Origin of the sequence: Rhodococcus sp. IEGM 1370 (genome assembly GCF_033142325.1) — a bacterium.
GTDB lineage: Bacteria > Actinomycetota > Actinomycetes > Mycobacteriales > Mycobacteriaceae > Rhodococcoides.
The window spans coordinates 57,672-114,604 of sequence record NZ_JAWLRY010000010.1 but is presented as its reverse complement, the minus strand read 5'-3'; the positions used below and the strand labels follow the sequence as shown (position 1 = coordinate 114,604).

At 65.0% G+C, this 56,933-nt stretch carries 56 protein-coding genes and 1 pseudogene (2 of these 57 cut by a window edge); 28 read left to right on the top strand and 29 right to left on the bottom strand.

All coding sequences use genetic code 11. The features are described from left to right. The 3 genes from R4P47_RS14665 to R4P47_RS14655 all read left to right on the top strand — a co-directional run. A protein-coding gene (locus R4P47_RS14665) for a GAF domain-containing protein (protein WP_149407411.1) crosses the window boundary here: on the top strand, positions 1–768 show its final stretch. It extends 939 nt beyond the left edge of the window; 768 of the gene's 1,707 nt are visible here — the last part of the coding sequence; the start codon falls outside the window, past its left edge; the stop codon is at positions 766–768. A gap of 120 nt (positions 769–888) precedes the next feature. Further along, a complete protein-coding gene (locus R4P47_RS14660) occupies positions 889–1,731 on the top strand; it encodes a universal stress protein (protein ID WP_149407410.1) in 843 nt (280 codons plus the stop codon). Then, the gene (locus R4P47_RS14655; protein WP_149407409.1) at positions 1,728–2,612 is read left to right on the top strand and encodes a universal stress protein; all 885 of its coding nucleotides are present in this window, start codon (positions 1,728–1,730) and stop codon (positions 2,610–2,612) included. The genes R4P47_RS14660 and R4P47_RS14655 overlap by 4 nt, the downstream gene beginning before the upstream one ends. Before the next feature lie 17 nt (positions 2,613–2,629). Here R4P47_RS14655 and R4P47_RS14650 read toward each other — a convergent pair whose 3' ends face one another. Continuing rightward, a complete protein-coding gene (locus tag R4P47_RS14650) occupies positions 2,630–5,020 on the bottom strand; it encodes a phosphoketolase (RefSeq protein WP_149407408.1) in 2,391 nt (796 codons plus the stop codon). Next, positions 5,017–5,895, bottom strand: coding sequence for a universal stress protein (locus R4P47_RS14645; protein WP_094687135.1), 879 nt, complete (start codon positions 5,893–5,895; stop codon positions 5,017–5,019). Before R4P47_RS14645 ends, R4P47_RS14650 begins: the two co-directional genes overlap by 4 nt. Before the next feature lie 151 nt (positions 5,896–6,046). Between R4P47_RS14645 and R4P47_RS14640 the strand changes: the two genes are divergently transcribed. The 3 genes from R4P47_RS14640 to R4P47_RS14630 all read left to right on the top strand — a co-directional run bounded on the left by R4P47_RS14640 (position 6,047) and on the right by R4P47_RS14630 (position 8,561). Continuing rightward, positions 6,047–6,442, top strand: a complete 396-nt coding sequence (locus R4P47_RS14640) for a hypothetical protein (protein WP_149407407.1) — start codon at positions 6,047–6,049, stop codon at positions 6,440–6,442. A gap of 76 nt (positions 6,443–6,518) precedes the next feature. Continuing rightward, on the top strand, positions 6,519–7,145 hold the full coding sequence (locus tag R4P47_RS14635) for a DUF305 domain-containing protein (protein WP_149407406.1): 627 nt from the start codon (positions 6,519–6,521) through the stop codon (positions 7,143–7,145). A gap of 108 nt (positions 7,146–7,253) precedes the next feature. Further along, positions 7,254–8,561, top strand: a complete 1,308-nt coding sequence (locus tag R4P47_RS14630; RefSeq protein WP_149407405.1) for an NAD(P)/FAD-dependent oxidoreductase — start codon at positions 7,254–7,256, stop codon at positions 8,559–8,561. 25 nt (positions 8,562–8,586) lie between these two features. On the opposite strand, the gene R4P47_RS14625 is transcribed toward R4P47_RS14630, so the two are convergent. Beyond that, entirely contained in the window at positions 8,587–8,982 is a 396-nt protein-coding gene (locus R4P47_RS14625; protein ID WP_149407404.1) for a hypothetical protein, read from the bottom strand. A gap of 300 nt (positions 8,983–9,282) precedes the next feature. On the opposite strand from R4P47_RS14625, the gene R4P47_RS14620 reads away from it, so the two are divergent. Together R4P47_RS14620 and R4P47_RS14615 are read left to right on the top strand one after the other, a co-directional pair. Next, positions 9,283–10,248: an alpha/beta hydrolase gene (locus R4P47_RS14620; protein WP_373455116.1), complete on the top strand. Its 966-nt coding sequence runs from the start codon at positions 9,283–9,285 to the stop codon at positions 10,246–10,248. A 105-nt stretch (positions 10,249–10,353) separates the two neighbouring features. Beyond that, on the top strand, positions 10,354–10,650 hold the full coding sequence (locus R4P47_RS14615; protein ID WP_149407403.1) for a hypothetical protein: 297 nt from the start codon (positions 10,354–10,356) through the stop codon (positions 10,648–10,650). A 53-nt stretch (positions 10,651–10,703) separates the two neighbouring features. Here the strand turns inward: R4P47_RS14615 and R4P47_RS25125 are convergent, their stop codons facing one another. The 4 genes from R4P47_RS25125 to R4P47_RS14595 form a co-directional block, all read right to left on the bottom strand. Next, positions 10,704–11,294: a CsbD family protein gene (locus tag R4P47_RS25125; protein WP_149407402.1), complete on the bottom strand. Its 591-nt coding sequence runs from the start codon at positions 11,292–11,294 to the stop codon at positions 10,704–10,706. A gap of 186 nt (positions 11,295–11,480) precedes the next feature. Beyond that, entirely contained in the window at positions 11,481–12,503 is a 1,023-nt protein-coding gene (locus tag R4P47_RS14605) for a YdcF family protein (RefSeq protein ID WP_149407401.1), read from the bottom strand. Positions 12,504–12,522: 19 nt separating this feature from the next. Beyond that, on the bottom strand, positions 12,523–13,167 hold the full coding sequence (locus R4P47_RS14600; RefSeq protein ID WP_094669034.1) for a TetR/AcrR family transcriptional regulator: 645 nt from the start codon (positions 13,165–13,167) through the stop codon (positions 12,523–12,525). Positions 13,168–13,240: 73 nt separating this feature from the next. Beyond that, positions 13,241–13,399 (bottom strand): hypothetical protein, encoded by a 159-nt coding sequence (locus R4P47_RS14595; RefSeq protein ID WP_188078787.1) that lies wholly within the window; start codon positions 13,397–13,399, stop codon positions 13,241–13,243. A gap of 198 nt (positions 13,400–13,597) precedes the next feature. Between R4P47_RS14595 and R4P47_RS14590 the strand changes: the two genes are divergently transcribed. The 3 genes from R4P47_RS14590 to R4P47_RS14580 are packed head-to-tail and all read left to right on the top strand — an operon-like array spanning position 13,598 to position 16,650. Next, positions 13,598–15,133, top strand: a complete 1,536-nt coding sequence (locus R4P47_RS14590) for an NAD(P)/FAD-dependent oxidoreductase (RefSeq protein ID WP_316630565.1) — start codon at positions 13,598–13,600, stop codon at positions 15,131–15,133. Between the two features lie 21 nt (positions 15,134–15,154). After that, a complete protein-coding gene (locus tag R4P47_RS14585) occupies positions 15,155–15,976 on the top strand; it encodes an alpha/beta fold hydrolase (protein WP_094640786.1) in 822 nt (273 codons plus the stop codon). Continuing rightward, complete coding sequence (locus tag R4P47_RS14580; protein ID WP_149407399.1) at positions 15,973–16,650, top strand: TetR/AcrR family transcriptional regulator; 678 nt, start codon at positions 15,973–15,975, stop codon at positions 16,648–16,650. The genes R4P47_RS14585 and R4P47_RS14580 overlap by 4 nt, the downstream gene beginning before the upstream one ends. A gap of 4 nt (positions 16,651–16,654) precedes the next feature. Here R4P47_RS14580 and R4P47_RS14575 read toward each other — a convergent pair whose 3' ends face one another. Further along, positions 16,655–18,064, bottom strand: a complete 1,410-nt coding sequence (locus R4P47_RS14575) for an ABC1 kinase family protein (protein ID WP_149407398.1) — start codon at positions 18,062–18,064, stop codon at positions 16,655–16,657. Next, positions 18,064–19,152 carry a ferredoxin--NADP reductase gene (locus R4P47_RS14570; protein ID WP_149407496.1) on the bottom strand — a complete coding sequence of 363 codons (1,089 nt, stop codon included), beginning with the start codon at positions 19,150–19,152 and terminating at the stop codon, positions 18,064–18,066. Before R4P47_RS14570 ends, R4P47_RS14575 begins: the two co-directional genes overlap by 1 nt. Positions 19,153–19,264: 112 nt before the next feature. On the opposite strand from R4P47_RS14570, the gene R4P47_RS14565 reads away from it, so the two are divergent. From R4P47_RS14565 to R4P47_RS14535, 7 genes are all read left to right on the top strand, one after another. After that, entirely contained in the window at positions 19,265–20,272 is a 1,008-nt protein-coding gene (locus R4P47_RS14565; RefSeq protein ID WP_269595007.1) for an alpha/beta hydrolase, read from the top strand. Continuing rightward, a complete protein-coding gene (locus tag R4P47_RS14560; protein WP_149407397.1) occupies positions 20,269–21,147 on the top strand; it encodes an SDR family NAD(P)-dependent oxidoreductase in 879 nt (292 codons plus the stop codon). Before R4P47_RS14565 ends, R4P47_RS14560 begins: the two co-directional genes overlap by 4 nt. Position 21,148: 1 nt before the next feature. Further along, the gene (locus R4P47_RS14555) at positions 21,149–22,069 is read left to right on the top strand and encodes a ferritin-like domain-containing protein (RefSeq protein ID WP_149407396.1); all 921 of its coding nucleotides are present in this window, start codon (positions 21,149–21,151) and stop codon (positions 22,067–22,069) included. Then, the gene (locus R4P47_RS14550; RefSeq protein WP_149407395.1) at positions 22,066–23,601 is read left to right on the top strand and encodes a flavin-containing monooxygenase; all 1,536 of its coding nucleotides are present in this window, start codon (positions 22,066–22,068) and stop codon (positions 23,599–23,601) included. Before R4P47_RS14555 ends, R4P47_RS14550 begins: the two co-directional genes overlap by 4 nt. 80 nt (positions 23,602–23,681) lie before the next feature. After that, entirely contained in the window at positions 23,682–24,416 is a 735-nt protein-coding gene (locus R4P47_RS14545; protein ID WP_149407394.1) for a MerR family transcriptional regulator, read from the top strand. Between the two features lie 79 nt (positions 24,417–24,495). Then, a complete protein-coding gene (locus R4P47_RS14540; RefSeq protein ID WP_094640793.1) occupies positions 24,496–24,702 on the top strand; it encodes a hypothetical protein in 207 nt (68 codons plus the stop codon). A 50-nt stretch (positions 24,703–24,752) separates the two neighbouring features. Further along, positions 24,753–25,328 carry a YdcF family protein gene (locus R4P47_RS14535; RefSeq protein ID WP_149407393.1) on the top strand — a complete coding sequence of 192 codons (576 nt, stop codon included), beginning with the start codon at positions 24,753–24,755 and terminating at the stop codon, positions 25,326–25,328. A 10-nt stretch (positions 25,329–25,338) separates the two neighbouring features. On the opposite strand, the gene R4P47_RS14530 is transcribed toward R4P47_RS14535, so the two are convergent. Together R4P47_RS14530 and R4P47_RS14525 are read right to left on the bottom strand one after the other, a co-directional pair. Then, positions 25,339–25,704, bottom strand: coding sequence for a CrcB family protein (locus tag R4P47_RS14530; protein WP_149407392.1), 366 nt, complete (start codon positions 25,702–25,704; stop codon positions 25,339–25,341). Beyond that, entirely contained in the window at positions 25,701–26,105 is a 405-nt protein-coding gene (locus R4P47_RS14525) for a fluoride efflux transporter FluC (RefSeq protein ID WP_149407391.1), read from the bottom strand. Before R4P47_RS14525 ends, R4P47_RS14530 begins: the two co-directional genes overlap by 4 nt. A 125-nt stretch (positions 26,106–26,230) precedes the next feature. Between R4P47_RS14525 and R4P47_RS14520 the strand changes: the two genes are divergently transcribed. From R4P47_RS14520 to R4P47_RS14510, 3 genes are read left to right on the top strand one after another with little or no spacing between them, the layout of a single operon-like run. Continuing rightward, the gene (locus R4P47_RS14520) at positions 26,231–26,566 is read left to right on the top strand and encodes an STAS domain-containing protein (RefSeq protein WP_410482258.1); all 336 of its coding nucleotides are present in this window, start codon (positions 26,231–26,233) and stop codon (positions 26,564–26,566) included. Positions 26,567–26,587: 21 nt separating this feature from the next. Further along, the gene (locus R4P47_RS14515) at positions 26,588–27,043 is read left to right on the top strand and encodes an ATP-binding protein (protein WP_149407390.1); all 456 of its coding nucleotides are present in this window, start codon (positions 26,588–26,590) and stop codon (positions 27,041–27,043) included. Between the two features lie 31 nt (positions 27,044–27,074). Then, positions 27,075–27,965 carry an ABC transporter ATP-binding protein gene (locus tag R4P47_RS14510; RefSeq protein WP_262498552.1) on the top strand — a complete coding sequence of 297 codons (891 nt, stop codon included), beginning with the start codon at positions 27,075–27,077 and terminating at the stop codon, positions 27,963–27,965. On the opposite strand, the gene R4P47_RS14505 is transcribed toward R4P47_RS14510, so the two are convergent. Next, positions 27,949–28,329: a hypothetical protein gene (locus R4P47_RS14505; RefSeq protein WP_262498563.1), complete on the bottom strand. Its 381-nt coding sequence runs from the start codon at positions 28,327–28,329 to the stop codon at positions 27,949–27,951. The two genes, R4P47_RS14510 and R4P47_RS14505, sit on opposite strands and share 17 nt — an antisense overlap. Between R4P47_RS14505 and R4P47_RS14500 the strand changes: the two are divergent. After that, positions 28,217–28,862: pseudogene (locus tag R4P47_RS14500) on the top strand (ATP-binding cassette domain-containing protein). The gene R4P47_RS14505 and the pseudogene R4P47_RS14500 overlap by 113 nt on opposite strands. A gap of 15 nt (positions 28,863–28,877) precedes the next feature. On the opposite strand, the gene R4P47_RS14495 reads toward R4P47_RS14500, so the two are convergent. Both R4P47_RS14495 and R4P47_RS14490 read right to left on the bottom strand, forming a co-directional pair. Further along, on the bottom strand, positions 28,878–29,276 hold the full coding sequence (locus R4P47_RS14495; protein ID WP_149407389.1) for a hypothetical protein: 399 nt from the start codon (positions 29,274–29,276) through the stop codon (positions 28,878–28,880). 90 nt (positions 29,277–29,366) lie between these two features. Further along, the gene (locus R4P47_RS14490; protein ID WP_149407388.1) at positions 29,367–29,876 is read right to left on the bottom strand and encodes a low molecular weight phosphatase family protein; all 510 of its coding nucleotides are present in this window, start codon (positions 29,874–29,876) and stop codon (positions 29,367–29,369) included. Positions 29,877–30,018: 142 nt separating this feature from the next. On the opposite strand from R4P47_RS14490, the gene R4P47_RS14485 reads away from it, so the two are divergent. Further along, on the top strand, positions 30,019–31,377 hold the full coding sequence (locus R4P47_RS14485) for an Hsp70 family protein (RefSeq protein ID WP_149407387.1): 1,359 nt from the start codon (positions 30,019–30,021) through the stop codon (positions 31,375–31,377). A 22-nt stretch (positions 31,378–31,399) separates the two neighbouring features. Here the strand turns inward: R4P47_RS14485 and R4P47_RS14480 are convergent, their stop codons facing one another. Next, entirely contained in the window at positions 31,400–32,338 is a 939-nt protein-coding gene (locus R4P47_RS14480; protein WP_149407386.1) for an endonuclease/exonuclease/phosphatase family protein, read from the bottom strand. Positions 32,339–32,696: 358 nt separating this feature from the next. On the opposite strand from R4P47_RS14480, the gene R4P47_RS14475 reads away from it, so the two are divergent. Next, positions 32,697–33,701, top strand: a complete 1,005-nt coding sequence (locus R4P47_RS14475; RefSeq protein ID WP_149407385.1) for a DUF1839 family protein — start codon at positions 32,697–32,699, stop codon at positions 33,699–33,701. Beyond that, the gene (locus tag R4P47_RS14470; protein ID WP_317785078.1) at positions 33,698–36,118 is read left to right on the top strand and encodes a glycosyl hydrolase 2 galactose-binding domain-containing protein; all 2,421 of its coding nucleotides are present in this window, start codon (positions 33,698–33,700) and stop codon (positions 36,116–36,118) included. The genes R4P47_RS14475 and R4P47_RS14470 overlap by 4 nt, the downstream gene beginning before the upstream one ends. A gap of 43 nt (positions 36,119–36,161) precedes the next feature. On the opposite strand, the gene R4P47_RS14465 is transcribed toward R4P47_RS14470, so the two are convergent. From R4P47_RS14465 to R4P47_RS14410, 12 genes are all read right to left on the bottom strand, one after another. Then, positions 36,162–37,124: a glycosyltransferase family 2 protein gene (locus R4P47_RS14465; RefSeq protein WP_269595004.1), complete on the bottom strand. Its 963-nt coding sequence runs from the start codon at positions 37,122–37,124 to the stop codon at positions 36,162–36,164. Continuing rightward, entirely contained in the window at positions 37,121–37,972 is an 852-nt protein-coding gene (locus R4P47_RS14460) for a glycosyltransferase family 2 protein (protein WP_411567339.1), read from the bottom strand. The genes R4P47_RS14465 and R4P47_RS14460 overlap by 4 nt, the downstream gene beginning before the upstream one ends. Before the next feature lie 219 nt (positions 37,973–38,191). Then, positions 38,192–40,441 (bottom strand): hypothetical protein, encoded by a 2,250-nt coding sequence (locus tag R4P47_RS14455; protein ID WP_269595002.1) that lies wholly within the window; start codon positions 40,439–40,441, stop codon positions 38,192–38,194. Continuing rightward, positions 40,422–41,708, bottom strand: a complete 1,287-nt coding sequence (locus R4P47_RS14450; RefSeq protein WP_255183129.1) for a glycosyltransferase family 2 protein — start codon at positions 41,706–41,708, stop codon at positions 40,422–40,424. Before R4P47_RS14450 ends, R4P47_RS14455 begins: the two co-directional genes overlap by 20 nt. A 47-nt stretch (positions 41,709–41,755) precedes the next feature. Continuing rightward, the gene (locus R4P47_RS14445; RefSeq protein ID WP_283347426.1) at positions 41,756–42,736 is read right to left on the bottom strand and encodes a glycoside hydrolase family 16 protein; all 981 of its coding nucleotides are present in this window, start codon (positions 42,734–42,736) and stop codon (positions 41,756–41,758) included. After that, positions 42,733–43,443, bottom strand: a complete 711-nt coding sequence (locus R4P47_RS14440; RefSeq protein WP_283347425.1) for a DUF998 domain-containing protein — start codon at positions 43,441–43,443, stop codon at positions 42,733–42,735. Before R4P47_RS14440 ends, R4P47_RS14445 begins: the two co-directional genes overlap by 4 nt. Further along, entirely contained in the window at positions 43,440–44,720 is a 1,281-nt protein-coding gene (locus R4P47_RS14435; RefSeq protein ID WP_283347424.1) for a hypothetical protein, read from the bottom strand. The genes R4P47_RS14440 and R4P47_RS14435 overlap by 4 nt, the downstream gene beginning before the upstream one ends. Further along, positions 44,717–46,399, bottom strand: a complete 1,683-nt coding sequence (locus tag R4P47_RS14430; protein ID WP_283347423.1) for a lipopolysaccharide biosynthesis protein — start codon at positions 46,397–46,399, stop codon at positions 44,717–44,719. Before R4P47_RS14430 ends, R4P47_RS14435 begins: the two co-directional genes overlap by 4 nt. Then, the gene (locus R4P47_RS14425) at positions 46,396–48,168 is read right to left on the bottom strand and encodes an alpha/beta fold hydrolase (RefSeq protein ID WP_283347422.1); all 1,773 of its coding nucleotides are present in this window, start codon (positions 48,166–48,168) and stop codon (positions 46,396–46,398) included. The genes R4P47_RS14430 and R4P47_RS14425 overlap by 4 nt, the downstream gene beginning before the upstream one ends. 43 nt (positions 48,169–48,211) lie before the next feature. Continuing rightward, a complete protein-coding gene (locus R4P47_RS14420; protein WP_149407378.1) occupies positions 48,212–49,159 on the bottom strand; it encodes an amino acid--[acyl-carrier-protein] ligase in 948 nt (315 codons plus the stop codon). After that, the gene (locus tag R4P47_RS14415; protein WP_269594997.1) at positions 49,159–50,313 is read right to left on the bottom strand and encodes an acyl-CoA dehydrogenase family protein; all 1,155 of its coding nucleotides are present in this window, start codon (positions 50,311–50,313) and stop codon (positions 49,159–49,161) included. Before R4P47_RS14415 ends, R4P47_RS14420 begins: the two co-directional genes overlap by 1 nt. A 4-nt stretch (positions 50,314–50,317) precedes the next feature. Then, entirely contained in the window at positions 50,318–50,575 is a 258-nt protein-coding gene (locus R4P47_RS14410) for an acyl carrier protein (RefSeq protein ID WP_032396368.1), read from the bottom strand. 268 nt (positions 50,576–50,843) lie between these two features. On the opposite strand from R4P47_RS14410, the gene R4P47_RS14405 reads away from it, so the two are divergent. Together R4P47_RS14405 and R4P47_RS14400 are read left to right on the top strand one after the other, a co-directional pair. Then, complete coding sequence (locus tag R4P47_RS14405) at positions 50,844–52,244, top strand: rod shape-determining protein (RefSeq protein WP_269594996.1); 1,401 nt, start codon at positions 50,844–50,846, stop codon at positions 52,242–52,244. A 175-nt stretch (positions 52,245–52,419) separates the two neighbouring features. After that, positions 52,420–54,390, top strand: a complete 1,971-nt coding sequence (locus tag R4P47_RS14400) for an Hsp70 family protein (RefSeq protein WP_269594995.1) — start codon at positions 52,420–52,422, stop codon at positions 54,388–54,390. A gap of 6 nt (positions 54,391–54,396) precedes the next feature. On the opposite strand, the gene R4P47_RS14395 is transcribed toward R4P47_RS14400, so the two are convergent. Further along, complete coding sequence (locus R4P47_RS14395; RefSeq protein ID WP_068055430.1) at positions 54,397–54,921, bottom strand: Lrp/AsnC family transcriptional regulator; 525 nt, start codon at positions 54,919–54,921, stop codon at positions 54,397–54,399. A 116-nt stretch (positions 54,922–55,037) separates the two neighbouring features. On the opposite strand from R4P47_RS14395, the gene ald reads away from it, so the two are divergent. After that, on the top strand, positions 55,038–56,120 hold the full coding sequence (gene ald / locus R4P47_RS14390) for an alanine dehydrogenase (protein ID WP_269594994.1): 1,083 nt from the start codon (positions 55,038–55,040) through the stop codon (positions 56,118–56,120). A 70-nt stretch (positions 56,121–56,190) separates the two neighbouring features. On the opposite strand, the gene R4P47_RS14385 is transcribed toward ald, so the two are convergent. After that, positions 56,191–56,933, bottom strand: the 3' portion of a protein-coding gene (locus R4P47_RS14385; protein ID WP_269594993.1) for a YibE/F family protein. The gene runs 619 nt beyond the window's last position; only the last 743 of its 1,362 coding nucleotides appear in the window; its start codon lies beyond the right edge, outside the window; its stop codon occupies positions 56,191–56,193.

The following is a 56,933-nucleotide window of genomic DNA, read 5'->3' as shown; positions in this document are numbered from 1 at the left end:
GCACTGATTTCACCCTTCCGCGTCGCCGAGGGCGTGAGCGGCGTCCTGGTCGTCCTCCACACAGAGGGGCGGGGGCCGTTCGACGATTCCCAACTCGAGCTGGTCTCGAACTTCGCCAATCAAGCTGCATTGGTGATGCAGATCGCCAATTCCAGCCGCCGGATGCACGAACTCGAGGTGTTGTCGGACCGAGATCGAATTGCCCGCGACCTGCACGATCACGTAATTCAGCGAATCTTCGCCGCCGGTTTGGCTTTGCAGAGCACTCTGCAACGCACCGAGTCGGAGGAAATCCGGGTGCGTCTGACCAGGACGATCGACGACCTGCAGGACACGGTGCAGGACATCCGGACGACGATCTTCGACTTGCAGAGCACGTCCCACTCGGCCACGCGATTGCGTCAACGCATCAATGCGGCGGTACTCGAACTCACCGAGAACGTCGATATCCGTGCCGTCGTGCGGATGTTCGGGCCTCTGTCGGTTGTGGACACCAAGCTCGCCGATCATGCCGTTGCCGTCGTTCGTGAGACGGTCAGCAACGTCGTCCATCATGCGCAGGGCGACACTGTGACCGTAACCTTGTCGGTGGGCGACGAGTTGCAGATCGTCGTGTCCGACAACGGGATCGGGATGCCCGAGGACACCACCGCCAGCGGACTGTCCAACCTCGGTGCCCGTGCTGTCGAATGCGGTGGGTCGATGAACATCGGTCCCGGCTCCTCCGGACGCGGAACCGATGTGACCTGGTCGGTACCGCTGCCCTGACGGGTGCAGTCGTTCGTCACCTGTTTCGGTGACCTCCGGCCGCTGCGTCGGGTGGGTGTGCGCTCGTAGCGTTCTCGGTGAAGGTGCAGAACCTATCTTCGCACCACCGAGAGGAACCCGATGAACAGTGCACACACCGCCGGACCCGTCGTGGTCGGTATCGACGGATCGGAGACCGCGCTCGATGCGGTCCGATTCGCCGTGCAGGAGGCACGTGGGCGGGGGACGTCGCTTCGTTTGATCCACGTGATCGCCGGCCACGCCGAGCCCGAAACCGTCTACGGCGCTCCGGATGTCGACGGCGACTATGCCCGCACGGCATTGAGTCGCGCAGCGCATGTGGCCGCAGCGATCGATCCGGCGATTGCCGTGGAATCGGTCGTCGTACACGGGCGGCCCGAATCGGTGATGTCGACCGAAGCGGGATCTGCGTCTCTGCTCGTACTGGGGACCACGACCGGCAGTGCAGTGACCGCCTGGGTACTCGGATCGATGGTCGGAGCCGTGGTCGAAGCATCGCCCAACCCCGTTGCGATCGTCCGGCACTTCGACGCCGAACGCCGCGGACCGGTCGTCGCGGCCCTGGGTGATGCCGACGTCTCACAGGCCGATGTTGTTGTCGCTCAGGCATTCCGCGAGGCGTCGATCAGGTCGGCCAGCGTGTTGGCGGTGCACACCCAGGCCGTCTCCTCCATTCTCGCGTCCGCCCTCAGTAGCCCCGGTGACGGGCTACACCCCGAATCGGCAATGGACGTTCGGCTCGAACCCTTCGGCGCGGACTACCCAGACATCCGCGTGGCGTCGGTGTACGCCGAGGCCGACTCGGGATCGGAACTGGTAGCGGTCTCCGAGACGGCTCAGCTGATGGTGGTCGGTCACGAGCGAGACAGAGTGCCGGGACGAACACTGACCGCCGTACTGCGGCATGCCCATTGCCCCGTCCTCGTCGTCCCGCACGCATGAGTACCTCGAGGCAGTCTCCGATCGTCGTCGGTGTCGACGGCTCCGGCTCGTCGCTCGACGCAGTCGGGTGGGCCGCTCATGCGGCCGAGTTGCGTGGGGTACCGGTGAAGCTGGTGTCCGCCTATCAAGTCAAGGCTCTGTACACCAGCTTCGTCGCGCTGCCGTCTCACATCGGCTCCGAGGAGCACAAAGCCGCCGAGTCGGTCCTGGCCTGGGCTTCGCTGGTTGCGCGACGGTCGGTGAAGGACCCCGACGGTCTCGAGATCGTGAGCGAATCGATTGTGGGACCGACGATCCAGGCCATGCTGGAGCAGTCCTCCAGTGCCTCGATGATGGTGGTGGGCTCGCGCGGCAACGGCGATTACTTCGCCGAACTGCTCGGCTCGGTGAGCACCGCGGTGGCCGTTCAAGCACACTGCCCGGTGGTCATCGTGCCGAAAAGTGTGGAGCTGCATTCGTCGGGAGGCCCTGTTGTCCTCGGAGTCGACGGGTCGCCGCACAACCAGAACGCCGTTCGGTTGGCATTCGACGAAGCCTCGCTCCGAGGAACGGAATTGGTTGCAGTGCACGTGTCGACGGACGAACCGATCTCGTCGCCCGACACGTCCGCGACCGACAGATCCGATGCGATCGTGTCGAACGGCCGAACCGTGTTGGCGGAGAGCCTGTCCGGCTGGAGCGAACAGTATCCGGACGTCGTGGTCCAGCAGAAAGTGCTGCGCGGCAATGTGGTTGAGAAGATCCTCGAGGTGTCACCGCGCGCCCAGGCCGTGGTCGTCGGTTCGAGCGGACGCAACGGTTTCAGCGACCGACTTCTCGGATCCACGGTCCGTTCACTGGCCCACCGCGTCGACTGCCCGTTGATCATCGCCCGCGGGTAGCTCGACGGGTCCGGCAGTCACGACCACCGCCACTGCCGGATCTCTGGGAGGTCCTCGAAATGCTCTCGGATGTAGGCGTCGTGTCGTGCCAGTTGGTCCTGGCAGTGTTGCCGCAGTTCCTCGGCACCGGCCGGCGTTGTGCGTGCCCGGTCGAATGCCGCGAGGGCGAGATGGTAGCGACTGATCTTGTTGAGCACCACCATGTCGAACGGTGTTGTCGTGGTGCCCTGTTCGATGAACCCGCGCACGTGGAACCGCTGAGCGTCCGGTCGGCCGTGCACCAGTTGGTGCACCGCACGGGGATACCCGTGGAACGCGAAGACCACATCGACCGAGGTGGTGAACAGGTCCGCGAACTGCTCGTCGGAGAATCCGTGGGGATGATCGCCGACGGGGAGCAGCGCCATCAGATCGACGACGTTGACCACGCGAACCCTGAGCTCGGGAGTCCACGTACGCAACAACTCTGCGGCAGCGAGGGTTTCCTCGGTCGGCACGTCGCCTGCACACGCCAGAACGATCTCGGGATCTTCCTCGGCGTCGACCGCTTCGGTGCCGGCCCAGTCCCAGCGGGACGCACCTGCCGCTGCATGCGCCCGCGCCTCGGGAAGCGTCAGATACTGCGGGTGACTCTGCTTGTCCACCACCAGAACGTTGACGTGACCTCGACTGCGGAAACAATGATCGGCAACCGCGAGCAGCGTATTGGAATCCGGTGGCAGCCACACGCGCACCATATCCGGTGCCAGAGGAATGACCGCGTCGATCAGTCCGGGGCCCTGATGGCTGAATCCGTTGTGGTCGTTGCGCCAACACGTGCTGGTGAGCAGCACGTTGAGCGAGGCGACGGGTGCCCGCCACGCGAGTGTGGCCGCGTGCTGAAGCCACTTGGTGTGCTGGATCAGCATCGACACGCTCACCATGGCGAAGGCCTCGTAGCTGGCAAACAGGCCGTGTCGACCCGACAGCAGGTACGCCTCCAGCCAGCCCTCGCACAGATGCTCGCTGAGCACCTCCATCACGCGACCGTCGGGACCGAGATCGTCGTCGAACTCGGTGGTCGGCAACTGCCAGCATCGATCGGTCACCTCGAACACGGCCTGGAGCCGGTTGCTGGCGGTCTCGTCGGGACAGAACAGGCGAAAGTTGCCGCCGCCGTGGGGTTGTGCGTTGTCGAGGTAGATATCACGCATCATCTCCCCGAGCACGGTGGTCGTCTCGTGCGACGTGCGCCCCGGGGACTCCACGGTGAGCGCATAGTTCTCCAGATCGCGAATGACCAAGGGCTGCAGAAGTAGTCCTCCGTTCGCATACGGCGTGGCACCGAGACGTTGGGTGCCCGACGGAGCGAGCTCGCGAATCGAGGCGACGGGAGCGCCGTTGTCGTCGAACAGCGATCGGGGGTCGTAGGAGAGCAGCCACTTCTCGAGCTGCGCCAGATGCGACGGGTTCTCGCGGACTCCGGACAGTGGTACCTGGTGCGCCCAGTGCGTGCCCTCGATGAGCTTGCCGTCCACCTCGTGCGGGCCGGTCCAGCCCTTGGGGGTGCGCAGAACGATTGCGGGCCATTCGATGTCGTGCTGTGGTTCTCCGTTGCGGGCGGCGTGCTGGATTGTCTCGATCGCGTCGTGAGCTCGGGTGAGGGCAGCGTGGAGCGCCGGGAACACCTCTCGTGGGTCGTCGCCTTCGACGAACAGGGGTGCCCACCCCTGGCCGCTCAGATAGTCGGCTACCGATTGATCGGTGCTGCGTCCGAGAACCGTCGGTCCGGAAATCTTTCCGTCGTTCAGATGCAGGATGGGCAAGACGCCGCCGTCGCGAATCGGATTCAGAAAGGCCGGGAGCTTCCACGAACCGGACAGGGGGCCGGTTTCGGCCTCACCGTCCCCGACGACACAGGCGACGATCAGATCGGGATTGTCGAACGCGGCACCGGCGGCGTGGACGAGGGCGTAACCCAGTTCGCCGCCCTCGTGAATGCTGCCCGGGGTCTGGACGCTGACATGGCTCGGAATGCCACCAGGAGTGGAGAACTGACGGCACAGCCGTCGGACGCCCTCGTTGTCGAGTGAAATGTTCGGGTAGATCTCGCTGTAGGTTCCCTCGAGGTAGGTGTTCGCCACCAACGCCGGACCGCCGTGGCCGGGACCGGTGACGTACAGCCAATCCGAATGGGTTCGACGAATCACCCGATTGAGGAGGGTGTAGATCATCGAGAGTCCGGGACTGGTGCCCCAGTGCCCGAGCAGCCTCGGTTTGATGTGCGCCACCTCCAGAGGACGACGCAGCAATACGTTGTCCTGCAGATAGATCTGCGCCACCGTCAGATAGTTCGCCGCAGCCCAGTAGCGCAGGTCGGCGTCCAATTCATCTGAGCTGTAGGAAGACTCGATCGACTCCACGCTCATCGATCGGTGGGAACGACGACGACGGGAACATCCACCGAATGCAACACCGCACGCGAGGTGGAACCGAGAAGCATCGATGCGAATCCACCCCGACCGCGGCTTCCCACGACGATCAACTGCGCTGCCTCCGACGCACGGACCAGCTCACGAACAGGCCTGTCCTGAACCACCACTCGATGGATGGTGACGTCCGGGTAGTCCTCCGACCAGCCGGCCAGGCTCTCCGCCAACGACGTCTTCTCGGCGAGTTCGGAATCGACCCACGGACCCTCGTCGTCGCGCGTCAACACGCTGCCGAGTTCGAGGTCGCTCCAGGCGTGTACAGCGACGAGGTCGACTCCGCGCAGTGACGCTTCCTTCAGAGCGAATCCGATCGCAGGCTGACTGTTGGCGGTGCAATCCACCCCGACGACAACCGGACCGTCGCTGACGATGTTCGATTTGACTACTGCAACAGGGCATTTGGCATGCGTGACCACTGCGGTACTGACCGACCCGATCAACCCGCCGGTGAACTCGCCCAGACCCCTCGACCCCACGACGATCATGGCGGGAGCGACGTCGAAGTGCGTCAGATTCCGTGCAGCAGAGCCGTGTTCGAGGCGCGTATCGAGAATCAGCGAATTGCCGGCGGCAGTCTTGTGCGCAACATCGACCGCTGCGGTCAGCACACGCTTGGCCTCGACGTCCGGGTCCGAGAATGCACCGATCCGGAGACTGATGGCATCCCCGTAGGTTCCCGGCGCGAACAGAGACGACGTGACCAACTCAAGCGGAGCGTGGCGTCGAACGGCCTCGCGCGTTGCCCAGCGGACCGCGTCGAGCGATGTGGCAGATCCGTCGACTCCGACGACTACCCGACTCGATGCATTCATGACGAATTCCCGTCCATTGACTTGCGTGTGCAGATACCCACCGAGCATGGCTCGGATCGGCTCGCCGCCGACAGAGGCGGAAGTCCTTCGGTGCGAGGCGGAAGTCCCTGCCGGCTACCCCTAGGGGGTATATCTTGCTATCGTCGGCGACATGCATCGAGTGATCCGACGCCGTCGCCAGGGCATTGCCTCGGCGGCCGGATTGCTGATCGCACTGACGATCTTCGGGGTGCTGCTGATGCACTCGGCGACGGCGACCGCGTCGGCGAGCAACGAACACGCTGCCATGGCGTCGGCGATGCACCATGAGGGGCCCGTGCAGGTGGCGGTCGGTGAACACGACTGCCCGGCGGCGCACCAGATGATGCATCCGTGCGCGGGAACCACGGTGTCGTGGGCTGCTCTGTCGGTTCCGTCGACGAGCGTCGACATCGGCTACTCGCTGATATCGGCGGACGGCATCGGTGGGCGCACCGACTCCATCTCGGAGCGTGCTCCGCCGTGGACCCTCTGGGAGCTGGACAGATCGGTGACCTTGCGAGTGTGACAGGGAGCCCGGTGAACGTACGACCACCGGCGGATTCACTCATCCCTGTATTTCGCACTCGTTCAAGGAGTTTCACATGCGTACAACACTCGTCGCTTCGCTGGCTGCTGCCACCGTGAGCGCATTTCTCGTCGCAGGCTGCAGCAGCGACACCTCCGACTCGTCGATGGACGGCCATTCGATGGGCTCGTCGAACTCGTCGTCGGCGTCATCGACCCAGTCCGACGCGTCGGCAGAATTCAACGATGCGGACGTGATGTTCGCGCAGATGATGTACCCGCATCATGCGCAGGCGGTCGAAATGGCGGCAATGGTCCAGGGCCGCACCGACAATCCGGACGTCGTGGCGTTGGCGTCGGCTATCGAGGCCGCGCAGCAACCGGAAATGGACCGGATGACCGCCTGGCTTGCCGAATGGGGTCAGCCCGCGCCCTCGTCCGACATGGGTGAGATGGGCGGAATGGACCACAGCTCGGGCATGGGCATGATGACCCAGCAGGACATGGACGCGTTGAGTGCGGCCACCGGTGCCGAGTTCGACCGCCAGTGGCTGACGATGATGATCGAACATCACGAAGGCGCGATCGAGATGGCGAACAGCGAGATCGCGGACGGGTCGAACACCGACGCGCAGGATATGGCCCGCACGATCGTGGCCACGCAGCAGCAGGAAATCGACACCATGCGGGCGCTGCTCGGCTGACCCGGATCGACACCGAGGGCCGCACTCCTGACCAGGGGGTGCGGCCCTCGAGTAGGCTTGCCACTCGGAGAGTCCTTCTCTGCGGTCGGTCCGAGGGAGAACGTTCACATGGCACGTCCACGGGTATTGGTCATCGGCGGAGGATTCGGCGGGCTGCGCGCGGCCCGGCGTCTACGCGGTGAGGACGTCGACGTCACCGTGCTCGAGCGCGGCACCTCCCACGTCTTTCAGCCACTGCTCTATCAGTGCGCCACCGGTCTTGTGTCCGAGGGTTCGATTGCCAGTCCGCTGCGGCACCTGCTGCGTAAGCAGAAGAACGTGTATGTGGCGCTGGGTGAAGCGACCTCGGTGACCGCGGTGGGTGACGGTGGAGTGGTGACGGCCAGTCGGTTCGACGGCTCGACCTTCGAGCTGCCCTACGACTACCTCGTCGTCGCTGTCGGAATGCAGCAGGCCTATCACGGCCACGACGAATACGTGCAGTGGGCACCGGGGATGAAGACCCTCGACGATGCCCTCGCGATCAGGCGAAAGCTGATCTCTGCCTTCGAGATGGCCGAATCCCTGCCCACCGCCGAGGAACGCCGACCCTGGCTCACGTTCGCCGTGGCAGGGGGAGGCCCGACCGGAGTCGAATTGGCCGGTCAGATAAGGGAACTCGCCTCCAGGGCGTTGGCGAAGGAGTTCGACACCATTCACCCGTCGGAAGCGCGTGTGCTGCTCTTCCACGGCGGTGACCGCGTCCTCGAATCGTTCCCCGATTCCCTGACGAAGAAAGCGCAACGCACCCTCGACGCGGTAGGCGTGGAAACCCATCTCGGAGTTCACGTCACCGACGTCACGGCCACCGACGTCGAGGTCACGGCCAAGGCCGAACCCAAGACCGTCACTCGCTACGACACCCACACCGTGCTGTGGACCGCAGGCGTCGAAGCCGTTCCGTTCGTGAAACAACTCGCCGACGCGATGGGCGTCGAACAGGATCGCTCCGGACGCATCGCTGTGCAGCCGGACCTCTCGATCCCGGGACACCGCAACGTCTTCGTCGTCGGAGACATCATGTCGCTGAACAAGCTCGCGGGAGTTGCGGAAGTGGCGATGCAGGGCGGACGCGCGGCGGGCGCGGCCATCGCAGCAGACCTGTCCGGTTCTGCGCGAAAGGATTTCAAGTACCGAGATCTCGGCACCGCGGCCTACATCGCCCGCGGTCACGCACTGGTGCAGGCCGGGCCGCTGAAGATGTCGGGCTTCGTGGGTTGGGTGTCGTGGGGAGTTATCCACATCGCATTCCTGGCCGGCAACCGCAATCGCGTCGGGACGCTGATCAACTGGGCCGCAACCCTGGCCACCGGCACCCGACGCGAACGTGCCATCACCTACGGCGACCCGGAAACGGCGCGTAAGCCGTACAACTGAGCGAACGCCAACAACCAGGTGCGGGTCAGCCGATGCCGGGGATGAAGCCGGGGTAGACGAAGTGCCCGGGACCTCCGCCGGGCAGCAGTTGGCCCGTCGAACCCGGGTAGTTCATGTTCAGCAGAATCAGCTTGTGCGGGTTGCCATTCGAATCGGCCTGCCAGCAGGAGGACAGCACTCCGTGAAATCCGGTGCAGACGATGCGAGTGCTGTTGCCGTAGGGCGAGGTCAGTCGATTCCTGCTGACGAACGGATTCCAGTAGTCCAGGTCCTGTGGGGTGAGGAATCCGGTGACATCCTGCGGAGCCGACGGACTCGGATACGGCGGCGGAGTGGGCCACTCGTCGGCTGCGGCCGTTCCCGTTCCGAAGGCAGCGGCACCTGCAATGACGCAAGCAATGACAGCGGTGCGACGAAACATCTCGATCGACTCCTTCGCGGGACGGGCACCCAATAGACCACAGACACTCGTCTCGTGGGAACACCTCTGGGTCTGCGTTGCCGAGAGCATCACGATCGCGTCTCGGATTCGTCCGGTCCATAACGCTCGGGACGTTTGCTCGAGGTAACGTCACCTCATCTTCGGCCGATGTAGAGACTCGACCGGTGTAACTCGACGAAAAGGTGAAACAGCGTGCCACGATCTCGACGACACGGCTTCCGGCGAATCGGTTCGGCTACGGCCGTCGCCCTCGCAGTGGCGATTCTCCCGACCGCGCTGATGACGCCCGTCGCGTCCGCGGAAGAGCTGCCTGCGGCTACGACGCAGTCGAGCAACGGATCGAGGATCGAGTCGGTGAACACCCTCGAGAACCGCCAGGTCCAGCTCCAGGTGTACTCGGCGTCCATGAACCGCACCATTCCCGTGACGGTGCAGAAGCCGGCCGACGACAGCGTGTCCCGCCCGGTGCTGTATCTGCTCAACGGCGCAGGCGGCGGCGAGGATGCCGCATCGTGGCAGTCGCAGACCGACGCCGAGGCCTTCCTGTCGGACAAGAACGCCTACATCGTGACTCCGCAGAAGGGCAAGTGGTCCTACTACACCGACTGGCTCCAGGACGATCCGAAGCTCGGCAGCAACAAGTGGAGCACCTTCCTCGGTGAAGAGCTGCCCCCGCTGATCGACGCCCAGTTCGACACCAACGGTCGCCAGTCGCTCGCAGCGCTGTCCATGACGGGCACCTCGGTTCTCAACATCGCGATCAAGTACCCGGGCAAGTTCACCGGCGTCGCGGCGTACAGCGGCTGCGCTCAGACCTCCGACCCCATCGGTCAGCAGTTCGTCAAGCTCGTCGTCGAGACCTACGGCGGCGGCAACGTCGAGAACATGTGGGGACCGCTCGACGGCCCCGTGTGGCGCGAGAACGACCCGCTGCTCAACGCCGAGAAGCTCCGTGGAACGCAGATCTACATGAGCACCGGCAGCGGCCTGCCCGGTGCCCCGAACGACACCTTTGCCAACCCGCGTCTGAAGAACGACCCGGCGACGCTTGCCAACCAGGTCATCGTCGGCGGCGGCATCGAAGTTGCCACCAACTTCTGCACCTCGAACCTGGCCAAGCGCCTCGATCAGCTCGGTATCCCGGCCACCGTGGACTTCCGCCCGGTCGGAAACCACTCGTGGGGCTACTGGCAGGACGACCTGCACAACTCCTGGCCGTTCCTGGCGGGATCGCTCGGAATCTGATCTTTTCAGCACCGAACAACGGCCACCTGCACCTCGTGTGCGGGTGGCCGTTCTTCGTTGTCCGGGGCGGTGGATCGACGTCCTGATCGAACGTATGATCGAACGATGGCACGGCGCGCACAACCTCGACCGGCGTCTGCCGTGCGCCCGTTCAAGCTGCTCCGACCACCGCTGAAGGTGTGGATCGACCTGAACATCCTCTACCCGCTGCCGCCGCACCACGCCTCGAAGTTCAATCCCGAGGGATTCGATGTGCGACGCGTCGTGCCGGGAGATCTGGTCGAATGGTCCATCACCGTGGACGGAGATTGGCTGGGCCGCGTCACGTACGAGTTGATGGCACGAGACCGCAGCGAAACCGTCACTCACTGGGTACCCAGCCGGGCACTCAAGCCGCTGTAGAGACGCAGAAAGCCCCGCCTCGATCGAGGCGGGGCTTTTCTGTGCAATTACCTTCAGAAGCTGTGCTTGCGGGCCTTCTTGGCGAGCTTGCGGGTGGTGCGCTTCGACGGCACGAACAGGTGCGCAGCGCTACGGCGACGGTTGCGTCGACGAATCAGTACGAACGCGACGGCACCGGCTGCGGCTGCGACGGCTGCGATGATCGGAGTGCCGACCTTCGCCGCCTGGGCGACATCCTCGGAGTCGATGTTGCGAACCGTGTTCTTCACGTCGTCGGCGACGGCGGAGGCCTTGTCGGCTGCCTTGTCGGCGACCTGGGAGGCCTTCTCCTTCACGTCGTCGGCATCGACGTTCGAGACCTTGTCCTTGACGGTGTTCTTGACGTCCTCGGCCACGTCGGACGCCTTGTCGGCGACATCGGCGGCTGCGTGCTTGGCTTCCTTGGCGGCATCGGCTGCGGTGTCGGCAACATTCTCGGCTGCGTCGGAGACCTTGTCGGCGGCCTGGTGGGTGTTGGCCTTGGTCTGATCGGCGGCACCCTCGGCGCGAAGGCTGTCGTCACCGGTGGCCTCGCCGGCCTTCTCCTTCGCAGTCCCGGCCAGTTCCTCTGCCTTGTGCTGAGCCTTGTCGATGAAGTCGGCCATCGGTGATTACCTCTTTCGTGTAGGTCGTCTCCGGATACCCGGAGCTGGGGGCGTCGCGGACGACGCCGTTAGGTATGAGTCGAAATCGACGCTCCGAAACATACGTCCGACGGGCGTGTTCCGGGTCACTATCGGTGGGGATGCTCGGTGGCGCGCAGTTCGCTGGTGCCGTCTGGCCCCGCATTGTCAGTTCACGTGTTGGAGAATCACCACGATCGAAGGGATGCCGACCAGCAGAGCGATGTTGGGCTTCCGGTAGCGATGCAGGATTGCGACGAACTCGCGCAGAAACGCCGTCGGTGCGTAGAAACGTGCCGTGTCGGCTCCCGTCACATGAGCGTCGAGACCCAGATCGCGAGTGAACGCGGCCGTTCGCAGGACGTGAAAGTTGCTGGTCACCACGATCATCGGCTCCGATCTCAGATCCGACGACTCCAGAAGGTCCCTCGTCATCGTCAAGTTCTCCCGAGTGTTTCGCGAGCGCGCCTCGGCGAGGATCAGTTTTTCGGACACACCCTTGCCGACCAGGTACTTCTTCATTGCCGTGGCCTCCGCAGTCTCCTCGTCGGACCCTTGCCCGCCGGATACGACGAGGGCCGGGCGATGTCCGGACGCCACTTCGGCGTTGTACACATCGAGGGCGCGGTTCAGTCGGCTCTCGAGAAGAGGCGTCACGGTTCCTCCCGAGCCCAGCCCGCATCCCAGAGCAACAACGGCTGAACTTCCTTTCGGTGGCTCCAAGTGTCCGTAGATCAGCGCGTGGACAGAGAACGCGGCGAGCTGGACGCCGAGGCAGACCGAGAACAGCACCCCTGTCCAGACCGCGGCCAGCAACCACAGGGGCAGAGTGTGCGTTTCCAGCACGGCCGCCACTGCGACGAACAGCCCGACGCCCAGCGTCACCGCAACCGCCAGAGCAAGTGGCAGTGCGGTCGAGAGCCGGAGCCCTTCGCGCCTGATCACCACCAGCCCATTGATGGCCGCTGCGCCCACGAGTCCGATCGCCGTCAGCAGGATTGCCGACAGCACCGCAACGACGAGAATCGCCTCGACCCGGGCGTCCAGCCGATGCAGCAGACTCGGCGATCCGATCGCCAGCGCAGCGAGAGCCGCAATGACAGTCAGGCCGTTGGACAGCCGACGCGGGTCTCGCCGGATACGGACGAACGACGTGACGACCAACACGACAGCCAACGCGAGTAGGAACATGGTTCGAACCTGGTTCCGGTCAGGGGAGTGGTGTCGTCAGTGCAGCGGTGACCAACTCGACGAGGGTGTCGATGTACGGGGTGAAGGTGTCATCGGTGGTTCCGACGTCGGAACTGCGGCTCAGGGCCCATTCCTGGGCGAAGATGTTGGCGGCACCGATGATGGCAAGAATGACCAGGCGATAGTTTCTGTTCGGCAGTTCTCCTCGTGCTGCGGCGGTGGTTGCAAGGGAGTCGAACATCTCGACGATGACGTCTCGCTGGTTCATGCGCCACAGTTCGATGTCGGTACTGACGCCGACCACCTCGACGTAGCAGACCCGAGCCGACATCCTGGTGCGACACGTGACGCCGAGGTACGCCCGGATTGCGGCGTCGATCGACGCCAACACCGGTTGCCGACCGTCGGCGGTCAGTGCCTCTCGTGCAGCGTGCTCGCCGTCCTGATTCATGGTGGTGACGATCTTCTTGAGCAGCTCCGACCGGCTTCCGATCTCGCGATAGAAGTGACGGGTCGACACGTTCGATTCCGCGCACAACATCCCGATCGTGGTCGCCGCGTACCCGTGGCTGCCGAACAGAGCGATCGCGGTGTCCATGAGACGGGCTATGCGTTCGGAGGATCGTTCCTCGGGCGACCTGCCTGCGTACTTCCGATCGCCCATGGGGTCGAGAGTACTGACCGGGCCCGCTGCCGTTGTCGACGTCACGGAACGGAATGGACCGCTCGCGAGCTCGTCACGTGCGTCGGCGCGTGACCGGTCGCTTCGGCCACGTCGAGCGGACCGGCTTGTATGCGCCGGACAGGGCACGTCGCTCGAAGTCCAGGCCCGATCCCCTCGACGCCAGGAGGACGAGAGCGATGACTGCTGCGGCCCCGACCGCCACAGCAGTCATCGGATTCTGGTTCCCTGTGCTGTGTGGATGCAGGCAACAGGTGATGTGTGGTTCATGAGGGGTTCCTGTCTTCGGTGTGCGGTGAACACTGTCATTGACATCGCCACTCGTCAATGACACATTGTGTGATGTAAGTCGCGATCCGCCGCACAGTCGGGCCGATCCGCGATGGTGTTCGGCGAGACAGCGAGGCACGACGTGACGACAAGCCGAGGTCGATGGCCCGAGTTCGACGGCTCCGTCGACAATTTCCAGGACGTTCTCATCATCGGTGCAGGCATATCGGGCGTCGGAGCCGCATATCGCCTGCAGCAGATGGCACCGGAGCTCAGCTACACCATCCTGGAAGGTCGTGAGCGCGCAGGCGGTACCTGGGATCTGTTTCGGTACCCCGGAATTCGGTCGGACAGTGACATCTTCACGTTCTCGTTCCCGCACACACCGTGGCAGGGAGACACCCTGCTGGCGCACGGCGAAGACATCCGCAATTACATCGTCGATACCGCGTACGCGAACGGCATCGACGAACACACCGATTTCTCGACGTCGGTCGAGGCCGCGAACTGGGATTCGTCGACGGACCTGTGGACCGTCGAGACGCTTTCGAGCGGTGTTCCGAAGACCTATCGCAGCCGATTCGTGTTCCTGTGCACCGGATACTTCGACTACTCGGGCGGGTACACCCCCGATCTTCCCGGGGCCGACGAGTTCACCGGGCAGATGGTGCACCCTCAGCAGTGGCCCGAGGATCTGGACCACTCGGGCAAGAGAGTCGTCGTGATCGGAAGTGGAGCAACCGCAATCACTTTGGTGCCCTCACTCGCTGCCGAGGCCGCGTCGGTGACGATGCTGCAGCGATCGCCCACCTACATCGCGTCGCTGCCGATGACCGACCCGTTCACCACGCTCACTCAGCGCGTACTGCCGGACTCTCTGGCGCACAGTGCATTGCGGTGGCGTAATGCGCTGTTGATGGTCGGCTCGTATCAATTGTGTCGACGCGCACCGAAGACGGCCCGCAGGGTGTTCCGGGCCATGACGAAGGCGCAATTGCCGCGGGGATACGACGTCGACAAGCATTTCGATCCGACGTACGCCCCGTGGGACCAGAGGTTGTGTGTGGTGCCGGACGGCGACCTGTTCAAGGCCATTCGTTCCGGTCGTGCGACCGTGGTGACCGACCGAATCTCCCGCTTGACCGCCGACGGCATTCTCCTGGAATCCGGAGACGAGATCCCGGCCGACATCATCGTCACTGCAACGGGATTGAAGCTCAAGGCTTTCGGTGGCATCGCGCTGTCACTGGACGGACAACCGTTCGCGGCGCACGACAAGTTCGTCTACAAGGGGCACATGCTCGAGGACGTGCCCAACGTTGCCTGGTGCATCGGGTACACGAATGCATCGTGGACGCTCAAAGCCGACATGACGGCCAAGGCGGTGGCGAAGCTGTTGGTGTATATGCAGTCTCACGGCTACACCCACGCGATCCCGGACCGTCAGGGCAAGGCCGTGGAATCTCGACCGGTCGTGGACCTCGCGTCGGGATACGTCACGCGATCCTTGGACGAGCTACCCAAATCGGGGACCGAGCGGCCCTGGTCGGTGAGGCAGAACTATATTCTCGACAGAATAGACGCGCGCTTCGACGATCTCACCGAATCGATGACGTTCGGACGGACCGTGCCTGCACGGGTGGCCGGCCCCGAAGCAGTAGACGCTCGCACCGGATAGACGAGAACAGATCGGACCGCAATGACTTTCGACATCGAGGGCCCCGCGCTCGCGCACACCATCCGCGGCGAGGGACCGACCCTGGTGCTGATCCATGGGATAGTTCATCGGCAACACGCCTGGGACAGCGTCATCGAGACACTCGCGCAGCACCGGCGAGTGGTGACGGTCGACCTGCCCGGCCACGGTGATTCACCCGAACTACCCACCGAGGAGTTCGATCTCGGCCCGTGGATCGTCGCCGAACTGGAGCGGTTCCTCGAGCACGTGGCGGTGGACGGCGAGAAGCCGCACGTGGCCGGAAACTCGTTGGGTGGATACTTCGCCCTCGAACTCGCCGCCCGCGGATCGGTTGCCTCGGCCACCGCGCTCTCGCCGGCCGGATTCTTCCGCGGACACTGGGATCAGACGCGTGCGCTGCTCGTGTTCCGATTGTTGCGCGCGTTGTCCCGAGTGATCAGCCCGATCGCACCGGCCGTCATGCGTTCGGTCGTCGGTCGCACGATCGCCAACGGTGTCTTCTACGCCAAGCCGTGGCGAGTTCCCGCCGCGACGGCCACCATCGACGCGCTCAGTATCACCACCAACCGGGCGATCGACGCAGCGGGTAACGCAGTGCCGCGCTTCAGCATTCCGGTCGACGAGGATGTTCCGGTCACCGTCGCGTGGGGCCGTCGCGACTGGGTTCTGCCGGTGTATCAGGCACCGCTGGTGCGTCGAACCTTTCCGCAGGCGGACGTGACGACGTACGCGGGGCTCGGGCACGTACCGATGTCGGACGATCCGGAACTGGTGGCGTCGATTCTGTTGAGGGGATCTCGAACCGTCTCCCAGTCGGCGTGAGCGTTCCGGAGAAGGTCGACGGCCGAAGCCACCGGTGGCGCGATCATCGGATCACGCGGCGGCGTGAACTGCTCGACTGCACTCTGGACACCATCCGACAGCAGGGTCACAACATCGGCATGGACGACATCGCCTCTGCGAACGGTGTCTCGAAAACTGTTCTGTACAAGCATTTCACCGACAAACGGGGCTTGACCGACGCTGCCATGGCGCGATACGTCGAGACCGAGCTGGTGCCTCGGATCAGGGATGCGATGTCCGAGGACCTCGACGAGTATCACCTCACCCGGGCAGTGATTTCCGCCTACGTCTCGACGGTCGACACGGATCCCGAGATCTACATCTACGTCCACGCCAACAACGCAGTCTCGGGCAACCACGACGTCATCACCGCCGCGGAGGGGCTGATCGCCGAGCTCCTGGCCACCGTCATCGCCGACAGATTTCGAGAGCGTGAGTTCTCCACGGCCGGCTCGATGCCCATCGCCTTCGCGATGATCGGTGCCGTTCGATTGGCGTCACACTGGTGGATCTTCGATCGAACCATGACGGCCGACGAGCTCGTCGACTACCTCACCATGATGGTGTGGAGCGGAATTGCGGGCATAGCGCGCGCCGCGGGCTCTGCTGCGCGATTCGCGTCGGAATCTCATCCGTTGATCGACGAGCCGTGAGGGCTCAGTCCGGGAGCGCGATGTTCCTCGCGGCCACCGCTGCGGCCACTTCCTCCGGGAGAATGTTTCTGAACAGGAACAGGTCTCGACCCAACACCCATTCCGGTGCGAGTGCAGCCGAGTAGCGCTCGAAGTAGCCGAGCTGCTTGCCGAACAACACCAGTTCCTCCGGTGTCGCGATACCCCAGCGCCTGCCTGTCTCGACCAGAGACGCGACGAGTTTGCTCAGGTCGACGCGGGCGGCTCCTCTACCCAGAATCGGCTCGAACAACTTCCTCAGCTGCAGACCGATCAGCTTGTCGCCCAGAGTTGTTCCCTCGGTGATGCCGAGCATGCGGATGCGTCGCGCAGCTTCGGTGTAGTTGCCGTCGAACAGGGAGGCACGGAACATCTCGCGAAGTACCTCGCGCCACTGCTCGGGTAGTTCCCCGACGATTCCGAAGTCCAGGAATCCCACCCGTCCGTCGTCCAGTGCCCACAGATTGCCGGCATGTACATCACCGTGGAAGGGGCCGTGCAGCACAACGGCTTCCAGCCATACCTTGACGCCGCGACGCAACTGCAGCTCGGAATCGAGCCCGGCGAGATCGCCCGGCGTGATACGGCCCACCGGGGTTCCTCGAACTCGTTCCATGCAGATCACCCGAGGTCCGCAATGGCTCCAGTAGATGTCCGGAACCATCACGTGAGAATTGTCTCCGAAGACATACAGGTTGTCGCGAAAGCGTTGCTGACGCAATGCTTCTGCTGCGCTGTCGAGTTCCTGGGCCGTCAACTCGTCGAGGTCACGGACAACGGCCGTCGCGTTGGCGATGCGGAAGACCTCGAAGAACCTCTCCAACAACGACGCACCGGTGAAGGCCACCCGTAGATCGACTCGCATGCGACGACGGATTTCGGGCCGCTGCACTTTGACGACCGCCTCGCGCCCGTCGGGTAGCACGCAGGCGTGGACCTGCGCCACGGATGCGGCCGAGAGCGGCACGTCGTCGAACGAGGTGAACAGTTCCGCGATACTGCCACCCAGGTCGCGTTCGATCACACGGCGAGCCTTGTGGGCCGGGACGGGTGGCACACCGTCGAGCAAGCGCAGACACGCATCGGCAAGAACCGGGGGGAACACACCGGGCGACGACGCCATGAGTTGTCCCAGTTTGACGAACGTCGGCCCCAGCGCCTCGAATCCTTTGACCACACCCTCGGCTAGGGAGACCGTGAAGCGACGGCGTTTGGCGAGCCAGGACACCGGCCAGCGAACGACGGCGATCGCTGCGGCAGCCAGGAGTACCACGGTGATCCACGCGGCCCGGCCCAACTCTTCGAGTCCGAAATGTGTGAGGTCGGGATACGCGATGTCGAGGGCCTCGGTAGGCGCTCCGTCGGAGTCGGTGTCACGGCCCATCGCATCGGGCATCAGCGGTCGAACACCGCACGGAGCGACTGGGATTCGGGCACGGACTGGCACGCCAATCGAACCCCGTGTTCGAGCTCGTGCTCGTCGAGTGTCTCGTTGGCGAGCATGGTCACAGTGCCCTCGGTGAGTGTGTACGCGCATCCGCCGCAGGTCCCTTCGCGGCACACGTACGGCGGATCGAGACCGAGTTCGAGGAGCCGGTCGAGAAGCTTGGTGCCGGAATTCCAGGCGAATTCGGTCTCTGTTCCGTCGATCTCGACCTGAGCGGCGACGGACTGTGCGTCCGATTCGTGAGCCGACGTGGTGTTTTCGCTCTGGAACGGATTGGAGTCGAAGGAGGAGAACACTTCTCGATGCGTTCTGCGTGCGACCGTGCCGGTGCGGCCGAGCCACTCCTCGGCGACGTTCATGTACTGCGTTGGGCCGCAGAGGAAGGCCTCGCACTCCGGCGGAACGGCCGCATTCATCGTGGCCAGCCCTGCAGCAGTGGGCAATCCCGAGTCCGACGTGTACCAGTGATGCACGTCGAGTCGATCGGGAAAACGAGACCGAAGTTCGGTCAGCTGTTCCGCGAAGATCACCGAGTCGCTGTTCTGGTTGGCATAGACGAGGGTGACGCGGTTCTCGTGCCGCAACAGTGCGGTTTTGATGATGGACATGATCGGGGTGATGCCGCTACCGGCGGCCAGAAGTACGAAATCGACGTCCCAGTTCTCCGGGCCGAACATGCCCGACGGCTTCAGCGCCTTCAGTCGCATCCCCCGAACTGCGTTGTCGTGCAACCAGTGTGACGCGAGCCCGTCCCGGATTCGTTTCACGGTCACGGTGGGAAACGGGTCGCGTACCGGGGAGCTCGAGAAGGAATAACAGCGGGCCACCGATCCGCCTTCGGTGCAGGGGATCTCCAGGGTGAGGAACTGTCCCGGCGCGTATCGAAAGTGTGTCTCCGCGTGCTCGGGGACCGCGAATCCGAGCGAGACGGCGTCCTCGGTCTCGTGGGTCACCTCGGCAATTTCCAACTCGAAGATTCCCGCCTCGGGATTACTGGTCGACGTACCGAGGTTTGCCGGTGGTGCGCTCCTGAACATCGTCACTTGTTCCCTCTTTCGGGCTCGTTGCGTGTCGGTCGTCACTGTCGCACACTTCGCCACCAATTAATAGGCCATTGACAAATGGCGAATAGCGGGTGAAGGTGACGAGGTGACTTCGACCACGAACGACCACTACCTGCCGCGCGGCGCATTCGGTGCCGGGTCTCGGCGAACCCGACTGGCAGCGTTGATGACTCGGCTGACGCTGCGCCCGATGACGAACCTGCTTCCGACGTCCCGCAGCGGCATCGAGTTCTCCCGACGCCTCGTCGCTACGTCGATGAACCTCTTCGGTCCGGTGCCGAAGGGGACGAGAGTGGACATCGTGGGCGACGGCCCGGTGCGCGGCGAATGGGTGCGAGCGCCCGGACTGACCCCTGGGCCCCGGGTGATTCTCTACATCCACGGCAGCGCGTACGTCATCTGTTCGGCACGGACGCATCGTGGTCTGACCGCGCGGTTGTCCTCCGCGACCGGCCTGCCGGTGTTCACGGTCGACTACCGGTTGGCCCCGGAACACCCGTTTCCCGCCGCCGCCGACGACCTCGAATCCGCGTACCGCTGGCTACTCGGCCAGGGGTACACCGCTGCGAACATCGTCATCGCCGGGGACTCGGCCGGCGGCCACCTCGCTGCCGACCTGCTCATCGAGAACGACCGGACCGGGACGCCGCAGCCGGGGGCGATGGTGCTGTTCTCACCGCTGATCGACCTCGACTTCGAGCTGTCGGCCCGGATGGAGCGCACGCGCAAGGACCCGATGATCTCGGCGAAGGCAGCGCGAGGGCTCGTGGCGCTGTACACCGAGGGCCACGACGCCGATCTGCCGCGACTGCGGCTCGATCTCGCACTCGCACGTGACCTGCCACCCACGCTGATCCAAGTGGGTGGAGCCGAGATGCTGCGAGGTGATGCGCGGCGGATGCACGCGATGATCGATGGGGCCGGGGGACGAAGCGAACTCGAGATCTGGCCCGACCAGATGCACGTGTTCCAAGCTCTCCCCAGATTGATTCCCGAGGCCGGCCACGCGCTCGAGCATGCCGCCGAATTCATCGCGCATGCACTCGACAATCCAGTTGTACAACATGATTCGAAGGAAAAGGTAAGTCGATGAGAAGCAAGAACGGAAAACCCTCGTACGGGTCGAGAGCGGTAGTGACCGGCGCGGGCAGCGGCATCGGCCGGGCGTTCGCACTCGAACTGGCTCGTCGCGGAGGAGCCGTCATGTGCGCCGACATCTCTCTGCCGCGAGCGCAGGAGACGGTAGCGATGGTGAACGCCCTCGGTGCCACCGGATACGCCGTCGAGTGCGATGTGTCGATACGCGAGAACGTCGAGGAGTTGGCCCTGCGCGCCGGCATCGAATTCGACGGACCGACGACGGTGCTGATCAACAACGCCGGCGTCGGGATCGGTGGAAAGCCCGTCGGAGACATCGGTTTCGAGGACTGGAACTGGGCCTTGGGGATCAACCTCTGGGGAGTGATCCACGGCTGTGAGGTGTTCACGCCTGCGCTGCGGGCCGCCGGTGAGGGCGGAATCATCAACGTCGCGTCCGCCGCAGGCTTTGCCGCCGCGCCTCTGATGGGTCCGTACAACGTCGGCAAGGCGGCCGTGATGTCGCTGTCGGAAACGATGGCGGCGGAACTGTCGGGTACCGGCGTGCGCATCTCGGTTCTGTGCCCCACGTTCGTCAAGACCAACGTGGCCGTCGACGGCCGCATCACCGCGAGTTCGTCCCGGCTGGCCGAGATGGCCATGCGCTGGACCGGACGCTCACCGGACAAGATCGCTGCCCGAACACTCGATGCTTTCGACAGGGGTCGGCTCTACGTCGTCCCCCAGTTCGACGCCAAGGCCGTATGGCGATTCAAGAGACTGCTGCCCGCGGTGTACGTGCGTTTCCTCGGGTTGCTCAATCGGGTGATGCCCGCCGACCAGGACACGGCGAAGAACGAATCCCTCACTACTACAACCACAGGAGCCTGACATGGCAATGGACTTCGAAGACATGCTGACCAAGATCAAGGACCGTCAGTGGGCGTTGGCGGACATCGATTGGGACGGCCCGGGAGCCGAGACCATCAGCCCCGAACTGCATGCCAAACTCAAGCCCTTCATGTCCGATCTGATGTGGATCGAGAACGTGGGCGCTCGCGGCTTCGCCGCCATGGCGCTCAAGGCACCGAACGAGACGCTGGCGGAGATCTACCGCTACTTCCACGCCGAGGAGCAGAAGCACGCCAACGCCGAGCTCGCTCTGATGCGGCGGTGGGGGATGCTCGACGGTGACCAGATGCCCGAACCGAACATCAACGTCAAGCTCGTCATCGACTGGCTGGACAAGCACTCGGACGGACTGTCACTGGCCGTACTGGGCACCGTCATTCCGATGCTCGAGGTCGCGCTGGACGGTGCGCTCGTGAAGTTCATCATGGACGAGATCGACGACCCGGTGTGTCAGGCGGTGTTCAAGAAGATCAACTCCGACGAATCACGGCATCTTGCAGTCGATTTCGCGGTAATCGAGCTGCTCGGGCATTCGCGTATGCGCAAGATTCTGGTCGACACCGTCGGCGCGTGGATGAACCCGGCACTCATCGTCGGAACGCTGCGGTACATCCCGCTGCTGAACAAGATGCGCGACAACATCGTCGAGATGGGCGTCGACGAGGAGCGGCTGTACACCGCGATGAAGCGGTTCAAGAGTGTCGGTCAGCGCAATCCCGTTGCGCTGCGGGTTCCCATGTACCGCATTGTGCAATGGCACGGCAGCATCGTGATCAATCGCAAGCACCCGTACCACCTGCTGGCGGACGGCCTGGTGAAACTCACGCGCCGGTACCCCACGAAGACTCTCAATTCCGAGCCGACCTGGGCCAAGGAACTGACCTACGAGCCCGTCGCATGAGCGAGTTCGATGTGCGCGACGGTGTACTCGATGCTGTGATCGTCGGCGCAGGGTTCGCCGGAATCGGTACTGCTATCCGACTGCGCAACAAAGGTATCGACAACTTCGTCATCCTCGAACGCGGAAGCGCAGTCGGAGGAACCTGGCGAGACAACACTTATCCGGGCGCCGCCTGCGACATCCCGTCCAGGTTGTACTCATACAGTTTCGCGCCCAACCCCAACTGGTCGCACACCTATTCCGGTAGCGGTGAGATTCTCGAGTACATCCACACGATGGTGGGGGAGTTCGACATCGAGTCGCGTATTCGATTCGGCCACAACGTCATCGACATCATCTGGAACGAGGCGGCCGGGCATTGGCACCTGAGCATCGACGGGCACGCCGACGTTCGGGCGCGCACGGTGGTGATGGCGTCGGGGCCGCTCGCCAATGCCAGTCTGCCGAACATTCGGGGCATCGACACCTACGAGGGACACAAGATCCACAGTGCTCGGTGGGACCACGACTACGACTTCGAGGGAAAGAAGATCGCGGTGGTCGGAACCGGGGCGAGCGCGGTGCAGATCGTTCCGGAACTGGTGAAGGTCGCCGATACGGTCAAGGTGTTCCAGCGCACGCCGGGCTGGACGCTGCCCAGAATGAACCGAAAGACACAGGGCAGCACCAAGCGTCGGTACGCCCGATATCCGCAGGCCCAGACCCTGGCGCGTTCGCTGTGGTTCTGGGGCCACGAGTCCGTCGCCCTCGGAGTCGTCTGGAAGACGCCGCTGACGCGCATCGTCGAACTGGTCGGTCGCGCGCATCTGCGTCGTCAGGTTCGCGATCCGTGGCTGCGGCGTCAGCTGACTCCTCGGTTCAGAGCCGGCTGCAAGCGACTGCTGATGACCAGCGACTACTACCCGGCATTGCAGAAGCCGAACTGTACGTTGGTGACGTGGCCGATCGCAACGCTCTCGCCCAGGGGAATTCGGACCGTGGAAGGCGTCGAGCATCAATTCGACGCCATCGTGTTCGCCACCGGATTCGACGTCTCCAACACCGGAACCCCCATCCCGATCACCGGGCGCGACGGCCGTGTGCTGGCCGACGAGTGGAGCGCAGGGGCCAAGGCGTACAAGAGCATTGCCGTATCGGGCTACCCGAACATGTACTTCACCTTCGGCCCGAACTCCGGGCCGGGACACAGCTCGGCCCTGGTGTACATGGAGGCCCAGATCGACTACCTCGTCGAGGCCATCTCCCTGGTGCTCGACGGCAACCTGCACAGCGCCGATGTGCGCCAGGACGTTCAGGATGCCTACAACGAGGAGATGCAGCGCAAACTCGCCAAGACGACCTGGAATTCCGGTTGCAGCAGCTGGTATCTCACTGAGGACGGCTTCAACGCCACCATGTTCCCCGGTTTCGCCACCCAGTACGTCAACCAGCTCAGAAGCGTCGAGCAGGGCGATTTCACCATGACTCCGCGCCGCGTCGAACGGCCGCGAGAACCGCTGCGGGTGCACGAGAGCACGCTTCCGTTGCGATGACGTTCGGCTTCGGGTCCGCCTTCCGCCGCGTGGTCGACGTATATCCTGTGGGTCGACGCGCGGCGGAGGTAGGGAGATCGGTGGAGTATCGAATCGACGACTTGGCCCGAGAGGCCAAGACGACCACTCGCAATGTGCGGGCGTACCAGGAACGCGGACTGCTTCCGCCGCCCACGCTCCGCGGTCGCGTCGGTATCTACGACGACGATCACCTGACTCGACTCAAGGTGATCGACTCGCTGCTGCAACGAGGGTTCACCTCGGCGCACATCGCGGATTTCCTCTCGGGCTGGGAGCAGGGCAAGGACCTGGAAGAAATCCTCGGCCTGCAGGAAATCGTGACCCGCAAGTGGTCGTCGGCCGAGACCACGGTCATCCCCGTCGAACTGATTGCGCAATTTCTCGGTGAGGACAACGACGACATCGTTGCCCGACTCATCGAAGCGAAACTGATCAGAATCGACGGAGATCAGGCCGAGATACTCGATCCCACTCTCCTCGAGGTGTTCGTCGATCTCAGCCAGTACGGCTTCACCCTGGAGCAACTGCTCGACCAGCACGAGCGAACCGCATCGAAGATGAACGCCATCGCCGAATCGATGGTGGGGAGCGTGACCGACCATCTGGCCGCGAAACACGGTCCGGGATGGCTCCCCAAGTCGGGGGAGGTAGCCGAGACCACCGAGATGTTCGAGAAGATGCGCAGCCTGGCGATGAAATCGGCACAGGCGGAGCTGGCGCGTGCCCTCGATCGCGTCCAGGAACAGGCACTGAGTGACTACCTGTCGCAGACACTGTCCAGGCGGAGCGAATGACCGCGGTTTGAACACTGCGACAATCGGACATACGTCACTCTCGACAGCCGAACGGCGGCTGACCGCCTTAGGGGGCACCATGAGATTCGTTACGTTGATCGTTCTGGTCTGGCTCATCATCGGCGCATTCGCGTCGTACCAACGTGGATACTTCGAGAGCGCACCCGAGAACTGCGGCGGAGCGGGCACCATCGCCCTCACTGTCGTCGCAGGACCGCTCAACTACTTCGGTATCAACCCCGAGGTCACCGACTGCAACGTCACTGTGCCTCAGCCCAGTGAGTGATCCGAGTCTCTGACCGCGCGCCCGCGGTGCACCTTCCCTAACCTGGTGAGGTGTTCCGCGGACGTCTGTTGCTGTTTCTGGCCTTCGCGATCCCGGTTGTCCTGGTGTCTGCGATCGGTGTCGGCGGCTACGTCGCGTTCACGAAGGCCCGCGTCGATCCGATGACCACGGCCGACGCCATCGTCGTACTGGGCGGCGAACACGACGGCCGCGAGGCCTACGGCATCTCGCTCGCCGAGCAGGGTCTGGCGAAGACGGTGGTGCTCTCCGATCCCTACGGTTCCCGCGATCCGACCATGAAGAAGTACTGCGCGGCATCGACGACCGAGTTCGAGGTGCTGTGCATTCCGCCGACTCCGTCGACCACACGCGGAGAAGCGATGTTCACCGAGGAACTCGCCCGCGAGCGAGGGTGGAATCACGTCATCGTCGTCACGTGGCGCTACCACCTACCCCGCGCCCGGTACATATTCGACCAGTGCTTCGACGGAACCGTCACGATGCGTCCGACGCCACGTGCCTACGACTTCTCCCTCGTCGAATGGGAGTTCACCTACCTCTACCAAATCGCAGGCTTCGTCAAGGCGGGCGTACAGGGACCGTGCGAGAACTCGACGGACGACTGATCCGAGCGGGTCAGAAAATCTTGTGATAGAGCGTGATGCCGGACTTCCACGCCAGAAATCCGAACATCACGGCAGCGATTCCGCCCACCACATTGGCAGCGAAAAATACTGTTGCGCTGCGATACTCCTGGTTTCTGGTGAGCCGAAGCGTAGCCAGCGCCACACTGGCCAGCGGGGCCACCGACGCCAGAAATCCGATGCCCACCAGCGAACGAAATCGGTCCGGTGGATCGAGAGCGAACACCAACCCCAACGCCGCACACGCCAGCAGATTGAGCGCGGACAACCGTCGCCTGGACCTGATGGCGTACGAGAACACGAACTGCCCGAGCGCAGCCAGCCCACCCCCGACGGCCACCAGAATCATGGTCGTCATCGAATGCTGCTCGGCCTCGGCTTGGTGATCGCCGCGCCGAGTGCCATGGCGATCAACGCGATGATCGGCGTTCCCACCAGATACACCACCGAATTCCACGCACCGCGATGCGTCACGGCTTGGAACGCGTACAGGCTGAAGGTGGTGAACCCGCACGCCAGCCCGAACACGGCGGCGCGGGCAACCGGGGCTGGCCGTCCCCACAGGTAGCCCAGGGCAGCGCCGACGACGAGGCACCCGAACACGTTGACGCCGAACGTGCTCATCAACAGCCACCTCGGCGATCCTCGCCACGTCCAGACCTCGTACCGCAACGCCGCGCCGACCCCGCCACCGACGGTGACCGCAAGGTACTCACCGAACGATCGACGACGGGCCGCTCCCTGCAGTGCCTCGATCATCGAAGCGAGCCTAGTGGGAGACGGGCCACTCGGCCGAGTGGAAGAAGGTCGGCCAGTGTGGGCCGGGGTAAAGTCGGCATGTGACTGCGGACGACACGGGCCTCGGGCCCCAGCACTTCGATGTGATCGTGGAATGGCGTGACCAGGACGTGGTTCTGGCGGTGTCCGGTGAACTGGATCTGGTGACTGCTCCCGATCTGTCCGAGTCGGTCGCTCTCGTGCTCGAGAAATCGCCGACGGCTGTGGTGATCGACCTCAGTGATGTGGGATTTCTCGCGTCCGCCGGCATGTCCCTGTTGGCGTCGACGCATCACCAACTCGGCGGCGCGGCCGGGTTTGCCGTGGTCGCGGACGGTCCGGCCACCGGTCGTCCCCTCACTCTCGTCGGTCTGGACGAGGTGTTCGGAATCTATGCAACGGTCGACGAAGCATTCGTTGCACTTCATGCGGGTAGATCCTGAACTTTTGGGTAGACAGGATTCATGATGGCGACTCTCTTCGGAGGTGACGACTCACGTACCGACAGTTCGATCTCGACGGCAGGTGCGCGAATGGAAGAACTGCTGTTCACCGGCGAACCTGCCGACGCCCATCGAGCGTCGGAGCTTCGTCGTGAGCTCGGTGACTGGTTGGGCAAAGTGGGCGTCGACCCCGATCGCGCGTACGACGTGGTGCTGGCCACGTACGAGGCGATAGCGAACAGCGTCGAGCACGCATATCGAGACCACACCGACCGCGGAACACTCGACATTCGAGTCTCGTGTGCCGCGGAGGGTCGAATAGAAGTGAAAGTGACCGATCGCGGAGACTGGGCATCGCACAACTCCGATCCCAACCGCGGGCGGGGTGTGCCGCTCATGCGGGCGTTGGCCGACAGCGCCGCCGTCACCTCGGACCAGAACGGTACGACCGTGCACATGATCTGGGACGCGACCTAGACCGACCGCCTACATCCGGCACACTGGTGCCATGGTCGACGTGCAGATCGCTACCGCAGAGAAGAAGAAGATAACGGTCCCGAATCTGCGTGTGCTGTGGCAGTTCGTCCGCCCGCACCGTCGCACCCTGTCGCTCGGCCTGACCCTCGGCCTCATCGGCACCGGAGCTGCACTGGCGACGCCGATGGTAGCCAAAGGAGTGCTCGACGGCCTCGGCACCGACGCCTCCTTGATCCAGCCGGTGCTGATTCTGGTGGCTCTGCTCGTGGTGGGTTCGCTGGTGCTGTACCTGCAGTGGATCGTGCTGGGGGTCCTCGCCGAGCGCGTGGTCCTCGACGCCCGCAAATCCATTGTGCGCAAGTACTTCGGTGCCACGGTGGGAAGTCTGGGCACTCGGCCCACCGGAGAGCTCGTCACCCGGGTCACCTCCGATACCGTTCTGCTGCGCGAGGCCACCTCGAATGCGTTGGTGGCCATAGTCAACAGTGTGGTCGGCCTCGTGGGCGCTCTGATTCTCATGGCTGTGCTGGATCTGGTGATGCTCGGCGCGATCGCCTCGGCCATCATTGCGATCGCAGTGTTGTTCGCTCGCCTGATGCCTCCTATCGCCGTCGCGCAGCGGCAGTCCCAGGAAGCGGTGGGCCGCCTCGGTGGAATTCTCGACGGCACTCTGCGGGCGATTCGTACCGTCAAGTCCAGCAGGGCCGAGGCCCGCGAATCGGAGCGGGTCATCTCCGAGGCGCGAATCTCCGCCCAGCACAGCGTCAGAGCGGTCAAGATCTCCGCGTTGGCCTGGACGTTCGCCGGGGGCGGAGTGCAGTTGGCGATCATCGGAATCCTCGGTCTCGGCGGCTATCGCGTCAGTACCGGGGCATTGGCCGTCTCAAGCCTATCGCATTTCTGCTCTACGCATTCCAGGTGATGGGCCCGGTGTCCACCCTGGCCACGAACATCACCGCATTGCAGGCCGGAATGGCCGCGGCCGCCCGTATCCGCCAGATCGACGACCTGGTCACCGAGAAGGGTGAGACGGGTCCCGCGAGGTCGGCGAGGACCGAAGCGCCCGCGCCGGCTCTCGAATTCCGCAGCGTCACAGCCCGATACGCACCGGGTAGGGAGCCGGCCGTGCGCGGTATGGACCTCGCGGTGCCTGCGCGTGGACACACCGCGATCGTGGGACCGTCGGGAGCAGGCAAGACCAGCGTCTTCTCGTTGATTCTGCGCTTCCTGACCCCCGAGTCCGGCGAGATCAGGCTCGGCGGAACCCCGTACGACGAGCTGACCATCGACGAGGTGCGAGCGCGGTTGTCCTACGGAGCAGGAGACGCCGGTGCTTCCCGGCTCGATCCGCGAGAACCTCCTGTTCAGCCATCCCGAGGCCAGCGAAGCCGACATCTGGGCGGCGCTCGAGTCGGTGCACCTGGACTCGGCGATCCGCGCGCTGGACGACGGGCTGGACACCGACCTGATCGGATCGACCGTCTCCGGAGGGCAGCGTCAACGAATTGCGTTGGCCAGAGCCATCGTTCGTCGTCCGGAAATCCTTCTGCTCGACGAGGCCACAGCGCAGGTCGACGGCCGCACCGAGGCGGCAATCCACGAGGTGATCCGATCGATCGCGACCGACTCCGCCGTCGTGACCATCGCGCACAGGTTGTCCACCGTGCTCGACGCCGACACGATCCTGGTGATGGAGGACGGAGTGGTCCGCGCCAGGGGCACGCACTCCGAGCTCATGAACACCGACTCGCTCTACCGAGAACTGGTGGCCGCGTTGCGAATCGGCGACAACGCCGCGCTGACGAAGCCGAGCCGATAACCCCCGGCCGGTGCCTTAGCGCCCGGAGTCGGATTCGGATTCGGTGGTGCCGCTCTCGTCGTCGGAATCGTCGGAATCGTCGGAATTTTCGGCGGAGGTGGTGGTGGTCGTCCGATCCGAGGACGGGGTTCGGCGCGGGCTTCGCGTCGTGGTCTCGGACCGATCTGGAGTGGTCGTCGTGGGACGAGCAGTGGTGGGTACCGCGACCTGCCAGGTGGGCGAGGGTGGCACGATGACGATCGTCGACGTCGGTGTCGTCTCGACCGAACTCAGACTGTCCGACTTCAAAGCGGGCGGACGAACGGTCTGGCTCGTATCGTCGAACGCGCCACCGAGAGCACCGATGGTCAAGCCGACTGCGACTGCCACTCCGGCGCTCGCCACTGCTGCCGACGCGATGACCTTGTCGCGCATGCACAGACCCTAACGCCGTGGCCGGACCCGGATGGTCGGCAATGATGCGAGAACGTTACCTCAGCGGGCGGGGCGGTGAGAGATGGACGTTCACTGCGTCGACAACCGCAGAACACGGGGCAGCGCCTCCGCGATCGACTCCCCGGCCTGCTCGTACACCGAATGGTCACGCCGGTACGGATCGCCGATGTCGAGTGTGTCGACACGGTGCACCGCCCGTGCGTCGGCCAGGGTCGCAATGGACTGCGCGCCCGATGCGGCGACGAGGCCCGACGCCTCCAGCAGAGTGAAGGTGCGACGCATCTGCCGCGGTGCGAGAGCCAGGACGGCGTCACGATGTGCCGCCGTCATCGTCAGCACGAGATCGGCGTCGGACGCGATCGCGGGCGTGAGGCGTCGGGCAACGAAACCGTCCGGATCGCCGCCGAGCTGAGTCAGCACCGTCGCCGCCGTCGGATCCATGGCGTGCCCGGTCAAGCCCTGCGTTCCGGCGCTGCTCGCGGTGAGCTCGAAGCCACCTTCTCGCGCGAATGCAGCCGCAAGGCGCTCGGCTGTGGGCGATCGACAGATGTTCCCGGTACAGACGAACAGAACGCGCATGCCCGCAACTCTAGTGCTGTGCTCGGGTGCCGCACTGAGCACCGAGGGACGCGCTACAGTGTGCCATTGGCGGGGGATCGAGACTGGTTCGTGACATCCAGTCTCGGCGTGTGTTCACGGGGAAGTCGACCGAAGGCGGGTAATGACCGAAGTTCTCGGTGTGTCGGTGGGGGCCAGTGCTGTGCGCATGGCTCGTCCCGACGCGCGCCCTCAGGATTCGGGTCGCCTCGATTTCCATCACGACACCGTCGACGCCTACTGGGACCGCGCGGAGGAATTGGCCGCCGAGTCGATCGGAGTCGTGCTCTCGCAGCCGGGCGACGGCGGACCGGTGCAAGCGACAGGTGTCGCGTATCGGGACCAGCAACAGTTCGGCGAGATCCAGCAGGCCATGGCGAGCCAGCGGCTCTACAACTACCGACTGGTTCCCGAGGCACGAGCGGCGTTGCAGTACCTGGAGGCCTCGGGCGAGCTGGGCCACTTCGGCACCATCGCCCTCTATGATCTGGGCAGCTCCGGATTGACGATCAGCGTTATCGACCGCGGTACCGGTCAGGTTCTGCTCGCCGAACGCACCATCGACATCAGCGGCGACGACTTCGATCGGCTCATCTCGGACAATCAGCTCGCCAAGCAGGGCGTCGACATTGCCGACAACCAGGAGCTGAGCGAGTTCACCGCGCGGTGCCGGGTGGCCAAGGAGCAGCTGTCGACCAGTGGCGCGGTGTGCCTGCCCGGTGACGGCGGCGTCATCCTGATCTCGCGTGAGTCGTTCGAGTCTCTGGTGACCGTCCCGATCGAGTACTCGGCGCGGCTGGTGCGTGACGTGATCGGTCGTTCGCCCAAGCACGTCGACGCTCTCTTCCTCATCGGCGGCGGAGCGCGCATTCCTCTGGTGGAATCCATTCTCGGTGCGTGGATCGGCCTCCCCGTCGTGACCCCGGCGGACCCGGAATCGGTGGCCGCACGCGGTGCAGCTCTGCTCGCGACCCCGGTGGCCGATGCGCCGCGTCGACCGAGCCCACAACCGGGCGTTCGGCAGTCTCCGTCCGATCCCGCGTCGTTGACCGGGGCTCCGGATTGGTTGAGCCCCGAGCCCACCGGAGACAAGCCCGCCGACTCCAAGCGCAAGGTGCGCGGCGCAGTGCTCGTCGCTGGGGGTCTCGTTGCCATCGCCGCACTCGGGTTGTCCCTGGGGTACGGCGGCAGCTCGACGGAGCCGACGAGTTCACCGGTCGAGACCAGCGCGCCCGTCACCGCGGTGCCCACGACGCCGAGGACCACCGCACCGCCCACCACCGTGCCACCGACGACCACTGTGCCGCCGACCACCGAGGCCGCTCAGGCCCCGGCTCGCACCTATTCCGAGCCGGAATACGTACCGCCCGCTGCACCGGCACCGGCTCCCGCGCCGCCGCCACTGATTCCCGGCCTGCCGCAGATTCAGCTGCCGCAGATTCAGTTGCCACCTGCACCGGTCTTCGAGTTGCCGCGGTTCTGACCGGCATCCGCGGCCGCCCGGATCAGGGCAGCTGCAACTGCGCGAGAACCGCCAGGTGATCGCTGTCCGGGATCGGCAACGGCTCGACAGACCGGGCGCGGACGTTCTCGCTCGTCACGACGTGATCCAAGCGCGCCAGTGGACGTTCCGACGGGAACGTGCGGAACAGGCCCGCACCGGCGCCGGCTGCCGCGTCGGAGAACGGGGACGACGCCAACGTGCGGAACTGCCGGTGGTCGTTGGTGGCGTTGAAGTCGCCCGCGACGAGCACTGTGCCCTGGTAGGTCTCCATGATCGACCGCATCCTGGCCAGGTCGGCGGCCCACTCGGTGGTGTGGCGCGGTGTGGCAGGCGACATCGCGTGGAAGGAGACGACGGTCAGATCCTGTCCGTCGACGGTGGTTTTCGCCTGTACCGGTACGAATCCGAAGTTGTCGAGGCGGGTGCCGTCGGTCAGCGGAGTACGGCTCCACAGCCCGGTGCCATCGGCCACCGGGAGCGCAGCGGTGAAGGAGAACGGCAGAAGGTCGTCGATGCCCGCGGCCTGCAGGTCGTCCACTTCCTCCGGGGTCAATTCCTGGACCGCGAGAATGTCGACGTCGTTGCGCCGCACCGCGTCGACGATGGACGCTGCGTCGGCGTCGCCGTGCGCGACGTTGACCGTCAGGACCGACAGTTGCGGGCCGGTGTTGTCCGGTCCGTCGGCGAGGAACATCGGCACCTGGACGCCGACGACGGCAACGGTGATCAGTACTGCGACGGCCGATCCGATGCGCGAGCGCGCTACGGCGAACAGGATCACGGCGACTATCGCGGCGACCCCGAGATACGGAGCCCCCACGACGAACGCAACAAAAGTGATCTCGGTCACACCGACTTGGCGAACGAGGAACATTCCGGCGACGCCTGCGAGCAGGGCCCAGCCGATGGCCAGCGGCGCGCTGGATGCGAAACGGCGCATCGCGCTCGTGCCTCCTCTTGCCTGCCCGAGTTGGGCATGGATGTGTCAGGTGTTGTCTACACTCGGCATGTGCCCAGCTCAGAGCCATTGTGCAAGTGTCATCATGAACAAGCTGCGCACCGGCATTACCGGCGCGGAACCGACTGCTCGCTCTGCGATTGTCCGCGTTACCGGAGTCGGGTATCGCTGCTGTCGAGATGGTGGCCCTGGAAATAGTTTGCCCGGGCAAAAACAATCTTACCGTCCGATCGAATGCGAAGAACAAACCGATTCGTTAGGATTAGGGGCCTGGATACAGGCAATACGGACAAATGCGGCTCGGGGACCGTCCGACATTCGATCCGGTAGGAGAGGCTTCATGTCGAACGATGCAGTGCTGGACAGGCTCGGTACCAGCCTACGAGTCCTCGAACTCGAACCCATCGGTTACCGACCACACCCGATACACAATCACGACCGCATCTGGACCGAGACCAACTGCTACGTCGACCTGTGGATCGAAGTTCTGCACTCGTTCGGTGCAGATCCCACTCCGGCTCTCGCCTTCGTGCTGAGCGCCGGATGCGACGGGCGACAGTGGGATTTCGTGAAGATCGCTCCCGAGGACCTACGCAGCCTGTACGGCATCGGCGTTGCCGAGATGAACGTGTGGCGTCCCGTACTCGAGCACGTCGTCGAAGGCCTGGAAGACGGCATCCACGTCACCGTGGAGGTCGACGGCTTCTGGCTGCCCGATACGGCGGGAACCAGCTATCGCAACCAGCACACCAAAACCACCATCGTGCCGAATCTCGTCGATCGCGACGGCAAGGTGATGGGGTACTTCCACAACCGCGGCTATTTCGAGCTCACCGGAGCCGACTTCGACGGGATATTCAATCTCGCCCCCGAGCCGCACGCGGAGGTGCTGCTGCCCTACGTCGAGCAGATTCGAGTGGATCCCGCGGTACTCGACGCGGGTTTCGGTGATCGAGACCTCGACGTCGCTCGCGCTCATCTGGCGCGTCGAGCTTCTGGCAACCCTGTCGATGCGCTGGCTCGCCGCATCGTCGCCGATATCCCGCTCGTACAGACTGCGGGACCCGACGCATTCCACCTCTGGTCGTTCGGCCTGCTCCGGCAGTTCGGTGCCACGGCGGAACTGGCTGCGAACTACGTGCACTACCTCGAAGGTCGTGGCATCACGGGAGCCGCTGCGGCAGCGCCGCACTTCCTCGATGCCGCCTCCGGTGCCAAGGCCGTCCAATTCCGGATGGCGCGCGCCGCACGTGGTCGGGATGTGGTGCTCGACGAGCCGCTGATCGAGATGAGCAAGAACTGGGCTGCCGCCATGGACATCGTTGCAGGTGCATTGGGCACGTGATCGATCTGCTCGACGGCGCTCGGTGGCGGCTGGCCCGAACCGACGCCGGCTCTGTTCTCGACCCTGCCGATCTACGGGAAGATCTCGACTGGGTCGACGCGGTGGTGCCGGGCACGGTTGCCACTGCGCTCGGACACTCACTCGCAGTGGATCCCGACGAGCACGACTGGTGGTTCGTCACTCACGTCTCCACCGGTGACCATCGCCGGGTGCGAGTGAGCTTCGGCGGCATCGCGACCCGCGCCCGGATCTGGATCGATGGCGTCCATCGCAGAACCGTGACGTCGATGTTCGTTCCCGAGACCCTCGATCTGACGGACCGCGAAGACACCGTCACCATCGCCATCCACATCGAATCGCTTGCAGCTCAACTGAAGTCCCGACGCCCCCGCGGTCGGTGGCGATCGTCGCTGATCGCCGCACAGGGGCTGCGACACGAGCGAACGACGATGCTCGGTCGCGCACCCGTGTACGGGCCCCTTCCGGTACCCGTCGGACCGTGGCGTCCGGTGACGATGACCCCCATCCCCGACGTTCACCGCGTCGACCTGACGACGGCGGTATCGGGCACCGACGGCGTCGTCACGCTGCGCGCCGACCTGGGCGCTCCAGGGGTGGCTCGAATCATGATCGACGACAGGGCCTTCGAGCTCGGCACGGTCGAGCGCGTCGACTGCGCGGTGACGCTGCCCGACGTCGAACTCTGGTGGCCCCATACGCACGGCCGACCGCGAACGTATCGCGTGACGCTCGAGGTCGACGGCACCGTCCATCCCATGGGCGTCGTCGGCTTTCGCACGGTCGAGCTGGACCGTACGGCAGGCGGCGCAGTACTGACGGTCAACGGCGAGACCGTCTTCTGCCGCGGAGGAACGTGGACCCCGCTGGAGCCGGTGCGGTTGTGGTCGCCGGAGCCCGAGCTGCGGGCGGCGCTCGAGCAGCTCCGACCGGCGGGTCTGAACATGGTGCGCGTCGTCGGCACCCTGGTGTACGAGCAGGCCGAATTCTGGTCCCTGTGTGCAGAATTGGGCATCATGGTGTGGCAGGACGTCATGTTCGGCACCGTCGACCCGCCCACCGACGACACGTACACCGCAGCGGTCACCCGCGAGCTCGACGCGTTCGCCGACACGGTCTCCGCCAACCCCGCCCTGATGGTCGTCAGTGGTGGAAGCGAGACTCAGCAGCAACCCACGATGTTGGGACTCGCAGCCGAGGACCAGCGAATGGTGATGCTGGACAGCGTCGTTCCCAGCTTTCTCGCCGATCGTCTACCCGGCGTCGCCTACGTGACTTCGAGTCCGTCCAGCGTGAGCGGCGAACTGCACACTCACGTGGGCGACGGCATCGCACACTACTTCGGGGTGGGCGGCTATCTCCGACCACTGTCCGATATCCGCACTGCCGGAGTACGTTTCGCGGCGGAGTGCCTGGCCTTCGCAGTTCCCCCGGAACGGGCGCAGGTGGAGAAGTTCTTCGGGTCCGCGGCCGTTGCCGGTCACCACCCCGACTGGAAAGCCGCCGTCCCACGCGACCGCGGCTCGTCCTGGGACTTCGAGGACGTGCGCGATCACTACGTACGCACGATCTTCGGCGTCGACCCACACCTGATCCGGCGCGACGATGCAGAGCTGTATCTCGATTACGGTAGAGCGGCGATCGTCGAAGCGTTCACCGAAGCGTTCGGCCACTGGCGTCGAGCATCCTCGGGGTGCGCCGGAGCCCTCGTGCTGACGCTACGAGACACCGTCCCCGGTGCGGGCTGGGGCATCGTCGACACCGCCGGTGTGCCCAAGGCACCCTTCTACGCGTTGGCGCGGGCCAGTGCCCCGGTGGCACTGCTGTTGTCCGACAACGGACTCGACGGCTATTCGGTGGAACTGGTCAACGACGGACCGGCTCGATCGGGCACTGTTCGAGTGGTGCTGCACGCCTCCCGCGGCAGCCACGAGTTCGAACGCACGGTGAGCGCCCCGGCGAACGGATCCATCGCACTGACGGTGGATTCCATCGTCGGCACGTTCACCGACGTCAACCACGCCTACCGCTTCGGCAGCCGCACCTACTCCGCCGTCACGGTCCTGTTTCTGGACGACAGCGGCGTCGAGGCGGCACGAACCACCGCGCTCGTCGGCGCGCAGAGTCGTCAGAACACGGTGGGCCTCACGGCGAATGTTGTCGAAAAAGATTCTGGAACATGGGAACTGATCGTCCGATCCGACTGGCCGGCGCAGTACGTCTGCGTCGACATCGACGGCTTCGAGGTATCCGACTCGTGGTTCCACCTGGCACCGAACGAACCTCGTACGCTGACGCTCGTCGGTCGCGGCGGGGGTGCACCGCGCGGACACGTGCGCGCTTTGAACTCCGTGGAGCGGGCCTCGGTGGCACCGAAGGTCGTGAGCGGTAACTCGTAGTGGACTACGAATTCAGTCGATGGCCCAAGCTGTGCACGTGCCGCTAGCGGCTCGTGCTGAGTTTTCCTCGGGCATAGCCGATTCCGGCCGCACCGACGCTGGCCACCACGGCCATCGCACCCCACGCGCGCGCGGGATTGCCGCGGGCCGCTGCGCTGGTCTCCCGGCCGACCGCGCGAGGAAGAATCTTGGCGGTGTAGGCCCGCTCGGAGGACAGTGCGTCCTCGGCCCCGATCAACCGGGCGATCGCTGCCTTCGATACGCCCTCGGCGTAGCTGCGCGTGATGAGATAGCGCGGACGAGTGCGATCTGCGCTGACGGTGTGATCGACGACGATCGAGGGATCGAACACGATCTGGGCGTCGGGATGCGTCTGACGCAGACGGATGCACAGCTCCGTCTCCTCGCAACCGAGCGGCACTCGACCGATCCGGCCGATGCCGGAGACGAACCCGCCGAGTGCGACGACGGGCTCACGGCGGAACGACATGTTCGCGCCCATGAGATTGCGGACCTGAGCGGTTTCCGTTGGCTGCCCGCGGTAGGTGCACCCGACGACCCAATCGAGTTCGCCGGGTTCACCCACTACCTCGGCCGGCAAGAAGGCCGGACGCTTGTCCGGCCATACCGGGTATGCAGAGCCCCCAACGGCGTACACGGCATCGTCCGAGTAATGGGACAGAATGGCTCCGAGCCACTCTGTGGTGCGCGGTGAGGCGTCGTCGTCCAAGAAGACGACGATCTCACCGGTCGCGAGGTCGAGCGAGGTGTTGCGCGCTCCGGAGAGGCCACGTGGGTGGTTGTTCTCCACCACGTTCACGGTCCGGTGCAGCGGCGAGAACTCCTCGCGCGCACGTTCGGCCAGTTGCGCATTGTGATCGATGACGATGATCAGTTCGTCCGCCGGAACGACCTGATCGAGGACGGCACGCACGGCAGCCTGTAGTTCGGACCACCGAGCCAGGGTGTACGCGCAGATGACGACCGAGGAAGTCGGCAGACTCACGCCGTCTTCTCGCGGAGTTCGAGAACCTCGTTGTACGACTCCAGGGCCTCGAACTCGAGGTCCATGTCGGTGCGGGCGTCGACCGACTCTCGCAACGGCCGAACGATGGACTTGCGCTTGATCTTGCGGGCACGCATGCGCTCGGTCATCAGGGTGCGCAGCACCCGGAAGCCGTCGGAGAAGGTGCGCAGATTGCTCTGACCGTAGATGCGAGCCGACTCGACGCTCGGCACCTCTTCGATGCGCACGGACGCCTCGGCGAAGCGGCAGTTGATGATGGTCTCGATCTCGAAACCGTCGCCCCAGAGCATCATGCCCTCGGCACCGGGCTGATCGACGACGGGGAGATCCAGCACCGGCACCAGGTCGCGCCAGAAGGCGTTGTAGCCGTAGCAGAGATCCGAGAAGCGAGTCCCGAAGAGGGTGTTGGCCACCAGGTGCAGGCCACCGTTGCCTGCACGGCGCAGCGGGGTGATGTCGTGGCTTCCGCCGCCCTCGCAGAACCGGCTGCCCTTGGCGAAGTCGGCACCGGCGAGCAGGGCGTCGACGAAGCGCGGGATCTCGGCGGCATCGGCCGAACCGTCGGCGTCGAACATGACGATGATGTCCCCGGTCGCGGCCTCGAAGCCGCAGGCGAGAGCGTTGCCCTTGCCCTTGCGGGTCTGCTTGATGATGCGAATGTCACCGCGGATCTCGCGCGCCGCGTCGATGGTGCCGTCGACGGATCCACCGTCGACCAGCACGAGCTCGTAGTCGTGCGAGAGCAAGGGGAGGACGTGACGAAGGTTCGCGGCCTCGTTGAGCGTCGGGATGACGACACTGACGCGGGGATTCTGACGATTCAACATATCCATTCCACATGGGTCGAGTGCGATGGGCAGATGTCTCCGAACTCCGTGAATCGACCCCCGCCGCATCCACAGACAGTGTCATAACGCTCGTTCTCAAGCGTAAGAACCTGTTTCCTTTGACTGAAAGCAAGCTTAAAAGAAGCTACGAGTTTGTCAAGCCGCGAACAAACCAACTGGGAGATTGTTTGGAGATACACGTCATAGTTTGTGACGAGATCAACGTGATCGGTACTGGTAGACGATCGTGTTGGTGTCCTGATACCGCACCGACCACGCCGAGTTGGTGGCGAGCCACTGCCGGAAACGTGCGACCGCATCGTCGGCGACGAACCCGTAGTACTGCATCGCCTCGAGCGACTGACGGGTCAGGACCATGTAGGTGGGTGTGTCGCTGACCGACGCGTTGTAGTCGATCTGGCCGAGCTTCTCCGGCGTCGGGAAGCCTTCCATGTACTCGGGGCCCAGCGCGTAGAGCGGGACGTCCCAGTACTCGTTGGCCTCCGTCAGGCGCCCGTAGTCCGACGTCGACCGGGCCGGGTAGCCCGAGGAGTACAGCATCGTGACTGCGGTGCCGGACGGTGACTGCGCGGCGACCGCGCGGGCGTCGTCGATCTGGTCGCGGTGTTCGAGCACGATCGGCCACAGGCCGAAGTAGCTCTGCAAGCCCAGCACGGCACTGCCGAGTGCCCCGGCCGTGGCGACCGCAACCGATGTCCGGGCGGTGAGCCTGCGGGCCCGGGACGGGCGATCCTGGGAGGGCTTGCGATCGAACAGGGCCAGGAACAGCGGCGTGATCAACAGCACGCAGCCGGGGATCGCGTACAGGTACACCCGGAAGATCGCTTCGCCGCCGTAGCTCTGCCCGGCGAGCAGCATGATCGATCCGAACGCCATCACCATCGGTGCCCAGAACGTCTTCTTGGTACGCCAGGCGTAGATCGCCGAGACGAACGCCAGCACGAACACCCCGCCGGACAGTGCGCGGCAGACCAGGGACGTGATCTGTTTGCCGAGCACGCCCTCCGCCTCGACGTTGCTCGCGGCGTTCTGTACGGGGTCGAACCCCTGGAAGAGTCCGTACGGTGCCACGATCGGCAGTCGCGGATACAGGTATCCGAGCAGGATGATCCCGAGAGGAATCATCAACCACCACGGCTTGGCTCGCCGCGTCACCAGCAGCACGCCGGTGACGGCCATCAGCCAGTACGGCGTCAGCTGGTGCGTCGGGACCAGGGCCGCGAACGGAACGATCGACAGGAACGCCGCGGACCGGGTGAGCGAGGAGGACATCAGCAGCGCCAGGAAGCCCACGGCGAGCAGAACGGCCCACGCCTGCGGTGAGTAGTAGTCCTGGCCCACCCAGTTGATGACCTCGGCGAGCATCGCCGCGGTGATCGCGGCGCGTTTGTCGAACTTCATGACCCGCGCCAGTCCGTAGACGGCCGCCGCGAGCACCACGTGGATCATCGGCGCGAACACGTGCGCCAGAGCCAGCGTGTCGTATCCGGTGACGTGCTGGAACCAGGCCGAGACGAGGAAGAAGCTGGGCCACTCGCTGTAGATGTCGACGCCGCTCGGAGCCAGTCGGTTCAGATCGAGCACGAACTCGGTGACGGCGACGTGCTTGTACGTCCAGTCGTAGATCGGAGCGGAGGTGACGAGGGTGACGGTGAATCGCTGGACCACGATGGCCAGGCCGATGGCGACCAGCATGGTGCGCAGCTGATGACGACGCAGCGCGATCAGGAACGCCGCCATGATCAGCACCATGCACAGCACCAAACCAGGGCCGGTTCCGGCGGTCAGCAGCCCGAACTGCGAGTACGTTGCGCGCTCGAGACCGGGCAACAACGGCAGCCACAGAAAGAACGCCAACGCCAGAATCAGGCCGGCAACATTGCGTCGCAACGTCTCTCGGTCGGTCAGAGCGAATTTCACGGAAGCGAGGGCGGACGTTCGCGACGACGGCGAGACGACCTCACGTGCCTGCGCCACCCAGACCGGCAGGTCGGGACGGCCGTGCTTGCGGTACCAGAGCACCGACGAGCCGATCAGGGCCAGACACAGCCACAACGTCCACATCCGGGGCGACCAGCGGTAGCCCCACATCGCCGCCGACACCATCAGTGTCACCACCGAGATACTCAGAATCGGCAGGGCGGCAGGAACCGCGGTGCGTGGGATGCGCACCCACGACAGGATCGCGGCACCGGGTCCGAAGAACAGCAGGACCGTCAGAAGCACGACGCGAACCAGCGTCGGCAGCGCGATCATCGAGGCCAGGCCGGACAGGGCGGCGAGGACGCTGATGTCCGAGTAGCGCAATCGGCTACCCGCGCGCCGCCGCGTGCCTGCAGCGAAGTCGGTGGTGCCTATGGGCCAGTCGGTCCAGTCGGACGGGACGAACAGCTTGTGCCGCAGATCCGCGATGGACCGGTATCTGGAATCAGTCGAGGACGGGTTCACGGCTCACCCCCGCCAGCGGAGTGCGTTCGCGACCTTCGCGCCTGCTGCGCCGGATGGCCGCGGGGCCCTTGGCGATGGAGAGCAGTTCCATCCGGCCGATGCCGTCGGGCAGGTCGGCAGCGAGATCGTCGGGAGGGGAGGCGACCTTGCTCATCTTGGCCGACAACCGAATTGCACTGCCGAGTCGGCGGGCGGCAACCTTCGCCGCGAGGCTCGCGGATCTGCGGTCGGTGGCGACCGTGTACAGCCACGCGCCGAGCCCGAGCCCGTACCCGCGCGCCTGGACCGCCAACGCCTCGGGATCGGCGCGGTGACGGTGCCACACGATGGCCGCAGGCTCGTACACCAGCTTGTCGCCGGCCATCAGCACCCGGAAGAACATGTCGAGATCCTCACCGCCGTTGGTCGGCGATCCCACTCCCAATGCCTCGTCGAATCCTCCCAGATCGAACATCCGGCCGCGGTCGACCGCGAAATTGGCTCCGGTTCCGTACATTCCGACCTGGAACGGAAACAGCGGCACGTCGGCCGGAGGGTTCTTCAGGTCGTAGACCCGGGGCGTCACCGAACTCGCCCACCCGACGCGGCGATCGAAGTACGCCTGCGCCTGAGTGCGGATCTCCCCACTCGGCACGATGCCGGACACGCACGTGACCCGCTCGGCCCGCCCGAAGCCGCGCGCGATGCTGCGCAACCACCTCGCGTCGACGGCGACGTCGTCGTCGGTGAAGGCGACGATGTCGTGCCGCGCTGCCCGTAAACCCGTGTTCCTGGCCCTCGACAGACCCGCCGTCGGCTCGGACACGACGCGAACACGGGAGTCGTCCAACCCCCGAACGTACTGCTGCGTGGCATCGGTCGGAGACGCATTGTCGACGACGACCACCTCGAAATCCGGGTAGTCCAGAGCGGACACCGACGCGAGCGCGCCCTGCAGATGATCGACTCGGTCACGAGTGCAGATCACCACGGTGATCGGCGGCAACGCTCGATCGGTCTCGGGCACAGCATCGGGCATCGGAACCTGGGCGAGCGACATCGCCGCCCTCCGTGCATCGTCTGCCGCGACCGCGCCGTCGACGACATCGAGTTCGACGAAGCCGAGGGGGTCCGGTCCGCGTCGGATCAGCAACCGGGCACGGTGGTAACCGTCGGAACCGTCGAGGACGAGAGAGTCCGGAAGATCCTGCTCCAGGTCGATGTCACCGATCCACACGGCACCGTCCCATTCGGGAGACTGCAGTCTGGGGAGCGCGGGAGGTAACACGGGGAGGGTCCTTTCGAGTGACACGTACGGGCAGGTGGGGCGGGGTCTCAGTCGGCGCGATACCGCACCCAGTCGACCGCCATGGTCGCCGGGAACGGCGTGGAGTTGTCGGTGGGGCCGGGCCAGTCACCGGCGACGGCGACGTTGAACAGCAGGAAGAACGGCTTGTCGAAGACCCAGTAGTCGTTGCCGCCGGTGAGGTCTGCCGGAGTGATCGTGGCCAAGGTGGTGCCGTCGATGCCGGTGGTCACGCGGCCGGGAGAGCGCTCGACCCAGTAGGTGTGGAAGTTCTCGGACAGTGGCTCGGGCGGAATCCCGCCTGCGTCCACCTTCTGGCTGGTCAACGAATCAGGTTGGGGGGCATGGATTCCGGTGTGGTACTGGTCGGCCTGGTTCAACGTCTCCATGATGTCGATCTCGCCGGACAGCGGCCAGCCGACCGAGTCCAGGTCGGTACCGAGCATCCAGAACGCCGGGTGCAGTCCGGCTCCGGCCGGCATCTTGATCCTGGCCTCGATGCGGCCGTAGGTGAACTCGAACTTGTCCTTGGTGGTCACTCGGGCCGAGGTGTACCCGTCACCGTTGCGCATCGCGTTGATGACCATGTGGCCGTCACCGTCGAGAGACGAGTTCTCGGTCGAATCGGTGTAGTCCTGCTTCTCGTTGTTGCCCCAACCGGTCTGTCCGACATCGTGACTCCAACGGTCGTCCGACATGGCATCACCCGCCGTGCCCGAGAAGTCGTCGTAGACGGTGAATCCGGGCTTGGCGGCTTCGGTATTCGACGCCGACGTCGTGGAGGTGGCGTCGACGGTGCCCTGCGCAGTGGAGTCGGGGTCGGCTCCGTCCGAGCGCTGCGTCAACCCGTACACGGTTCCGGTGACGACCAGACCCAGCACGACGAGGAACGCCAGAACGGAAGGCCAGCGTCGACGTGGAGGCTCGACGATGAGCCCGGTTCCTGGCAGCCGCGAAACCTCGACGGTCCCCGTTCCGGACTCGTGGCTCGATGCGGCATGACGACTCACGCGGTCTCGTCGACGTTCTTCGGAACTCGCGTCGCGTTGAACTGCGAGACCGAGAGCACGACTATGCCCACGAGAAGTGCATAGGTGGCGATGCGTTCCATGCTGCCGATACCGAGACCGAACTCGTGACCGCTCATGTAGGCGAAGTAGCCGGCCAGACCGACGGCACCGAGCGCGGTCACGACGATGCGGATACCACGCGGCAGACTCCGGTGCCCGCCCGCGACGACGAGGCCGAAGTTTCCGAAGATGAAGAACGCGGTGGCTCCGAACGAGTGAATGGGGTAGTTCACGCCCTGGTTGATCACGCCGGCGGTCGTGGCACCTGCGCCGGCCACGAGGAAGAACGACGCGGCCCTGCCGTCGATCCGGCGAACGATGTACCACGATGCGCCCACCGCGGCGATCGCCACACCGAACAGCACCATCGAGGCGTTCAGCAGCACGTAGAGCTGGCTGCACGGCCAGTTACCGGTAGGTCCGCAGAAAGGAACGCCGAGCTCGCTGATGTAGTTGTTCCGGTAGCTGTAGAGACCACGCCACGTGGCCGAGACGATGTACTCGACGAGGACGAACTGCACCACCGACAAGCCCGCCCACCGAGCGACGTGGGCAACGAAGACCGATCGCTTCGTTGCAGGCGCACCGGTGCTCGACGTCGGACTGTTCGCTTCGGGTTCGGTGGGGCGCTTCGCTTCGATGGTCATGCAGTTTTCTCCTGAGGGGCCAGCAATGCGAGGGGGTTCGCTGCTACGAGATCGAGTGCGGCTTGCACTGTGTGGCGATCGAAAACATTGTCGTGGAACGACGCCGAGACGAACACGACCGAACCGATGGTCTCCATCGTGATCATCACCGACTCCGGTAGTCCCGGATCGGCGATCACGAAGAAGGCGCGGTCGGCGGGATCGGCAACCCAGGAGACCTGCTCCAACTGCCTGACCCTACCGAGATCGGAGTACATGAGCTGAACTCTGGGGCGAACCGGAACTTTGTCTCCGAACACCCCGGAGACGGCCTTGTGTTCACGCTTGTACCTGATGGTGCTGATCGTCGCGGATGCGATGGGACGGCCCTTGGCGATGGCACCGGACAGTGCCCCGTGCACCTCCCCGGCCGAGGTGGGATCGATGTCGGAGAAACGGATCCCGGCCGCGAAGTTGCCGAGCACTACCGTCGACGGCGGAAGGTAGCGGCGGCAGTCGAACAGAAACGCCGCGGAACGATCGAGTGACAACGACGTGCGCGCGAACGCCGCAGCCACGGCGGCACACATGACCGCGCTGACACTCGCGCCGGGCAGGTGGGATTCCCGCCACCGCCGGATCGCATCGGTGGTACCCGATTGCGTCACCACGGTGGCCACCGCCGCGGACGGTGCCCACGGCCGAGATGCCGTCGGCGATGCGGTGTCCGGCGCGGCGGTGGTGGCTGCGTATTCCGGGTTCGGACCGGGACGGACGCGGTCGTGGATCGTGTCGAAGACTTTCCTGGGATTTCGAACGATCCAGCGCAACAGTGCTTTTCGGAGAGGGTGACCGTCGATGGCTCTGCTCGCCCACGCCGGAAGCGGGGCGTCGGGACGTGCGTCGGCCAAGTAGGCGAACAGGTCGACCGGCAACAGAGCGTCGCCGATACCGTGATTGAGATCGAGGAACAGGTAGCGACCGGCCAGACGGATCCGCAGAGTGATCTCGGGAACGGACGCGTGCGAGAACTCGGTGAGCTCCTTGGCCAACTGCTCGTGATCGACGGCGGGTCCCTCGACGATGTGCTCGACCACCCGCTCCGGCTCGTAGACCCAGCCGGCCGAAGACTGGTCGGCGCGCAGGCCCAGCCGCGTCGCAGGACCGATCGAGGCCAGTGCGAGTACCCGGCTCCGCACTCGTGCGAGATCACCGAAGTCCGCAGGTCCCAGCACGGTCACGATGCGCGAATCGGACCGAAGCATGTCCAGTGAACTGGCGCGATAGGTCTGAGTCATGGTGCCGTCCTGTGTTGAGCGTGGACAGGGATGCGACGCGGTGACGGTTCGTCGAGCTGCGGCCGGCCGTCCTGTGGCTCGCGGCGAGGCGGTTCCGCGTGGCGGGGTTCGGCGTGGCGTGGCTCGCGATGACGCGATCGAGGTGGGCGGGCGTCGCTGTCGTCGATCGGCCCGCGGGGTCCGGGAGAGCCCGACGGGCCCTGGTCGTCACCGGACTCGCCGTTGCTGCCTGCGGACAGCTCACGAATCCATCGGACGAGCGGCACGATCAGAACGACTGCCCCGAACGCCTCCGCGGCGAGGTACGCCCAGCCGACGGCCGCGATGCCCATCGACGACGACAGTGCCACCGAGCCGCCGATGATGATCGAGGTGGCCACCACCTGCACGATCACGGCCAGTCGCATGCGCCGACGGACCCGAGCCAAACCGTCGTACAGGGAACCGACGACGGAGAGCGGGATGGTCAGCGCGGCCAACTGCACGATGATGGTGCCCTGATCGCGATAGCCCTGGCCGATCAGGCCGAGTCCGAACGGTGCAACGAACGCCAGGAAGATCGACCCGCCCACCGCGACGATGCACACGAGGCTCATGAATCGCTTCGTCAGGCGGTGGAACTGTTCGGGGTGGGCGGCGACCTCGGCGACGTACGGTCCGATCAACACGCTGATGAGAATGTACAGAGCACTGACGATCGACCAGGTGAGCGAGAAGTAGGCGTTCTGCTCGGCACCGAGGGTGGCGACGACGATCATCGGCACGAGCAGCGGAGCGAGCGAGCCGAGCGCGGTGATGCCGTACGCCGAACCGAAGTAGGCCCACATCTCACGCCGGGGCGGCAGATCCGGCTTGCCGGCGTACCGCTGTTCGGTGCGGACGTTCTTCAGGATCGCGCGCAGGACGAAGATCGACGCCACGATCGCGGGGACGGCCCAGGCGGAGATGATCGAGGTGCTGCGCTCGGTCGAGAAGAGCGCCAACAACAACACGAACTTGAAGACGGCGTGAAAGACGTTCTTGGCGGCCGCCCATCGGGCGACGCCCAGGCCGGAGGAGGTCTGATCCTGCAGCGCGAACACCGCGAGCACTGCGACGAAGAACGGGAACGAGACGATTTCAGCGGTGTTGGTGAACATCTCATCCACCGGTGCAACCAGCAAAAAGCCGCCGCCGAGCACGAACGCGAACGCGGTGACGGTGAGGTAGCCGCGCACGATGAACGACTTGGCCAACCGGCCCGAGATCGGAAGGAATCGCTCGTACATCGAACCGAGGCTCAGATTGGACAACGTGGAGAGCATCACCGCGGAGGTGATGACCGCCGACGCGCTGCCCACCTCGGCGACGGGGTAGAGCCGACCGGCTGCAGCCCAGAACAGCAGGCCGAGTGCGCCGGTGATGGCCGTCGAGAGCATCAGGGCCATCGAGTTGAGCGCGAGGTTGCGATCGGAGGCCTTCGAACCCGGTCCCGTCTCGGGTGCCGAATGTTCGACGGGGTCGGCGATCGGAGACACATCGACCGACTGCACGGCATCGTGCCGAGGCACGGTCTGCACCGGCATCGTCGGGCTGTTCATCAGACCCAGGTCGAACCGAGCCGGTTCGACCGGATACCACCGAAGTTGTTCGAGCTGTTCGTGCTTGGGCGGCAGGATTCGGGGAGCGCGGTGCTTCACAATCGAACCCGCCCCACTGCGACGGGAGGCGACGGAGCAGTGATCTCGAGGTCGAATGCAGCAGCAGTGACCGCGAGAAGTTCGGCTCGCACGTTCTCGCGCAGGTCGCGGCCGTAGAGCGAGTGATCACCGGACTCGAACGAGGTGACGGTGGGCACCGACGATCGGCGTCGGAGCCGGCGCATTCCCTCCGGGCCACGATTGGTTTCGAACCAGGCGGTGTCGCTGGGGGAGAGCAGAACTCGTGTCTGCACCCGGCGGTCGCTGAGAATGCGCAGCGAGATCTCGGGAACCTGGATCAATCCGCGCCGGCCGAGCCAGATCCACAGGGCATACGGAATTCGCGGCTGCAGTGCATTCTTGGTCCGTACACCCCAGTGGTGCAGACGGTCGAGTGCGCGAGCCTTCAGTCCCGTCTCCTCGATGTGCATCGAGGAACGCTTGACGAATTCGAGTCGACGAGTGGTCCAGTCCAGGGTGTTGAGCAGTACTGCGGCACGAACCCCCAGTTCTCGGGCGGCGAAGCTGGAATACCAGGAGCCCGAGCACATTCCGGCCACCAGGACATTGTCCGGGGTCGACCCCGACTGCCGGACGGCGGTGAGTGCATCCTCGTTGCCCTCGTCGCTGTAGAGCCGGGTCAACTCCGTATCGGACACGATTCCGCTCTCGCCGGTGCCGCGACGATCGAAACGCATCGTGGCCACTCCGAAGCGAGGCAGTAGCCGCGCCAGTTCCACCCACATACGGACCGGGCCGACACGGTGCTCGTTGGCGGTGGGATACAACACCACGGTCGGTCCACCGGGCAGGCACAGATCCGAGGACGACCGAATCGCGAAGAGCCCCTGTGCGCCCAGGTATTCGATGTTCTCGTGGATTCCGTCGACCACGAACCGCGATCGACGCTTCACCGCCACGTCGGCGGTGGGTGTCGCGGGGAACTTCGACGCCGTCCACGTCGCGAGGTAGGAGATGTCGGACGTCGGGATGACGACCTCGAAATCACTCGGCTCGAGAAAGTCGTCGTGCGCGGTCAGAATGTGTTCCTGAGCCGAGAGAGTCTCGACGACCCTGCGTACGGGCTTGGTATCGGCTCGCTCGGCGCGCGTGGCAACCAGCACCGGTGCGTCCGTTCTCGTCTTCGCGGCATCGAGCGCGGAGAAGTCGGCAGCCGAATCGGGATGCAGCACAGCGCCGATGATCGACACCCGCGGATCTGCGTCGGAGTCGGTGGTCACGCTCACCGAATACAGCGCGCGCTGCTCGTGCAGATACGACCGTCCTCTGACCACCGGATCCCACAGCGTCATCGCGGTGAGCGGGCCACACTCGGCGGCGACCGAACACGCCAACAAGGCCCCGACGCGCAGACCGACGAGGCCGACGTCGTTCACCCCGCAACCACGAACGTAGGCGACGGCTTCGACGATGCTGCGCTGCCAGTGCGCCACCGCGTCGGGCTGATCCTGCTCGCCCCACGAATCCCCGGTGCCGTGATAGTCGAACCGCAGCACCAGAAGTCCCTGCGCACACAGCTTCTGCGCGAGCAGGGTCATGCCGCGATACGAATCGACCTGTTCCTTGCCCAATGGTGGGCACAGCACCACACCGCCGCGCGCCCGACCGCCGGACGGCACATGGACGGTGCCGAACAGCGGTGAGTCGGCCGGGCCGAACCACATCGAGTACTTGCCGCCCGCCGTACGCGAAGAGGACTCGGCGAGAACTGAGCCGATGCGCCGGGGAGCGGTGCGGGAACTGTTCACAGGTTTGGTCCTTCGTGTACGTACACGGGTGAAGCGGTATCGATCAGTTGCGCAGTGCGGCAGGCCAGGCCGATCGATCGAGTCCATGGGTGCGGAGCATCGCCAGGGCGATGCGTTCCATGCCGAAGCCGACGCAGGCGCTGTGGGCCGGTTCGCCGTCGACGGTCTCGATGCCGAAGGTGTGCCCGAAGTGATCGCGGTGGCAGTTGCACGAGACGACCGCGGTGCCCTCGTCGAGATCTCCGTAGAGCTTGACGACCAGTTCGGTCTTGAGGTTCTCGTTGCGCTGGTTCGCCGCGAGCATGCGTCCGGCGCGACCGAAGAACGGGTCGTTGGCAATGACCGCCTCGGCTTCCAACCCCAGATCTGCCAGCACCTGAAGACCGCGCGGTACCCAGCGTTCGCGGTGTGCGATCGCGTCGTCGGGGGTGCCGACTCGAACGAACTCGTGCATCCGAAATGCCTGCATCCGAGCCGGATCCACCGCGGGTTCGTGCCGGAAGCAGTAGCCGTAGATGTCCATCAGCGTGCCCTCGTCGGGCAGCGTGCCGGTGAGCATCGAGTACGACGGATGGCAGGCAGCCGAGACCAGCATGGTGCCCGCCGAGTGCAGAAAGTGATCCCAGTCCTTACCGTCTGATCGTTCCGCCAACAGCGCCGCGTGTTCCTTGTTGTCGCCCTCGAACGTGTTGATGGCACCGGTGAGGTTGGGGAACGACGCGATGTAGTCGGTGCGCTCGAAGGCTTCCCGCGGGAAGACCGGAGCGAACCGGAATCGAGTGGCCTGACGGCCGTGTTCGGCGACGCCTGCCTCGGTGACGCGGGCATCGACGAACTCGATGATGTCCTCGAATTCGCCACTGCGCCCGTACAATCCGGGGATCGAGCTGGGAACCAGCAAGCCGGCGTCGACGAGCTGGGCGCGGAAAGCGGCTCGGGCCGAGTCGAGTTCGCTGATGTCTGTCTCCGGTGCGGAGTGTGTGGTGGTCATCATTTTCCCTTGTAGACGAGGGAGAGCTGCGAGTTGTGCCCCAGGATGCGTTCGTTGCTGACCATGATCGCGGACCCGTGCGCATCGCGGAGATGACGGCCGATGCTCATCTCGCCGTCCTGGCGGTAGCCGGAGATGCCACAGATCTGCAGTGCCTTGCCGACGATGTCGATGACGAGCGTCGACGCGGTGACCTTGACGTTGTTGATCTTGAGTGCGAAACCGATGGCTCCGAGCTCGGCAGGGCTGTCGGAGACGGCCTCGAACTTGGCTGCGGCACCGAACACCGTGTCCACCAACTGCTCGTGCACCACCATCAGCTCCGCGAGACGCAGCGCGCTCGGCGGCGGCGTTCCCGGAGTCTTGCGTGCGGCCTTCTGCACCGACTTGCGCGCCTTGGTGACCGCCGCGTCGGCGATGCCGAGCCACGCAGATCCCCACAGCACGTGCGCTACCGGAAGCATGGTCTGAGCGGAGATGTCGCCGTAGTTGTCGCCCAGGATGTTCGACGTCGTCGTGCGCGCGTCCAGCATGAAGCCGGGGCTGCAGGTGCCGCGAAAGCCGAGGGTGTCCCAGGTGCCGGTCTTGACGAGCGTCACGTCGGGCTTCTCGCACACCACGAGCACCTGATCGCTCGGCGGGCTGTCGACGCTGCGCCGCGCCGTCGCCAACACGATCTGCGCGTACTCGCCGTAGGAGATGACCGGTGCGTTCTTGCTGAGCGTGATCTGCTCACCGTCGTACTCCACCGCGCAACTGCTCGAGCGGACGTCGCCGCCGATGTTGATCTCGGTGGTGGCCGACGCCACCAGTATGCGATCGGTCACGATCCGACGCTGCAGGTCTGCCATGGCGTCGGACTTGCCGTGGCGGACGATGCTGAGCACCTGTGACTGGTGCATGACGAAGATCATCGCCGTCGATGCGCACTCGGCACCGAGGGCGCGCGAGATCCGGGCTATGTCGTTCAGTGTTGCCCCGCCTCCGCCGAACTCCCGCGGAATTCCGACCCCGAGCAAGCCGGCGTCGCGCAGCGCATCCACCGATTCGGTGGGGAAACGGGCATCGCGATCGACTTCGTCGGCGTAGGTCCGCAGCACGGCCAGCACGTCGGTGATCGACTGGTCGATCGAGCTCTCGTAGACGGTGGTCATGGCCTCAGTCCGTCAGCTGAGCGATGGCCGCGGCGATCGCGTTGATGCTGCCGAAGGTCGACTTCTGCAACATGGTGTCGGGGAATTCGACGTCGAACTCGTCCTCGAGCGCGATCATCACGTTGACACTGGCGTGCGAGGTGAGGCCGCTGTCGTAGAGATCGGCAGCTTCGTCGATGCCCTCAACGGGAACCGGCAGCTTTCCGAATTTCTCCAGAACGGTTCGCACTCGAACCACGTCGTGAGCATTGAGCGTCTGCATCGAAACCTCCACCGATCGCGTTAACCACGAGACCGGACGGCCTCGTCGTCGACTCAGGGTCGGCTGGCAGTGCGCCTTTTCGACCCAAAGTCTCCCCAGACCCTCTTAAACAATATCGCAGATTGTTTAGTAGCGTTACCGGGATGCCCGCATCGGGTATCCGAGCCGCCGTACACTTCGAGTGGAGCGGGGGCTCGTACGGGCGCCGGATCGGGCGTCGAAACACAATCTGTGAAGGACTGTCTGGTCTATGGGTGGAGTCTGCGGGGTGTCAGTGGGTACCGGTGCCGTGCGCATCGCGTACATCGCCGACGGCCGCCGCGTCGAGGACTCCATCGACGCAGAGGGTGCACACGACCTGCTGCCCGGCAAGCTCGTCGACCTCGGGCCGTTCGAGGACATCGTCCTCGCAGGATGGGACACCGCAGCCGTGACGGCGCTGCTGGAGACCCTCGGCGACGGCACCGTGCCGAAAGCTCGCATGGTCGAGGAGTCCCGCGCCCTGCTCGCCTATGCCCGCACCGTTCCGGAACTGGCCGACAAGGACTACGTCCTGGTCGTCGACCTGGGAAAGAAGGGGCTTTCGGCCACCGCACTCGATGTCGCGGGAGAGTACGTCGAGTGGACCGCACGCACCGTCGACATCAGCGGTGACCGCTTCGACGAGGTGGTCCGCGGCATCGTGATGGCCAAGGGCATTCTGCCGGCTCCGGTCGGCCCCGAGGGCGATCAGGAGTACCAGGCCTTCTTCCGCGAGCTCAAGGAGTTGGTGAGCTCGTCGGTCGGCGTCCGGGCACCCAACCGCGGCCCGATGTTGCTCAGCCGAAAGGAATTCGAGCGAGAGATCACACCGCTCGTCTCCGACGCCTTGGACTGGGCCTCCAAGCAGGCACCCGATGCCGTACTGCTGATCGGCGGCGGTGCAGCCATCCCCGCGGTGCGCACCATCATCGAGGACAAGTGGAACGTTCCCGTCCACGTGCCGGACGACCCTGCAATGGCCATCGCCGAGGGCGCGGCACTCGACGAAAGGCCCGCCGAAACCCCTTTCGACGGCTCTCTTCATGCCGATGTGGGAATCATCACCGTCCCGGACGATGCATCGGAACTGCTCGATGCGCCCGAGATGCTCGCCGAGCCGGAGATGCTGGACTTCGACACCGTCGAGGAGTGGATGGTCGACGGCCTCACCGTCGACCAACTCGCGACCGAGGATCTGACGATCCCGTCGACCACCTTCGACACGGCCCCGGCAGACATCGACCTCGACGAACCTGCACTCCTGCAGCCCGAGGTGCTCGAACCCGCGGCACCCGAGCCGGGGGTCGTCGCCGAGCCGGTTCGCCGCGGCCGACGCACCTGGTCGATTCGGGATGCGTCCGTGCTCGCCGCCGTGAGTCTGCTGATCGTCGCGGTAATGGGACTGGTGTTCACCCGGGGAAACACACCGCCGCCCACTCCGCTGATCGACCAGCAGATTCCCACCGATTCCACGTTCGCCGCTGCGCTTTCTGCCGTCGCGGGTCCGGCCGACGGGGTCGATCCGGGACCCGCCGAGCTGCCGGTGCTCGGGCCCGCTCGATTGTCCGACGCGGACCTGTACGAGCGCGAGTTCACCTACGCCGGCGAGCTGTACCTACCGACTGTCGATCCGGAGCTGCCGGAATAGACCTCGGGTCCGGTTCGAGCCAACCGGGTGGGGAGCGCGACCGGTTTCACTGCGCCCGGCTCCGCCCACCGCCGGGGCGCGCGCCCCGCCGATTCGGCCGAAGCGGTAGCCTGGCGCTCTGGACGAGGTGGACCGCGTCCGAAGACAACTGCCGATCGAAATGAGGCCGACAACCGTGACTGTGCTGCTTGGGGTGTCCATGGGGACCCGAGCCGTGCGCACGGCGCAGCCCCGAGCCGAACAGTTCGGGTCACCCGTCGGCGACCCATCCGGCCTGGTCACCGACATCGACCGGCCCTTGTTCTTCCGCAACGAACTCATCGACAGCGTCGGCGGAGACCTTCCGCATCTGGCCGCCGAATCGATCGGTGCCGCAGCCGAGAGCGAGCCCGAACTGGCCACCGGCGTCGCCTACCGCGACCCCCGCCAGGCCGACGCGCTGCATGCTGCCCTCAGCGGTGCGCGCCTGCACAACTACCACCTGGTCCCCGAGGTGGAGGCCGTCGTCGAGTACCTGGCGGCAACGGGCGAAGCCCGCAACTGCAATTCCGTCGCCCTCTTCGACCTCGGAAGTTCCGGACTGACCGTCAGCGTCGTGGACCTGGTCCAGCGCACCGTCATCGCCTCGCAGCGATCCGGTGCGTACAGCGGAGATCTGCTCGACGCCTACGTGCGCAACAATCAGCTCCAACGCCTCGGCAAGCAGCCGACCGACCCCGACATGGCGTTGTTCGAGAAGCGCTGCCGAATTGCCAAGGAACGCTTGTCCACTCAGGACGCGGTATGTCTGCCCGACGCCAGCGGCATGATCCTGCTCTCCCGAGAGAACTTCGAGCTGCTCATCACCGACCTGCTCGACGAGGCCATCGAGTTCGCGCGCGACGTGATGATCGGTGCCAACGTTCCGATCGACGCCGTCGTACTGATCGGCGGTGGAGCTCGCATGCCGATCGTGCAGAAACGCGTCGGACCACTGCTCGAACTCCCGTCGATCGTGCCGACCGAGCCCGAGACCGTCGCTGCACGTGGAGCGGCACTGGCCGCTCGGCCGCATTCACGCACGCGAACCGGAACGAGACGGGCACCGAATCGGCCGGCGACGTCCGCTGCGCCGATGACCACCGAACCCACGTCGCGGGTCCGCTCGGAACCGGCTTCCGTGCCGGTGCCGCCGCCGCTACCCGCGCCGGTCCGTCCGGTTCCGGCGAATACCGAGTCCCAGCACGCCGCGCCCGGTGTGCCTGTCCCCGCTCCCTCGCCGGCGCGTCCTGTTCCGGCCCGTCCCTGGATAGCGGCGGGAGCGGTCGGCGCGCACTCGCAGGACACGGTGTCCGAGGTGCCGGTGTCCGAAGTGCCGGTGTCCGAAGGCCCGGCGTCAGAAGGCCCGGCGTCAGAAGTCCCGGCCGATTCCGCCGGTACCTCGGGAGAATTCGCTTCCTCGAGGTTCACCGACTCCGCCGAATCCGGTGCAGTCGATTCGGTTCCGGAGACCTCACCGGTGGTGGAAGATGTTCTCGACGGCCACGTGCAGGGGGCGCGGGTCGACGGGGAGGTCGTTGCGTTGAGCGCGAACACGGGGGATTCGTCTGCCGAGAACTCTGCTGCCAGGCCCGAGGCAGCAGACGACGGCAAGCCGGTTCCGTTCCAGCTGAAGAACGTCTACTGGCTCGACGCCGATTACGACGACGACGACGGCGAGGACGACCGCACCCGGGCTCGGCGCAAGCTCCGCACCGGAGGTGTTCTCGCGCTCGGTCTCGCGTTGGTGGTGGGCGGCTCCGCGTTCATGATCACCCAGCAGAACACACCGCAGGTGGTCGACACCTCGGTCAGTCGGAACCAGACCGAAGCTCCCGTTGCCACCACCACGGTGCCGCCCACGTCGGTGACACCAGCGCCGGTGTTGCCGCCGCCCGCACCTGCACCGGAAACCACGGTCGAACCGACCACCGTGCCACCGGAGACCGAGGTCTACCAGGAGCCGTGGACGCCGGAGCCGACGACGACCACGACCACGGCCGAGCCTGCTCCGCTGCCACCCGTCGAGACCGTTCCTCCGACGACGCAGCAGCCACCACCGCTGATACCAGGCTTCCCGGAGTTCACGCTGCCCGGTTTCCCGCCGATCGCTCCGCCCGCTCCCTGACCCGATTCACTTCTCTCCGTGAGTGTTTCGCGGCCTGATGTGCTCGAAGATCAGGATGGTCTCGGTAGCGGCCACAGCAGGGTCGGCGCTGAGATTCTCGACGACGAAGTCGCGAAGAGTGGCGGTGTCGACGGTTGCCACATGCACCAGGAAGTCGTCCGCACCGGCAATGAAGTAGATGTTCAGCGTCTCCTTCCGTGAGGCGATCTTCGAACCGAATTCGCTGATGCGTCGTCGAGCATCTGCTTGCAGCCGAACCGAGATCATGGCCTGAATGCCCTGGCCGAGTGCCTCGGGGTCTATCTCGGCGTGGAAGCCGCGGATGACGCCGCGTTCGACCAGAGCACGAACCCGCGCCAGTGCGGTCGACGGTGCGATCCCGGCCGCGGCAGCGAGCGCGTTGTTTGGTGTACGGGCGTCGCGGCGGAGCTCGTCGAGCAGGATGTGGTCGATTCGGTCCAGTGGCACCGACCGAACATCGTTCGACCGAGACCCCGCTTCACCCGTCTCGAACGAACTATTGCTCACCATTCTGGGATTGTACAGAATTATATTCACTTCCGTTGCGGGTATTTCGTAGATAATTCATAGTTGGCCTACACGGATGGAGCCCCGGCTTCACATCACCCGCCACCGAGGAGGCCGCCATGAAGATCGGAATTCCACGCGAGATCAAGAACCACGAATACCGGGTGGCCATCACCCCGGCAGGCGTGCACGAACTGGTCTCGCGAGGACACGAAGTGATCATCGAAACCGAGGCAGGAGCCGGTTCGTCGTTCACCGATACCGACTACAAGGCCGCCGGAGCGCAGATTCTCACCGATGTCGCCGAGGTCTGGGAGTCTGCGCACCTGCTGTTGAAGGTCAAAGAACCCATCGCCGAGGAGTATTCACGCCTGAGGAAGGGGCAGGTGCTGTTCACCTACCTGCACCTCGCGGCGTCCAAGCCGTGCACCGATGCGCTGCTCGAGTCGGGTACCACCGCCATCGCCTACGAAACAGTCACTGCTGCAGACGGTTCCCTGCCGTTGCTCGCCCCGATGAGTGAGGTTGCCGGACGCCTCGCGCCGCAGGCCGGTGCCTACCACCTGATGTCCAGTGAAGGCGGGCGCGGAGTTCTGATGGGCGGAGTTCCCGGAGTCCGCCCCGCCAACGTCGTGGTGATCGGAGCCGGCGTGTCCGGAAGGAACGCCACCGCAATCGCTTTCGGCATGCACGCCGACGTCACCGTGCTCGATCTCGATGTGAAGGCGCTGCGCGCCATCGACGATCAGTACCGCGGTGCGGTGAAAACTCTGGTATCCAACGCTTACGAGCTCGAACAGGCCGTTCTCGCAGCGGATCTCGTCATCGGCGCAGTGTTGGTGCCCGGAGCGAAGGCACCGAAGCTCGTGTCCAACAGTCTGGTTCAGCGTATGAAGCCGGGTTCGGTTCTGGTCGACATCGCCATCGATCAGGGCGGCTGCTTCGAGGATTCGCACGCCACCACCCACGCCGATCCCACGTACAAGGTGCACGAGTCGGTGTTCTACTGCGTCGCCAACATGCCCGGTGCCGTACCGCGCACGTCCACCTACGCGCTCACCAACGCCACCCTGCCGTACGTCGTCGCACTCGCCGACAAGGGCTGGGAAGCTGCCTGCGAGGCGGACCCGGGTCTCAAAGCCGGCCTGAGCACGCACAACGGTGCACTGCTGTCGGAGACCGTCGCCGCTGCGTTCGCCTGAGCGGCTGCGCCGCACGTGCACGGAAGTTCGGCTCCTGCTACGAAGTTCTGCTCACATGCGGCGGAGCCGCTCACGCGCTGTGACGGCCGGAGCGCCTGCTCTTGCGGGTGGGTGCCGTCGCCCGGCGCTGCGCTCGGTTGGAGGGCCCGCCCACGTTGATGGGGCGGGCCAACAGCACGGCGATCGCCGTGGTCAGCGGAACCGACAGGGCAAGCGCCACACCGCCGACTGCGGAGCGGACGATCTCGATGGCCACCGAATCGCCGGTGAGCACGTCCTGGATGGACCGGTCGGCGACGCTGAAGAGCAGCAGCAGCGGCAGTGCGCCACCGGCGTAGGCGAGCACGAGGGTGTAGACGGTACTGGCGATGTGATCGCGACCCACCCGCATCGTGGCGGTGAAGATCTCGCGCCGCGACGCCGTCTCGTCCACCGAGGCGAGCTCGAAAGCCGCGGACGCCTGCGTGATCGTCACGTCGTTGAGCACACCGAGCGAGCCGATGATGAAGCCGGCCAACAGTAGACCGGTGACGCTGACGTTGCCGATGTACGTCTGTACGGCGGTGTTCTGTTCCTCGGACAATCCGGTCAGGTGGGTCATGCGGATGGCGACGTACGACAGCACTGCCGCCACCGCCATCGAGGTGAGGGTGCCCAGCAGCGCCGAGCTGGTCCGAAGGTTCACCCCGTGCGCCAGATAGAGCACGGCATACAGAATCACCGCACCGGCGACGAGGGCCACCGGAATGGCGGGTGCACCGTCGAGCAGGGCGGGCAGCATGAACACGACCAGCACGGCGAACGCGATGAGCA

Coding starts and splice junctions, on each gene's coding strand:
- R4P47_RS14660 (WP_149407410.1), top strand. CDS start 889: ATGAACAGTGCACACACCGCCGGACCCGTCGTGGTCGGTATCGACGGA.
- R4P47_RS14655 (WP_149407409.1), top strand. CDS start 1,728: ATGAGTACCTCGAGGCAGTCTCCGATCGTCGTCGGTGTCGACGGCTCC.
- R4P47_RS14650 (WP_149407408.1), bottom strand. CDS start 5,020: ATGAGCGTGGAGTCGATCGAGTCTTCCTACAGCTCAGATGAATTGGAC.
- R4P47_RS14645 (WP_094687135.1), bottom strand. CDS start 5,895: ATGAATGCATCGAGTCGGGTAGTCGTCGGAGTCGACGGATCTGCCACA.
- R4P47_RS14640 (WP_149407407.1), top strand. CDS start 6,047: ATGCATCGAGTGATCCGACGCCGTCGCCAGGGCATTGCCTCGGCGGCC.
- R4P47_RS14635 (WP_149407406.1), top strand. CDS start 6,519: ATGCGTACAACACTCGTCGCTTCGCTGGCTGCTGCCACCGTGAGCGCA.
- R4P47_RS14630 (WP_149407405.1), top strand. CDS start 7,254: ATGGCACGTCCACGGGTATTGGTCATCGGCGGAGGATTCGGCGGGCTG.
- R4P47_RS14625 (WP_149407404.1), bottom strand. CDS start 8,982: ATGTTTCGTCGCACCGCTGTCATTGCTTGCGTCATTGCAGGTGCCGCT.
- R4P47_RS14620 (WP_373455116.1), top strand. CDS start 9,283: ATGACGCCCGTCGCGTCCGCGGAAGAGCTGCCTGCGGCTACGACGCAG.
- R4P47_RS14615 (WP_149407403.1), top strand. CDS start 10,354: ATGGCACGGCGCGCACAACCTCGACCGGCGTCTGCCGTGCGCCCGTTC.
- R4P47_RS25125 (WP_149407402.1), bottom strand. CDS start 11,294: ATGGCCGACTTCATCGACAAGGCTCAGCACAAGGCAGAGGAACTGGCC.
- R4P47_RS14605 (WP_149407401.1), bottom strand. CDS start 12,503: ATGTTCCTACTCGCGTTGGCTGTCGTGTTGGTCGTCACGTCGTTCGTC.
- R4P47_RS14600 (WP_094669034.1), bottom strand. CDS start 13,167: ATGGGCGATCGGAAGTACGCAGGCAGGTCGCCCGAGGAACGATCCTCC.
- R4P47_RS14595 (WP_188078787.1), bottom strand. CDS start 13,399: ATGACTGCTGTGGCGGTCGGGGCCGCAGCAGTCATCGCTCTCGTCCTC.
- R4P47_RS14585 (WP_094640786.1), top strand. CDS start 15,155: ATGACTTTCGACATCGAGGGCCCCGCGCTCGCGCACACCATCCGCGGC.
- R4P47_RS14575 (WP_149407398.1), bottom strand. CDS start 18,064: ATGCCCGATGCGATGGGCCGTGACACCGACTCCGACGGAGCGCCTACC.
- R4P47_RS14570 (WP_149407496.1), bottom strand. CDS start 19,152: ATGTTCAGGAGCGCACCACCGGCAAACCTCGGTACGTCGACCAGTAAT.
- R4P47_RS14560 (WP_149407397.1), top strand. CDS start 20,269: ATGAGAAGCAAGAACGGAAAACCCTCGTACGGGTCGAGAGCGGTAGTG.
- R4P47_RS14555 (WP_149407396.1), top strand. CDS start 21,149: ATGGCAATGGACTTCGAAGACATGCTGACCAAGATCAAGGACCGTCAG.
- R4P47_RS14550 (WP_149407395.1), top strand. CDS start 22,066: ATGAGCGAGTTCGATGTGCGCGACGGTGTACTCGATGCTGTGATCGTC.
- R4P47_RS14540 (WP_094640793.1), top strand. CDS start 24,496: ATGAGATTCGTTACGTTGATCGTTCTGGTCTGGCTCATCATCGGCGCA.
- R4P47_RS14530 (WP_149407392.1), bottom strand. CDS start 25,704: ATGACGACCATGATTCTGGTGGCCGTCGGGGGTGGGCTGGCTGCGCTC.
- R4P47_RS14525 (WP_149407391.1), bottom strand. CDS start 26,105: ATGATCGAGGCACTGCAGGGAGCGGCCCGTCGTCGATCGTTCGGTGAG.
- R4P47_RS14515 (WP_149407390.1), top strand. CDS start 26,588: ATGATGGCGACTCTCTTCGGAGGTGACGACTCACGTACCGACAGTTCG.
- R4P47_RS14510 (WP_262498552.1), top strand. CDS start 27,075: ATGGTCGACGTGCAGATCGCTACCGCAGAGAAGAAGAAGATAACGGTC.
- R4P47_RS14505 (WP_262498563.1), bottom strand. CDS start 28,329: ATGGTCAGCTCGTCGTACGGGGTTCCGCCGAGCCTGATCTCGCCGGAC.
- R4P47_RS14495 (WP_149407389.1), bottom strand. CDS start 29,276: ATGCGCGACAAGGTCATCGCGTCGGCAGCAGTGGCGAGCGCCGGAGTG.
- R4P47_RS14490 (WP_149407388.1), bottom strand. CDS start 29,876: ATGCGCGTTCTGTTCGTCTGTACCGGGAACATCTGTCGATCGCCCACA.
- R4P47_RS14485 (WP_149407387.1), top strand. CDS start 30,019: ATGACCGAAGTTCTCGGTGTGTCGGTGGGGGCCAGTGCTGTGCGCATG.
- R4P47_RS14480 (WP_149407386.1), bottom strand. CDS start 32,338: ATGCGCCGTTTCGCATCCAGCGCGCCGCTGGCCATCGGCTGGGCCCTG.
- R4P47_RS14475 (WP_149407385.1), top strand. CDS start 32,697: ATGTCGAACGATGCAGTGCTGGACAGGCTCGGTACCAGCCTACGAGTC.
- R4P47_RS14460 (WP_411567339.1), bottom strand. CDS start 37,972: ATGTTGAATCGTCAGAATCCCCGCGTCAGTGTCGTCATCCCGACGCTC.
- R4P47_RS14440 (WP_283347425.1), bottom strand. CDS start 43,443: ATGACCATCGAAGCGAAGCGCCCCACCGAACCCGAAGCGAACAGTCCG.
- R4P47_RS14435 (WP_283347424.1), bottom strand. CDS start 44,720: ATGACTCAGACCTATCGCGCCAGTTCACTGGACATGCTTCGGTCCGAT.
- R4P47_RS14420 (WP_149407378.1), bottom strand. CDS start 49,159: ATGACCACCACACACTCCGCACCGGAGACAGACATCAGCGAACTCGAC.
- R4P47_RS14415 (WP_269594997.1), bottom strand. CDS start 50,313: ATGACCACCGTCTACGAGAGCTCGATCGACCAGTCGATCACCGACGTG.
- R4P47_RS14410 (WP_032396368.1), bottom strand. CDS start 50,575: ATGCAGACGCTCAATGCTCACGACGTGGTTCGAGTGCGAACCGTTCTG.
- R4P47_RS14395 (WP_068055430.1), bottom strand. CDS start 54,921: ATGGTGAGCAATAGTTCGTTCGAGACGGGTGAAGCGGGGTCTCGGTCG.
- ald (WP_269594994.1), top strand. CDS start 55,038: ATGAAGATCGGAATTCCACGCGAGATCAAGAACCACGAATACCGGGTG.